Raw genomic sequence first — 56,078 nt, 5'->3', positions numbered from 1 at the left:
CACGCCGCGCACCGACATGGAGATGTGGGGCCGCGAAGAAGTCTGGTCCTATCCTGAGGGCATAGGCGACTGCGAGGACTATGCGTTGGAAAAGCGGCGTCAGCTGATGGCGCTCGGCGTGCCCGCCGGCGATCTTCTACTGACTGTCGTGCGCCAGCCGAGCGGCGCCGGCCACGCTGTGCTCACAATGCGCACCAGCCGTGGCGAGTTCGTGCTCGACAATCTCGAGCCGCGCGTGCTCGCCTGGACCGATACCGAATACACCTTCCTGAAGCGCCAGTCGGAGCGCAACTCCGGCGTCTGGGTCCAGATCAATGACGGCCGCGCCGACGCGGTCGCCAGCGTGCGCTAACCGCCAAGGTCACCGAAAAGCCCGGTCGAGTCCCCACCCTCCCCGTCCCCACGACCGGGTTTAGGAGCCGGCCCAGTCCCCGGGCCGGCTCCACCTTTTTTCTGCTCAGAGTTTCGAAAGGCCGGCCTTGAAGCGCTGGCCATTGCCGACATAGTGCTCGGCCGAAGCGCGCAACTGTCCGGCCGCGTCCGCGTCTAGCGTCCTGACCGCCTTGGCCGGTGATCCGACGATCAGCGAATTGTCCGGAAATTCCTTACCCTCGGTCACCAGCGCACCGGCGCCGACCAGGGAGTTTTTGCCAATGCGCGCGCCGTTCAGCACGATCGCGCCCATGCCCACCAGGCTGTTGTCGCCGATAGTGCAGCCATGCAGGGTGGCGCGATGGCCGATCGTGCAGCCCTCCCCGACCGTCAGCGGAAAACCCGGATCGGTGTGCATGATCGTGTGCTCCTGCACATTCGTCCCGGCGCCGATGACGATCGCTTCATTGTCGCCCCGGATCACCACCCCGAACCAGATGCTGACATCGCGGCCCAGCCGGACATTTCCGATCAAGGTCGCGTCCGGCGCAATCCAGTTGCTGCTCTCGTCCTCGAATTGCGGGGCGGTTCCGTCGATTGCGTAGAGCGGCATTGTCTCTCCCTGGCGTTGTTGTCGAATCTAGATGGAGCACCACGCCAGGCGCAAGGCGATAGGTCCGTCTTTACCCGCCGTTTACCATAAAGGCCGCATGGTTTGGGCTGCATGGAACCTGCGAAACGCACTTGATGAACCAGCCCGTAGCAGCCGATGGACCCGAGATCAGGACGGTCGATTCGTCGCTGATGTTCAAGGTGTTCTGCGCCTTTGCGCTGCTCGCTTTGCTCTCGGCCGCAATCAGCGCCGGCGGCAGATGGTTTGGCCGCTCGATCGCAATGGCTGGCCATACCGACGACAAAACGCTGCACGAGATCGTCATCGGCAATGATGTCATCGCCGTTCCGGCGAACGCCATCCGCTTCGAACGGGCGCGGCGCGACGGCATCGCCTCGCGGCTTGATCTTTATCTGCGCTGGCCCGAGATGAGCGGCTACAGCACCGCCGCGCGCGAAGACTTCAACCATGCCGGCGGATCGAGGCGCATCATCTTCCTGTCTTTCGAGGAACGCATGATGTCGCGCGACATGAGCGGCCGCTTCGCGCCCATATACAGTTCACTGATCGTGAAGCCGGGTATTCCCGGCCCGAACGGCGTGATGCTTTACGGCTTTACCGAAAAATCCGGCTATCTGAACGAAGTGCTGGCGGTCGCCGAGCGCCCGGGCGATCACCCCTTCGTGGCCCGCTGTCTCAGCGGATCGAGCGCGGAAGAATCGCTCGCGCCCTGCGAGCGCGATGTTCAGGTCGGAGAGAATCTCAGCCTGTCCTACCGCTTTCCGAAGGAACTGCTGGCCGACTGGCGGGCGCTGGACGCCGCCGTGCTGGCCGAAACATCCCGCATACTGAAAACCGCGCGCTGAGCGGCCCGGAGATCAGGCGAGATCGATGTCGAGAATCGCCATCGAGAAATTGTAGTCGCCGTCTTCCTCGTCCTTGAAGACGATGCCGAGAAACTCCTCGCCGACATAGACTTCGGCCGAGTCTTCCTTGCGCGGGCGCGCCTTCACCTGCATCTGCGGATTCTGGAATGTCCGTTTGAAGAAGGCGTCGAGTTTTCTGATTTCATCCGGCTTCAAGGCTGTTCTCCCGGTGGCGGGTGCGTTCGATTTGGAACGCGCTTCTGGCACGTCAGGGATGGCGATGTAAAGGCGAGCGCCGAACATCGCCCGCTACAGGCGTCCAACTAGCGCTGAATACCAGGGAGTCCAGCTACGGCCGCGGACGAGTCCGTCAGCCGTCAGATGTCGAAGCTGACGGTGCTGTCCGTGGGCTGCGACGGCAGGAACTGATCCATCTGACGGGAAGGCTGATCGCAGCCGCTCTCGCCGACGACACGGGCCGGCACGCCTGCAACCGTCTTGTTGTGCGGAACGGCCGCAAGCACGACCGAACCCGCCGCGATCTTGGAGCAGTGGCCGACTTCGATATTGCCGAGGATCTTGGCGCCGGCCCCGATCAGCACGCCGTAGCGGATCTTCGGATGACGGTCGCCGCCGGCCTTGCCGGTACCGCCGAGTGTGACGCCGTGCAGGATCGAGACATCGTCCTCGATCACCGCCGTTTCGCCGACCACCAGCCCTGTCGCGTGGTCGATGAACACGCCCATTCCCATCTTCGAGGCCGGGTGGATGTCGGTCTGGAACACCGAGGATGAGCGGCTTTGCAGGTAGAGTGCGAAATCCTTGCGCCCCCGGTTCCAGAGCCAATGCGCCAGGCGGTGCGTCTGGATCGCGTGGAAACCCTTGAAATGAAGCACCGGCATGAAGAACCGGTCGCAAGCGGGATCGCGATCGTAGTAGGCCTGAATATCGACGCGGACTGTGGTCGACCAGTCCGGGTTCTCACGCACCATGGTCTTGAAGGTCTGCCGGATCAGATCGGCCCCGACATCCCGGTGGTCGAGGCGCTCGGCAAGGCGATGGATCACCGCGTCTTCGAGGCTCTCCTGGTTGAGGATCGTCGAATAGAGGAACGCCGACAACAGCGGGTCGCGCGATATCGCCTCGGCGGCCTCGTCGCGAACGGAACTCCAGATCGGATCAACCGGCTTGAGGCTTGGGCGCGCTGCATTGTTGGTCGTCATCGACGGTCTCCGTTGCCGCTCGTTCACGTCAGGCGGACATATACTCCAGACCCCGGCATGATTGAACTCAATTTTCCTTAGTGCTTGTTCAAATGGTTTTGGTTCAGACGGAATCAAGCGATCGTGGAAAACGATCCCTTGATCGGCAGGCTGCCGATCCGCAGCGCCCATCAGTGGACGGCTTATCGCGTTGGCGGACGATATCGTTGATCTTATTGGTGTTTTTTGCGATAATGCACATGCGGACGCCCGTCGAGGAGTTCGACAAACGACGCCAAAGTCCTCACGGGCGTTTGAGCTACGCTCAAAGTAGCCTGAGAGGAGTATCGTCATGGCAACATTTGACAGAACAGGCTGGGGCCTGATCGAACATCGGCGCTGGGAGGACATCGTCACGATGGTCCTCGGCGCCGCGATCCTCGTATCGCCGATGTTCGGCGAGACCACCGGCAACACCACCATGGTTGCGGCTACGGCCATCGTAGGCGCCGCCATCGTGATCCTGGGCGGTCTGGAACAGATATTCCTGCGCCGATGGGAAGAATTCCTGCTGCTGCTTGGCGGCGTCTGGATGATGGCGTCGCCCTTCGTGCTGGAATATGCCGGGACATTGCGCAACTGGCACATCGCGCTCGGCGCGGCCGTGGCAGCGCTTGCGCTTCTGCAACTCTGGCAGGACCGGAACCGCGACCTCGAAGATTAGCTTGAAACCTGTGCGCCGGCGGAGCTATCCGTCGGCGCATCCATGGAGAAGAGATATCCCCTCCCTCGCTACAGCGGGTTGGCTGCGAGGAACTCCAGCACACGCTTCTTGAAAGTGCGGTCGCCGACCGACAGCATGTGGTCGCGACCCTCAATGTCGAAGCTTTGGGCGTTCGGCATCAGGCCGGCGAGTTCCGAGGCGGAGCCGCCAATGTCGTCGGTGGTTCCCACCGCGATCAGGGTCGGAACGGCGATGCGGCTGACCTCCTCTTCGGAAAGCAAGGGCCGCGACGTCGAAATGCAGGCGGCGAGCGCGCGCCGGTCGCTTTTGGTCTGATCGGCGAAGGCGCGGAAAGTCTGTCCACGCCGGTCCTCGATCTTCGACGGATCGGGCGCCAGAAGCGCGTCGGCGATCGGATCCCAATCGCCTACGCCTTCCACCATGCCTATTCCCAATCCGCCGGAGACCAGCGTCGCCACCATTGCGGGTTCGGCGAGCGCCAGGAAAGCGGCAATGCGCGCGCCCATCGAATAGCCCATCACATGGGCTCGGGAGATGCCGAGATGGTCGAGCAACGCCGCCGCGTCGCCGGCCATCTTCTGAGGCGTATAGTCGGCGGGTTCGTAGCTCTTCGACGAAGCGCCGTGGCCGCGATTGTCGAACGCAATCGCACGATACCCTGCATCGCCCAGCGTCTTCATCCAGCCCGGCGAGACCCAGTTCACCTGCGCGCTGGAGGCGAAGCCGTGGATCAGCAGAACCGGTTCGCCGCTGCCGTGCTCGGGCTGGCGATCGATGAAGGCAAGATCGAAACCGTCATGGGAGAATGACTGCATGGCACCTGCGATTCCTTTTAGAATTGAGACCATTGGTCAGTTGGCGCCGGCGGCCTGGCTGATGGCCGGATGGCGGATCAGGTCTCCATTCTCAATACCCGCCTCGGCTGCGGTTCCTGCATTGAGTTCGAGCACGAACTGGACCGGTTCGCCCGGCGCGATCGGCGCTTCGGAAAACGGCTCGCCCCTCTCGATCGCACGCACCTTGCCGTCCTGCCCGATGAAAACCAGATCGAGCGGCAGCGGCGTGTTCCTCATCCAGAAACCCACAGGCTGGCTCTCTTCGAACACGAACAGCATGCCATGGTCATTGTCCATTTCCTGCCGGAACATCAGACCGCGGGAGCGCTCGCCCGGATCGTCCGCGATCTCGATGGTGAAGGAGCGCTCGCCTTCGTCGGTCTCGGCGATCAGCGGTTCCGGATGAACCGGCAGCTCCATCGCCTGCTCCTGCGCAGCGACGGGCGTCTGCAGCGAAAAGCAAACGACAAATGCGGCGGCAAGGCCGCCCATCCATGCAGCAATGCGGGAAGGCGCCATCGAAAAAATCCTGTCAGGTCTCAATGCGAGACCGGCAAGGTCCCGATATCGGGGTGAATTTCGGCAGCCATAAGGCCTTTTTCGCCGCGCCCGAAGCGAACGAGCACGACCTGCCCCGGGCGAAGCTCCGTCAGGCCGTAGCGGCGCAGCGTCTCCATATGGACAAAGATGTCCTCAGTGCCCTCGCCGCGGGTGAGAAAGCCGAAGCCCTTGGTGCGGTTGAACCATTTGACCAGCGCCCGCTCCAGCCCGCTCTCGGCGGTCACCGCCACATGGGTGCGCTGCTCCTGCATCTCGGCGGGATGCACGGCCGTCGAACTGTCCATGGAGATGACCCGGAACGCTTGCATGCCGCGCTCGCCCTTCTTGACGAGACAGACGACGCGCGCGCCTTCGAGAGCGGTGTGGAAGCCGTCGCGCCGCAAGCAGGTCACGTGCAGGAGAACGTCGCCGGAAACGCCGTCGTCGGGCAGGATGAAGCCGTAGCCCTTGGCTACGTCAAACCACTTGATCGCCCCGGAAATCTCGACCAGACCAGCCGCGTCGCCGCCCTCGCCACGGTCCAAGGCGTCATCCGCTTCCAAGTCTCGCCCCATGAAAGAGGCCCTCTCCCCCATCCGAACGCACCCTTTCCAGAAACGCAGCCACTGATTCTGCTACCGAGAATAGCATTGCGACTTCCCAACAGCGCAAGACCTGACGTGCCTTTTTTCACCTGTTTCACCCGGAGAATGACGCTCGCCGCTCATGATCTGGTTGCAGCGGGTCATTTCCGGGTTGCCGCATCCCGCTGCGCCGCCCTATGTTCCGGCGCAAATCAGGGCAGCCGGAGCAAACACATGCGCTATCTCCACACAATGGTCCGCATCACGGATATCGACGCGTCGCTCGACTTCTATTGCAACAAGCTCGGCCTGGTCGAAGTGCGCCGCTTCGAGAACAAGGAAGGCCGTTTCACGCTGATCTTCCTGGCCGCACCCGAAGACGAGCATGCCGGCGTCACGGTAAAGGCTCCGCTGATCGAGCTGACCTACAATTGGGATCCCGAGGAGTACAAGGGCGGGCGCAATTTCGGCCACCTCGCCTACGAGGTCGACAATATCTACGAGACCTGCCAGCGCCTGATGGATATGGGCGTGACGATCAACCGTCCGCCGCGCGACGGCAACATGGCTTTCATCAAATCGCCAGATGGCATTTCGATCGAGCTCCTGCAGAAAGGGCCGGCGCTGGAAAAGGCCGAGCCATGGGCCTCGATGGGCAATACCGGTACCTGGTAGGGACGCTCGCCCCGGCTCCAGCCTGACTTGCACTCCTTCTCCGGCATGGTAACACCCTTGGCAAAGTACGTGCCGAGGGATGTTCAATGAAAGACGTATTGGTCGAACTCGAGCGTCGGCGCGAGATCGCACGGGCCGGCGGCGGCCAGGTGCGCATCGACGCCCAGCACAAACGCGGCAAGCTGACGGCCCGCGAGCGCATCGACATATTTTTGGACGAGGGCTCGTTCGAGGAGTTCGACATGTTCGTCGAACACCGCTCGACCGATTTCGGTATGGAAAAGCAGAAGATCGCCGGCGACGGCGTCGTCACCGGCTGGGGAACGGTCAACGGCCGGTCGGTCTTCCTGTTCGCCAAGGACTTCACCGTGTTCGGCGGCTCGCTCTCGGAGGCCCATGCCGAGAAGGTGATGAAGGTACAGGACATGGCGCTGCGCAATCGCGCGCCGATCATCGGCCTCTATGACGCAGGTGGCGCGCGCATCCAGGAGGGCGTCGCCGCGCTCGGCGGCTATGCCGAGATATTTCAGCGCAACGTACTGGCCTCCGGCGTCATCCCGCAGATTTCCGTAATCATGGGCCCCTGCGCCGGCGGCGACGTCTATTCGCCGGCCATGACCGACTTCATCTTCATGGTCCGCGACACCTCCTATATGTTTGTCACCGGACCCGACGTGGTGAAAACGGTGACCAACGAAACGGTGACCGCCGAGAGCCTTGGCGGCGCATCAATCCACACCACAAAATCGTCAATCGCCGACGGCGCATACGACAATGATGTCGATACGCTGCTGCAGATGCGGCGGCTTATCGACCTGCTGCCGGCCTCCAACACCGCCGAGCTTCCCGAAATCGAGTGCCACCAGTCCGTGACCGACCACGATCTGTCGCTGGACAGGCTGATCCCGGACAATGCCAACAAACCCTACGACATCAAGGAGCTGATCCTGAAGACTGCCGACGAGGGCGATTTCTTCGAGATCCAGCCGAGCTTCGCGAAGAACATCGTCACCGGCTTCGGCCGCGTCGAGGGCCGCACGGTCGGTTTCGTCGCCAACCAGCCGATGGTGCTGGCCGGCGTGCTCGACTCGGACGCCAGCCGCAAAGCGGCGCGCTTCGTGCGCTTCTGCGACTGCTTCAACATCCCGATCGTCACCTTCGTCGATGTGCCAGGTTTCCTGCCCGGCACCGCGCAGGAATATGGCGGGCTGATCAAGCACGGCGCCAAGCTGCTGTTCGCCTATGCCGAGGCAACGGTGCCGAAAATCACGGTGATCACGCGCAAGGCCTATGGCGGCGCCTATGACGTCATGGCTTCAAAGCACCTGCGCGGCGACATGAACTACGCCTGGCCGACGGCGCAGATCGCTGTGATGGGCGCCAAGGGCGCGGTCGAGATCATCTATCGCAAGGATATTTCCGATCCGGACAAGATCGCCGCCCACACCAAGGCTTATGAGGATCGCTTCCTGTCGCCCTTTGTTGCCGCCGAGCGCGGCTATGTCGATGAGGTGATCATGCCGCATTCGACCCGACGCCGAGTGGCGCGGGCGTTGCGCATGTTGCGGAACAAGGATCTCGATAATCCCTGGAAGAAGCACGACAACATTCCGCTTTGACGGCGTGTCCTCGCCACGATTCGGTGAGGCTTTACAAATTCATAGATCGTGACTGGACACGAAGCCGGAGTGGAGTCAAGCTGCAGTTTGGCGCAGGAGGGGGCCGCACCTGAACAAGGAGCCCGTCATGCAGCACCAGACTTTAAAAGACCTCAAAGCCGTCGCCCAGGTCCATCCGGACCTCGCTCGCCCCGTAATGACGCGGAGGGAGCGCCTCGAACGTTGGGCGGGACTTCTCGAAAGTAGGCCCGAGCGGCGGCTCGCAACGCTTCACGGCACGGAATACCAAGCCGGCGGGGCCCGTGCGACGATGCGCGGTTCCGGCTCGCCGTTGTCGGTGGCGTTCGATGATCCGGTCCTTCGCGCCGAAGGCCTGGAGAACGACAGCTATGGCGAAGCCAAACGGTTCTTCGAACTGTCGGATTGGCAGTTGCACGGAATCGTTTGCTATTGCCATTTCGGGGAAACTGTCACCGCGGCTACCGCCGCCCGGCACGTCCGGTCCGCTATAAATCCAAGGACCGGGATATTCGCAAGGCTGCGCGACCTGATCATCGGCTAAGCGCCGACGGGGAGTTGCCAGCATGCGGCCCGCCGCAGGGGCGGGTCGCGGATGATATTGACCGTTCGGCCATCGCCCGGACCGCTCAGGAATGGCGTATGATCTCGTTGTATTCGTCGAGATCGACGTAGAAGATTTTTGTGATCTCCGACACGAGCTGCTCTTCATCATAGCCGCGCGATTTCAGTATGTTGATCGCGGTCAGAATATCCACGCGCTCGGTCAGCCGCCGCTTGGCGCAGTCGTCAATGGCATGCAACATCGGTTTCCCCTCGCCCGAATGTCAAACTCAACGAACAAACTCGCCCACAAGATGATTGTCGTTGCTTGCGCCGGCCTTGCCATGCCGACTGAAATAACTCCGCAGAAGCTATGATGTACGCCCAGGAACCCGACTCACTCTAGGCCGAGGCAGGATAGCACGCAATACGCGCAATGTGCGCAACCGGGAGGCGATGTCTAATGCCGCCTGGCTTGGACCAGGTAGCCGTCGATAAAGGCTTCGCCCAGCCATTTGCTCGCCTCCAGCCGGTGCAATCCTTCGACCAGAATGTGGCGCTTGCCGTCGAACCGCACCTGGATCGGCGTCTTCTGGCCGTTCTCCAGAATGTCCTCGGCCAAGAGCCGCACCGTTTCCGGGTGAAGCGTCTTTCGTCGCGCCGTCGGGACGTAGATTTCGTCGATCTTGAATTTCTGGACTCTCAGCATGAACCGATCCGCTAGTGCTCCGTTGTCGTTCAAGATGGGGCCGCGGGACTTGGATGTCCATGGACGGCTGCGCTTGGCTTGCGCGAGCCCGCGATGCCGACGTCGGCTGCCAATCGCCCCAACCCTGTCAGCATCTGTCAGGAATGTTTTCCTGAACTTTGTCCACACCCTCCCTCGATGCCCGCATACTCCATCCCGGCAGCTTGCTGGTGGGGAACGGGTGTGCACGACCGGCATCCAGGGAAGTGTGGCGCCGGCGATGATCCCCGCATGGTCGTGCGGGGCGCTCCGGCCCCGGGTCGCGCTTGTGCGCCCGCGCTTTGTCCCAGATTACCGGGACAGGGCGATGGGCCGGGAGCGGCCAGGGGAGAAAACGCCGGCGGCGCATGGCAGCGCGTCAAATAACTAAAATTGATTAGGCGTCGCTGCCATGCGCCGCTTCCCACACCCCGGCTTCGAGAAGAAGCGCGGGAACGTATTCGCGCGCCCTCAAACATGGAAAGACCTCCACGTGGCCCGAAGAACAAGACCCGAGGCGGCTCGGGCAATGGTCACGTCAGCTTTCCAGCACTTCCTTCACCACCGTCGCCAATTGCTTCAGCGAGAAGGGTTTCGGCAGGAAGCCGAACTTGGCATCGGCCGGCAGGTTTTTCGCGAACGCGTCCTCCGCATAGCCGGAAACGAAGATGAATTTTATATCGGGCCTGATCTTGCGCAACTCGCCAAGCAGCGTCGGTCCGTCCATTTCCGGCATGACCACGTCCGACACGACGATGTCGACCTGTCCGCCGAGCGAATGATAGACCTCCAGGGCCTCGACGCCGGACGACGCCTCGTGGACCGTGTAGCCGCGGGAGGTAAGCGCTCGCATGCCGCCCATGCGCACCGCGTCCTCGTCCTCGACCAGCAGCACGGTGGCCGAACCCGACAGGTCGCGCGCCGCATCCGAGAGCTTGGCCGCGGCGACAGCGACTTCCGCGGCCTTCGCGTCGCCCTCGACCATGGGTTTGGCGTCGTCATCGAGAACCGGTTTGGCGCCCGGCACATGGCGCGGCAGGAAGATGCGGAACACAGAGCCCTTGCCGGGTTCCGAATCGCAGAAGATGAAGCCGCCGGTCTGCTTGATGATGCCATAGACCATCGAGAGGCCGAGGCCGGTGCCCTTGCCCACTTCCTTGGTGGTGAAGAACGGCTCGAAAATCTTCTTGAGCACGTCGGGTGCGATGCCGCTGCCGGTATCCTCGACCTCGACCAGCACGTAATCGGCCGCAGTGAGTTCGCGGTAGCCGAATTTCTGGCACTCGGCTGCGGCGACGTTCATGGTCCGCACCGTCAATTCGCCGCCGTCCGGCATGGCGTCGCGCGCATTGACCGCGAGATTGACCACGACCTGCTCGAACTGGCCGATGTCGACCTTGACCGGCCAGAGGTCGCGGCCGTGGTCGACCTTGAGCTTCACGGTGTTGCCGACCAGCCGGGCCAGAAGCATCCGGAGATCGGCGAGCACGTCGGTCAGGTTGAGGACTTCCGGCCGCAGCGTCTGCTTGCGCGAAAACGCCAGAAGCTGCCTGACCAGCGAGGCGGCGCGGTTGGCGTTCTGCTTGATGTTCATGATGTCGGGGAAGGACGGGTCCGACGGCCGGTGATTGGTCAGAAGCAGATCCGACGCCATGATGATGGCGGTGAGCACATTGTTGAAATCGTGAGCGATGCCGCCGGCGAGTTGGCCGACCGCCTGCATCTTCTGGCTCTGGGCCATCTGGCCTTCCATCGCCTTCTGCTCGGTTGTCTCGACGGCATAGACGATCGCGGCCTCCTCGGCGCCCTCGCCGCCTGTGCCGTCGGCCACCGCATTGACGTAGAAGCGGATATGGCGCTCCTCATTGTTGGGCAGCACGGTATCGATCGGCGCGATGTCGGCTTGGCGCTGCCGGGCTTTTTCAAGGGCCGCCGCGAAGGCGGCGCGGTCGCGCTCGTGGATGACCGTGTCGAGGCGCACGCGGGCGTCGACCGCATCGCGGTCGACGACGCTGGAGAACAGCGACAGGAACGGCGCATTGGTGCGCACGATCCGGCCGGACGAATCGACGCCGGCGATCGCCATCGGCGTGGAATTGAAGAAGCGCGTAAACCGGATCTCGGAAGCCCTGAGATCGGCGGAAGAATCCTCGCCCTGGGTGCGGTTGAGCACGATCGTGCGGGTCGGCCCGTTCAGTCCCTCGCGGCTCGCCGAAACGCGGTGCATGAAACGCACCGGCAGAACTTCGCCGGTGGCGGTCGCAAGGTCGAGATCGATGACGGCGTTGCGGGTCGTACCGGGATCGGCCTTGACCGAGCGGATGAGCGCCATGCCGTCGCCGGCGACGATTTCGTGCAGGGTGGTGGCGCCCGGCGTGAAGCTGGCGAGATCGATGCCCAGCCACTCCGCCAGCGTGGCGTTGATATAGGTGACGCGGCCGTCCTGATCGGCGGAGAAGAAGCCGGCAGGCGCATGGTCGAGATGGTCGATCGCCTGCTGCAGGTCGAGGAAGAACCGCTCCTGCTCGGCGCGCTCCTTCGAAATATCGGCGAGTTGCCAGGCAAACAGCGGCAGGCGCTGGCCAGGAACCTTGAAGGTCCGCGCACGCGCCCTGTACCAGCGCGCGCCGGGCTCCGAACCCGGCCTGATGGCCTGGGGGAGACGGAACTCACCATCGCCGGCCTGGCCGTCGCGCAGGCCGGACGCCAGGCGGTAGATCGTCGGCGAAGCTTCCTGGACGTCCGAAAGCAGGCTCTCCACCGTCTTCAGATCGGCCGCGGCGGTGGCCCCAGTCATATCGGCATAGGCGCGGTTGGCGTAGATGACCCTGCCCTTGGTGTCCGTGACCAGCAGGCCTTGCGACATCGAATCGACGAAGGCCTTGGACAGCTCGTCCGTGGTAGAGCGCGGCGCGATCTGGATGAAGCCGATCGCGGTGGCGAAGAGATAGCCGACGCCGATCATCGCGAGCACGCCGAGCATGCCGAGCAGGAACGGATCGCCGAGGCTCTCGCGGAAAAGGCCGAAAACGATCGCCGCGCCCGTCAGGACGACGATGAAGACGATGAGCCGCGTTATCGCGCCGGGGCGCGTGTTCTGATCGACGATAGGCACCGGATAAAAATCGCCGCGTGTTTCCTTGGCCATAGGCCCCCTGCCTGTTTCCCCGGTACTGCAGCATCGCGTGCATTAATTGGACGCGCAAAGGACGCTGCAAATTTTGCTCTGCTACGCTGCGCAACGCGCAGACCGCTTGAATCACATTCTCCCCGACGCGCATAGCTCTAGCCTGAAAATGGGCCGGGAAAAACCGGCCTTGCCGGGCCTTGAGCGAGATAGCGTATTTCAGCGCGTCACGAACCGTGAAACGAACCTTGCAGATGGCGGCTGCAACGGTCTAGTGTCGCCCTGGGGCGGCAAGAACGATACGGGGAAAAAGATGCAGGACTGGTTGGATGGACTGGCGGGTCCCGGATATACCCAGGCGATCGTTTGGACGTTCGCCGCGCTCCTCCTCCTGCTCATCGTGCTGATCATCATCAAGATGGTCCGCAGCCTCACCTTCGGCACATTTGTCGCCGGCGGCCGCAACCGCAAGACCCGTCTTGCGGTGATGGATGCAACGGCAGTGGACAGTCACAGGCGGCTGGTGCTGGTGCGCCGCGACGACATGGAGCATCTGCTTCTGATCGGCGGCCCGACCGACGTCGTGGTGGAGCGCGACATCAGGCTTACCCAGCAGCGCCGCCCTGCCCTGACCGGCGACAGCAGCCGGGATGCGGTCGCGCAGCCGCAGCAATTGCCGAGGCCGCGCCTTGTCGAGCAGCCGCCCGCCCGGCCTGCAACCCCACCGCCGCCCCGCACACCGGAACGGCCCGCAACACAGCCGATCGGCCGCAGCATAAGCGAGCCGGCGGCGACGCCGCAGCCCGTGTCGAAACCGGAGCCGCCGAGAATGCCGGCGGCGGCAACCGTTGCGCCCTTGCCGCAGGAGCATCGCTATACGCCGGCGCCGCGACCGCAGCAGCCATCATCCTTCAAGCCCGTGAGGCAGCAGGAGGATCTGGACGATGCACTTCTAAAGGAACTCGAAGTCTCGCTCGACGAAAAGCCGGCCACGAATTCCGCGAGGCCGCCCGTCCCATCGCTGGACGACGAGATGACCAAGCTCCTTGGCGAGCTTTCGAGCCACAAGAGGTAGCGAATAGCGAATAAAAAATGGCCGGAGAACCGGCCATTGCAAGCGAATTTCCCTATTCGCTACTCACTATTCGCTATTTGCTTGTTCAGTCGTCGCGATAGACTTTTTCGCGCCGCTCGTGGCGCTCCTGAGCCTCGATGGAGAGCGTGGCGATCGGACGGGCATCCAGCCGCTTGAGCGCGATCGGCTCGCCGGTTTCCTCGCAAAAGCCGTAGGTTCCCTCATCGATCCGCTGCAGCGCCGAATCGATCTTGGCGATCAGCTTGCGCTGGCGGTCGCGGGCGCGGAGCTCGATGGCGCGGTCTGTCTCGGACGAGGCGCGGTCGGCGAGGTCCGGGTGATTGGCGTTTTCCTGCTGCAGGATTTCCAGCGTTTCGCGCGCTTCGCGCAAAATATCGTTCTTCCAGGTGACGAGCTTGGCGCGAAAATAGGATTTCTGCCGCTCGTTCATGAACGGCTCGTCTTCCGAGGGAACGTAATCGGCATCAGCGAGAGCGTTCATTCGACTCATCCCAGTACCCCTTTTTTCGGGGCCTATATATTCGCCGGCCCGAAGTCGCACAAGGTCATTCGTAAAGAAGGTCACGCAATTGTTAGTGGCACTTAAAGTCCGGCTTCGCGCGCTTCCATGCCGCGGCCGGCTTGGCCTTTCGGCGTGTTGCGCGAAAGGGCAGGCGCCGCTAAACCGGCATGGCATTCGCCGATCGGCCGCCGGTCGCGGCAAAAACGGGGGTCGTTTTGGCCAGCAGGCTTTTTCTCCTGAGACATGCCAAGGCCGGCTGGGCCGCGCCCGGAATGCGCGATTTCGACCGGCCGCTCGACGCATCGGGCCTTGCCGACTCGGAGGCCATTGGCGTCGCCATGCGCGCCTGCGGCTACGTTCCCGACCTTACCCTGTGCTCCAACGCCAGGCGCGCCCGAGAGACGCTGGAGGGAATAGCCGGCAACACCGACACCGGCCGCGTCCTCTTCTCGGACGCGCTCTATTCGGAGGACGCCGCCGGCTATCTGTCGATCATCCGGGCCAACGGCGCGGCGGGTTCGCTGCTGATCATCGGGCATAATCCGATGATGGAGGATCTGGCTATGGCCGTCTCCGGCAGCGGCGACGACAATGCGCGCGCGACGCTGAATTCCGGCTTTCCGACCTCGGGCCTGGCGGTCATCCGCTTCGAGGGCAACCTCACAGACGCAGCGCCCGGCCGCGGCTATCTGGAAAATTTCCTGACGCCCGCCGACCTTTGACACCTCCGGTGCGCCATTTCAAAAGCCAGCCCCGTGGCCTATATGGCGGGGATCGGCAGTCCGGGGAATTCGCTTGGCGTCTCTGACCAGTTTCACCGACGAGGCGCGGATTGCGCTCGACACGCTCTCGGGGCGGGCAAGCGGGCTTTTCGCGCCATCGCTCCGGGTCGGGGTGACGGGGCTTTCCCGCGCCGGCAAGACGGTGTTCATCTCGGCCTTCGTCCACAATCTTGTCCATGGCGGCCGGTTGCCGCTGTTCGAGGTCCAGAAATCCGGCCGCATCGCCCGGGCCTTCCTGGAAGAGCAGCCTGACGACGCCGTGCCGCGCTTCCAGTACGAGGATCACATCGACGCGCTGGTGAAGGCGCGGGTCTGGCCGGAATCGACGCGCGCCATCTCCGAATTGCGGCTGACGATCGAATACGAATCGGCGTCCGGCTGGGGCCGGATGTTTTCGCGCGGCCGGCTGTCGGTCGACATCGTCGATTATCCCGGCGAGTGGCTGCTCGACCTGCCGCTGCTGGGAAAGAGCTATGCCGAGTTTTCCCGCGAGGCGTTCGAACTGACGGAACTGCCGGTGCGGGCCGAGCTTTCCGAGGCCTGGCGCAGACTGTCCGCGACTGTGGATCCCGGGGCGGACGCCGACGAGATGGTCGCGCGGAACTTGGCCGAAGCCTTTGCCGCCTATCTCAAGGCCTGCAAGCTCGACGAGCGGGCGCTGTCGACCCTGCCGCCCGGGCGTTTTTTGATGCCGGGCGATCTCGACGGCTCGCCGGCGCTGACCTTCGCGCCCCTGCCCGGCCTCGGCGACAAGCGCGCCCGAGGCGGTTCGCTGCACGCGATGATGGAGCGCCGCTACGAGGCCTACAAGACGCATGTGGTCAAGCCGTTCTTTCGCGAGCACATTGCGCGGCTCGACCGGCAGATCGTGCTGATCGACGCCATGCAGGCTCTGAACGCCGGACCTGGCGCGATGGCCGATCTGGAACGTGCGCTGACGGAGATCCTCGCCTGCTTCCGGCCTGGACGCGGCAGCTTGCTGACCGACTGGTTCTCGCGGCGCATCGACCGCATCCTGGTGGCGGCGACCAAGGCCGATCACCTGCACCACGAGAGCCACGACCGGCTGCAGGCCATCGTCCGGCGGATCGCGGACCGGGCGGTGAAGCGCGCCAATTTCTCGGGCGCGACGGTCGATGTGCTGGCCATGGCGGCCATCCGCGCCACCCGAGAGGGCAGCGTCAAGCAGGGTCGCGAGACGCTGCCGGTCATCATCGGTACCCCGCTCAAGGGCGAACGGATCGGCGGCGAGATTTTCGACGGCGAAACCGAAACCGCGATATTTCCCGGCGACTTGCCGGCGAAAGTTGACACGGCTTTTGAGCAAAGCGAGGGCAAAGCGCAGGACGAGGCGCTGCGCATCGTCCGCTTTCGTCCGCCAAAACTCGAAAAGACGGCCGAGGGCGTGACCCTGTCGCTGCCGCATATAAGGCTGGACCGCGCGCTGCAGTTCCTGATTGGAGATCATCTGGCATGACGCCGCCCCGCAAACCGGCTGCGTTCCGCATCGAGCCGGAGCCCGCCCAAAGAGACGAACGGCCGGTCGCCGACGCACCGCGCAAGCCGCGCGCGATCAGGCCGGACGCGGCTATCGTCACGCCGGCCGAGATCGACGTCTTTGCCGAGCCGGATATCGCCGAAAGCGTGCCGCCCCCCGCCTCCCCGCCGAAGCGGCGTTCGCGATTGGCTGCTATCTTCCTGGGGGCCTTCGGCATTCTGGTCTCGCTCGCCATCGGCCTGTGGACGGATCAGTTGATCCGCGAGCTTTTCCAGCGCGCCGAATGGCTGGGCTGGCTGGCGGCCGGCACGGCGGTGATCGCGGCAGTCGCGCTGGTGATCATCCTCATTCGCGAGATGCTGGCCCTGTCGCGCCTCGCGTCGGTGGAGAAGCTGCGCGCTCGGGCGTTGGATGCGGTTGTGCGGGACGATGCCAAGGCTGCCCGCGCTGTGGTCGACGATTTGTCTGCGCTGGTCGCCGCCAAGCCGGATACAGCGGCCGGCCGCAGAGCGCTTGCCGAGTTGCGCAACGAAATCATCGACGGCGCGAATCTCGTGCGCCTGGCAGAGACCGAGATACTGGCACCGCTCGACGCCCGGGCGAAGATCATGGTCCTCGACGCGGCCAAGCGCGTCTCGCTGGTCACCGCGGTTAGTCCGCGCGCGCTGGTCGACATCGCTTATGTCGTGTTCGAATCGGGCCGGCTGATACGCCGGCTGTCCGAGCTTTACGGCGGAAGGCCGGGAACGCTCGGCTTCTTCCGGCTGGCGCGCAGCGTGCTGGCGCATCTCGCGGTCACAGGAGCGATCGCGGCCGGTGACGATTTCGTTCACCAGATCGTCGGCCAGGGGCTGGCCGCCCGCTTGTCGGCAAAGCTCGGCGAAGGTGTCGTCAACGGCATGATGACGGCGCGCATCGGCATCGCCGCCATGGAGGCCGCCAGGCCCCTGCCCTTCACTGCCGTGAAGCGGCCCGGCATCAGCGACTTCCTCACGGCATTGACCTCTTTCGCGTCTAAAAAGCAGGCAGGCGCTCCGCCACCGGAGAGCTGACGCAATGGAGAAATGCCGGGGCGGAAATCAAGCCAGGTGACGAAGCATTAACCAATCTTGTTCATGGTTGGGCTACCGATTTTTCAGTTCCTGTAGCAGGGTGTCCCTCGATGAAACGCGTAATCCTGTCCGCCATCCTGCCCGTTCTTGCCGCCTCCGTGGCGACAGCAGGCTTCGTCGCTTCCGCCCAAGCCGCTGAGCGCGACCGCAAATTCTTTCAGAGCGTCGAAGGCGACTGGAGCGGACCTGGCGAAATCGTCGCCGGCAAATACAAGGGCACCAAATTCAACTGCACCTTCAACGGCTCCACGCCCGCCAAGAAGCTCGGCATGACGCTCGATGGCTCGTGCAGGGTCGGCGTCTTCACCCAGAAGATGTCCGCCACCGTCGAGCATAAGGGCGCGAAGGGCTACAAGGGCACATTCATGGACGGCGCCGCGGGCAAGGGCCTCGACATCGTTTCAGGCAATGTCGTCGACGGCGGCAAGGTCGTGCTCGCGATCAACCGCAATCAGCTAAAGGGCGTGATGCAGGCCCGCGTCGCCGACAAGAACACCATGAACGTCACCGTTTCGGTTCGCGTCGAAAAGGAACTGGTGCCGGTGATCGGCATGAGCCTGAAGCGCGTCGACGCGACCGCGGTGGGCTCCATCACCGCCGAATAGGCTGGCCTCAAGGCTGGCGGCGGCAATTGCGGGAACCTGCCGACGGTCGCAAAAACGCATTTAACACTGTTCCGTCCGACGCCGAATCCATATCCTGTCGAAGACATTCGCGTTCGCCTGCGTTAAGGGCGGACGGAACCAGGCATTCGATAGGGAAACAGGCATGGCGACAGAAGCGGCAGGCAGCGATCTCGTCCACGTCGTGGCACTGCTTGCGGCGGGCGTCGTCGCAGTCCCGATCTTCAAGCGTCTTGGACTGGGGTCGATCCTCGGCTATCTGGCGGCGGGGCTGGTCATCGGGCCGTTCGGGCTCGGCCTGTTCTCCGATCCCGAAGCGATTTTGCACGTCGCGGAACTCGGCGTGGTGATGTTCCTGTTCATCATCGGCCTTGAAATGGAGCCTTCGCGGCTTTGGGGCATGCGCCGCGAGATTTTCGGGCTCGGCATGCTCCAGGTCGGCGTTTGCGCGCTGCTGCTGACATGCATCGGGCTGGCCACCGGCTTTCCCGTCGCCGTTTCCTTCGTCGCGGCCGCGGGCTTCGTGCTGACATCGACAGCGATCGTCATGCAGTTGCTGGAGGAGCGGGGCGATATGGCCTCGCCCAAAGGCCAGCGCATGATCTCGATCCTGCTGCTCGAGGATCTCGCCATCGTTCCGCTGCTGGCGCTGGTGGCATTCCTGGCGCCCGGCGGGGCCGATATGAGCTGGGCAGAGCGCCTGATCGACGTCGGCATCGGGCTGGCCTCGATCGCCGGGCTGGTGCTGGCGGGGCGCTACCTCCTCAATCCACTGTTTCGCATACTGGCCGAATCGCGCGCCCGCGAGGTCATGACCGCCGCCGCCCTGCTCGTCGTGCTCGGTTCGGCGCTGGCCATGGAGCTCGGCGGCCTGTCGATGGCGATGGGCGCCTTCCTGGCTGGCGTGCTGCTTTCCGAATCGACTTTCCGCCATCAGCTCGAGGCTGATATCGAGCCGTTTCGCGGCGTCCTGCTCGGACTGTTCTTTCTTGCGGTCGGCATGTCGCTCGATTTGACTGTGGTGTGGGCGAACTGGATGACGGTCGCGGCCTATGTCGTGGCCTACATGGTCGTGAAGGGGCTCGGCATTTATCTCGTCGCGCGGTTCCTGAAATCAGGCCATCGCGAAGCGCTGGAACGCGCGGTGGTGATGGCGCAGGGCGGCGAATTCGCTTTCGTGCTCTACTCGTCGGCTCTGGCGGTCGGCATTATCGACGGCCAAGCCAATGCCATGCTGACCGCAATCATCATCATTTCGATGGTGCTGACGCCGCTGGCCATCGTGGTGCTGCGCCGGATCACTCCGGCGGACGAGCAGACGCTGGAAGGCGTCGACGTGGCCGATGGATTGACGGGGAGCGTTCTGGTCATCGGGTTCGGCCGGTTTGGTCAGATCGCCAGTCAGCCGCTGCTTTTGCGCGGCATCGACGTATCGATCATCGACAATGACGTGGAGATGATCCATGCCGCCGCCGATTTCGGCTTCAAGGTCTATTATGGCGATGGCACCAGACTCGACATCCTGCGCGCGGCCGGCGCCGGCAAGGCGCGTGCGGTTCTGATCTGCGTCGACAAGGCCGAAGTCTCGGTCAGGATCGCCGAGCAGATGAAGGCGGAGTTTCCGCTGGTTCCGGTGCTGGCGCGCGCCTATGACCGCGGCAATGCAATGGCGCTGATCCGCGCCGGCGTCGACTACCAGATGCGCGAGACCTTCGAATCGGCGCTCTTGTTCGGTGAAAGCACGCTACGGCACCTCGGCGCGGAGGAGGAAGAAGCGGCCGAGGTGATAGCGGATGTGCGCCGCCGCGACGCCGAGCGACTGGAGTTGCAGATTGCCGGCGGCATCAAAGCCGGCCGCGGCCTGATGAAAGGCAACATGCCGGTGCCGACACCACTGACCCAGCCGAAGCGGCCGGGCCAGGCGCTCAACGAAGAGGCCGCGATCGTGCTTGGCAAACCGGCGACGGCGAAATGAGGTGGACCCATGAAGGACAGTGAAGCCGGCCCGGCCGAGATCGTAGCATTCTGGCGTGAAGCGGGTCCCGACCGCTGGTTCTTCAAGGACGAGTCGTTCGACGCGGAGTTTCGCGGCCGCTTCCTGGACCGGCATATGGCCGCAGCGCGCCGCCAGTGCGACCACTGGGCCGACAATGCCGAAGGTGCGCTTGCGCTGATGATCCTGCTCGACCAATTGCCGCGCAACTGTTTCCGCGGCACCGGGCACATGTACGCCACCGACCCGCTGGCCCGGCATTTTGCGAGGAAGGCCATCGACGCCGGGTTCGACATGGAATTCGATGAGGAGATGCGGGTCTTCTTTTATCTGCCGTTCGAACACTCGGAGCACATGGAAGACCAGGAATTCTCAGTCGAGATAACCAGGGCGCGCGCAGAGAAATACCTGGAATATGCACTCGATCACCACGCCATCATCGAGCGTTTCGGACGGTTTCCGCATCGCAACCCGATGCTTGGACGGCAAACCACGCCCGAGGAGCAGGCATTTCTCGATAGCGGCGGGTTTGCCGGTTAGCTCTTCCACCAATCGCCGCCGGAAGGCAGCTTTTCGATGCCGGCGCGATCGATATTGCCGAGATGCTCGGTGAGGCTGACGCCGCCGACCGTGTAATCGGGGGCGATCTCGGCCAGAGGCACGAGCACGAAGGCGCGTTCGAGCATCCGCGGATGGGGTATGTCGAGCCCGGCTTCATTGATGCGCCGGTCGCCGAAAACCAGAATGTCGATATCGACAAGCCGCGGCCCCCAGCGCTCCTGGCGCACACGTTTCAACTTGCGCTCGGCCTCCAGGCAAAGGTCGAGAAGCTCGCGCGGCGCGAGGCCCGTTTCGATCTCGGCGGCGGCGTTGAGGAAATCGGGCTGGTCGGTCTTACCCCAGGGCGGCGTGCGGTAGAGCGACGACACGGCAATGATTTCGGTCAGTGGGTCGGCGTCGAGGATCCGCAGCGCCGCGCCCATGGACTGGGCCGGGTCGCCGAGGTTTCCGCCCAGGCTGAGATAGACGCGCTCTCTATTGTGGCCGGACAAATCGTCACCTCGATATAATGCACCGCAACGGCCGGCGGCCAATCGCGGGCCGTCGATTTTCCGTTGCGCAGAGCACGCCCGTAAAGCAAGGTGTGGCGTGAGGCAACATGAACAAGAAAACGCTTCTCATCCTGTCGCTCCTTCTTTGCGCAATACCCCCGGCGCAAAGCGCCAGCCTGTCCAAGAGCTACAGCTATTTCTCTATCGGCGGCAGCACGCTGGACGAGATAGAATCGCAATTGTCGAAGCGCGGCCCGCAGCTGAAGAACTCCCTTAAACGCCATCCGGGCGCTACCCGGATGGAGTTCACGACGCGCCTCGGCTATGCCGAAGGCAAGAACGGCTCCTGCGAGATCAGGCAGGCGAATGTGTCGGTCAAGGCCAGGGTGATCCTGCCCAGATGGCGGCGCAGCAAGAAGGCAGAGCAGGATGTGCGGCTGATCTGGGACACGCTTTCGTCGGACATCAAGCGCCACGAGGAGAGCCATGTCATCATCGCCAAGAACCATGCCCGCGAGATGGAAGAGGCGCTGAAAGGCCTTTACAGACAGAAGAACTGCCAGATCCTGGCGGCAAAAGCCAAGGCGATAACGACCAAATTGCTCGATAAGCACGACAGGGCGCAGGTCGAGTTCGACCGCATCGAAGGCATGAACTTCGAGAGCCGCATCCTCAGGCTGCTGAAGTACCGCCTCGAACGGATCGGGGACGGCCGCCTGCCGGGCTAACCCCTTCAGCGAGCCCTATTCACGCAACGCCGAGCTTCTTCTGCAGGCTGGTCGACGAGGTCGTGTACTGGAAGACGATGCGCTCGCCGGGGCTGACGATGCGCTTGGCGGCCTGGGCCATCAGCGCCGCCTCGTGGAAGCCGGACAGGATGAGCTTCAGCTTGCCGGGATACCAATTGATGTCGCCGATGGCGAAGATGCCCGGCACCGAGGTCTCGAATTTCTCGGTATCGACGGGGATCAGGTTCTCGTGGAGATTGAGGCCCCAGTCGGCGATCGGGCCGAGCTTCATGGTCAGGCCGAAGAACGGCAGCATGCGCGTGCAGGCGACCTCCACGTCGCCGTCCGGCCCCTTGACGGTTGCCGAGGTGAGCTGGCCACCCGAGCCGGCCAGGCCAGTGACCTGGCCGACCTGAAACTCGAGCTCTCTCATCTCTTGCAAGGCGTACATCTTGTTGACGCTGTCGGGCGCGGCGCGGAATTCCGGCCGGCGGTGAACCAGCGTCACGCTCTTTGCCACCGGCTGCAGGTTGAGCGTCCAGTCGAGCGCGGAGTCGCCGCCGCCGACGATGACGAGGTCGTGGCCTCGAAATTCCTCCATGCGCCGTACTGAATAAAAGACGCTCGTGCCCTCAAAAGCCTCGATGCCCGGAATGGGCGGGCGCTTGGGCTGGAAGGAACCGCCGCCGGCGGCGATCACCACGACCTTGGCCTCAATCACCTCATTCTCGTCGGTAGTGGCGCGAAAGCCGCCGTCCTCCAGCTTCTCCAGGCTGGAGACCATGCGATTGAAGCTGAAGGTCGGCTTGAAGGGCGCGATCTGCTCCATCAGCCGGTCGACGAGGCCCTGCGCCGTGACCGAGGGCAAAGCCGGAATGTCGTAGATCGGCTTTTCGGGATAGAGCTCGGCGCACTGCCCGCCGGGACGGTCGAGTATGTCGACCAGATGGCATTTCATGTCGAACAGGCCGAGCTCGAACACGGCAAACAGACCGACCGGCCCTGCCCCGATGATCAGCACGTCGGTCTGGGTCGTGGTGGTCATGCGCCTGCCCCTTGATAAAAGCGATGTCTATCCGCCGGCCGCCTAGCCTTGCCGCTCCGGAACGCGAACCACAAGCCCGTCCAGCTCGTCACGCACCTTGATCTGGCAGGAAAGCCGCGAATTGGGCTGAACCTCGTAGGCGAAATCGAGCATGTCTTCTTCCATGGCTTCCGGTTCGCCGACCACTCCGGTCCATTCCTCGTCGACATAGACGTGGCATGTCGCGCAGGCGCAGGCGCCGCCGCATTCGGCCTCGATGCCGGGAACCGCGTTGCGGATCGCGTTTTCCATGACGGTGGAGCCGTTTTCGGCATCGACATCGAAACGGGTGCCGTCAAAGGCGACGAAGGAAAGCTTGGTCATCACAAATCCTGGGAGGTATCATCAGCCGAGATAATCACTCCGCCGGCCAAGTCAACTGCGGCGCAAACGCGCCACGCCGTGGTGCAACCCTTATCAAGCCGTGGGCAATGTGGCCTCAGCGGCCGATGGCGGCGATGAAATCGCGCATTTCGTCGATCAGGCCGGCCAGGCGTTTGAGCACCTGCCGGTCATCGGGGCTGCGTTCGATCTCGACGGCGCAATCGGCGATGGCGAACGCGCCGATCCCGCGCGCCGAGCCGATAAGGCCATGGGCGAGACGAAGCCGCTCGATAGTGCTGGCGGCAACGATCTGGTCGCGGACCAGTGTCGCCTGCTGGACGAAAAGAGCGAGGACCTCCTGCTCCAGCGCCCGGTCTCCCATTGTCTGGCGCGCAAGATGAACCAGATCGACCGGGCGCGAGCGCGCCTGGCCGCAGCTTTCGCCGCCGGGCATCGAAAACGCCATGGCGGCGGCATCGGGCAGTGCCATTTCAGGATTCCTGAAATTCATGTTCGCGTCGGATCTGACCGCAGCCTATTCCGATCATTGTGGATAACGCGTTAATGTGTGGAGCTCGCAATTCCGCCGCAAAGCCGCCGGAATCGTGGCTTCGTTAACCCTATGTTTAAACTTTTACGCATCGGGGCCGATTCAAGCTTCCTTTACCGGACTGTGCCAGTACGATACGGAACGTCCATAATAGGCCTCGCTTGCGAGCAAAAAGAGCCGGGAATCCGGCATTTCCGCGACATCAGTACAGGGTAATGGCGGCATGGCGAAAAAACCCACTACAACCAAGAACTTTGACAGCGACGTTGCCAGGGAACTTGAAGAGGCGCTTGATTTCGACTTGAGCGCCGGAGCGGACGATCTCGATATCGCGGCATCGATGGAGGATCTGGAAGCACAGATTTCGCAGGCAGCCGACGAGCTCGCGCGCGAAGGCCGCGCCGAAAGCAACGCCCAGGCAGCCGCCAATGACGCGGCGTCGACGTCCACCCCAGAACCGGCAAATGAGGACATCCCGCATGCAACCTGGTTTCGTCCCGCCGGCGACCAGCCGAGCCAGACGAACCGGACCGACCAGCCGAACGGTTTTGCGCCCGCCAATGACGATCGCCAGAAGGACTACCGCAGTCTTCTGCAAGGAATGAACCGCCGTTCGTCCAACGCCATCTATTGGGTGGTGGCGGTCCTGTCGCTTCTGTGGATCGCCGGCGGCGTGCTGTTTGGCCGTATGTTGACGCCGAACCTTCTGGATATCCGTTCGGTCGAGCAGCTCGTCGCGACGCCGAACGCCATCCTGCTGGCTGTCGCCACGATCGTTCCGGTCATCCTGTTCTGGGGTTTCGCGGTGATGATCCGGCGCGCCCAGGACATGCGGCTCGCCGCGCAATCCATGACCGAAGTCGCCTTCCGCCTGGCTGAGCCAGAGAACATGGCGCAAGACCGCGTCATGACGGTCGGACAGGCCGTGCGCCGCGAAGTTGCGGCGATGGGCGAAGGAATCGAGCGCACACTCGCGCGCGCCGTCGAGCTGGAAACGCTGGTCCATACCGAAGTCAACCAGATCGAACGCTCCTATACCGAGAACGAGGCCCGCATCCGCTCGCTGGTCGACGGGTTGGGCAGCGAGCGCGAAGCCGTCGTGACCCACGCGGAGCGCGTCCGCGCCTCGATCGCCGGCGCGCACGAGACGCTGAAGGATCAGCTCGGCTCGGCAAGCGATTCCATACGCGACAGCATTCTTGGCGCGTCGACGCAACTGACGATGACGATCTCCAATTCCGGCGACACGCTGATCGACCGCATCAATGAGAGCGGCATGTCGATCTTCGATTCGCTCGACAGCCGTCTGCACACGATCAGCGACCGCATTTCGACGTCGGGCGAGGCATTCGCCAGCCTGCTCGACACGCGCATCGCCAAGCTCACACAGACTTCCGACGAAGTGACGCGCTCGTTGAGCGATCTCCTGGACGAGCGCACCTCCGGAATGGTTTCGCTGCTCGGCGGCGCGGCCAAATCGCTGAACGCCGACCTTGAGGCCAGCCTCCAAGGCATCGAACGCACACTTGCCGAACGAGGCCAGGGACTGATCAGCGAATTCAACACCCGGGCCGAAGCGCTCGATCTCGGCACGCAGAAGCTCAACGCGGCGCTCGAGGCCCGCGCCCGCCAGATAAACGACACACTGGTCGAGCGGGCCCGCGACATCGCCACCACCTTCAGCGACGGCAAGCAGAACCTGTCCGACCTGATCGAACAGGGCCGCGAGCGGATCGGCGCCGAGATGGCCGAGATCGTCACTTCGACCTCCTCCATGCTCGAAGCGCGCGCGGGCGATTTCGCCGGGCGGCTGGAACAGGCGGGCAATGTGGTGTCTCGCGCGTTCGACGCCGATATCGAGCGGCTGGGCGAAGCCCGCGCCGGCATCGAACAGGCCGTCGAAGAGAATTCGCGCCGACTTGCCGAGAGTCGCGACCGCATGGCGGAAGCGATCCATGCCGATCTGGCGAAATTCGTCGAAAGCCGCGCGGATATTGATCAGGCTGTGGGCGCGCAGGTGCACAAGCTGGCCGAAGGCCGCGAGATGATCTCGCGTGCTCTGGAAGAGGATCTGCGCAAGATCAACGAACAGCGCGCCACGATAGACGCCGAACTCGGAAGCCAACTGGAGAGGCTTGCGGAAGGCCGCAACAGCCTCGCTCGCGCGCTCACGGAAGATTCGCAGAAACTGGCGCAAACCCGCGCCGGCATTGACGAAATGGTCACCAGCCATATCGGCAAGCTGGTCGAAGGCCGCAGCATCCTGTCGCGCGCCCTGGAATCCGATCTCAGCAAACTGCAGGAAAGCCGCTCGGGCATCGACGGCTTGGTCGCCGGCCAGGTCGAAAAGCTGGCCGAAGGCCGCGATATCCTGCGCCGCGCGCTCGAAGCCGATCTCAACAGGCTTTCGGAAGTCCGGTCCAACATCGACGGTCTCGTCGCCAACCAGGTCGAACGGATCGCCGAAGGCAGACAAATCCTGTCGCAGGCGCTCGAAGACGACATCGCAAGGGTCGAGGGCATGGTCGCCGGCCAGGTCGAGAAGATCACGGAAGGCCGCAACCTGCTGTCGCAAGCACTGGAAGCAGACTTGCAGAAAGTCGCCGAGACCCGCGCGGGCATCGACGAGATCGTCGCCGGCCACATCGGCAAGCTGGCCGAGGGGCGCAACATCCTTTCGCAGGCGCTGGAAGCCGACCTCGCCAGCATCGACGGCCTGGTCAAGGCGCAGATGGAGAAGATCGCGCAGGATCGCGGTGTGCTGTCGCAGGCGCTCGAAGACGATTTCGCCAGCATCGACGGACTTGTCGCCGGCCAGGCGGAAAAGCTCGCGCAGGGCCGCGAAACGCTCAAGCGGGCGCTGGAGGAGGATCTCTCCAGCGTCGACGAATTGCTGGCCGGCCATGCCCAAAGGTTCGTCGAAGGCCGCGAGATGCTTTCGCGCCGCCTGCAGGACGATCTGAACAAACTGGCCGAAAGCCGCGCCGGCATAGACGGGCTCGTCGCCGGACAGGTGGAGAAGCTCGCCGAGGGCCGCGACATCCTGCGGCGCGCGCTCGAAGCCGATCTGAACAAGCTGGCCGAAAGCCGCGCCGGCATCGATGGACTGGTCGCCGGACAGGTGGAGAAGCTCGCCGAAGGCCGCAACATCCTGTCGCGGGCGCTCGAAGCCGACCTGCAGAAGGTTGCCCAGAGCCGCGCCGGCATCGACGAGGTCGTGGCGGCGCATGTCGGCAAGCTCGCCGAAGGCCGCGACGCCCTTGCGCGTGCGCTTGAGGAGGATATTGAAAAGCTCGCTTCCGCACGGCGCGAGATCGATCAGGCCATTTCGGGCCACATCGACACCATAGCCGGCAAGAGCAACGTCTTCTCCGACGCGCTCGCAGCCGATATCGAGAAGATCGAGGAAGCGTTCCAGCGCCAGACCGGCATCATCGAGGAACGTACCGGAACGATGGAGCGAGCGCTTTCGAACGGCGTCGACAATGTGCGCCTGGTTCTGGAGAAAAGCGCAGTCGTCGTTGCCGGCGCACTGCGGGAAAAGGTTCTCGAAGTCACGGCGGCGCTGCACGAAGAGGCCGGCAAGGCCTTCACCGACGCAGACCGGCAGATCGCCGAACGCGCCGAGCAGACTTCCGCGGCACTTCTGGCCCGCGCCAACGACATCAGCAAGGTGTTCGAAGAAGCCGACCAGCGCCTCGCCGCTCGCACCGGCGAGACGGCCGAGAGCCTATCCGCCCGCGCCGACGACATCGCCCGAACGTTCGAACAGGCCGATCAGCGGCTGGTCGCACGCGCGGTGGAAACGGCCTCCACGCTTGCCGCCCGCGCCGGAGACATTCTGCGCAACTTCGACGACGCAGACCAGCGGCTCGGGGCGCGCATCGGCGAATCCGCCGAAGCGCTCGCCGCACGTGCAGCCGAACTCGGAGATATATTCGAGGCGGTCGACGAGAAACTTGCCGCCCGGATCGCCGAAGGGGCCGAGGCGCTCGGTTCCCGCGCGGCTGAACTCGGGGGTGTGTTCGATCAAGCCGACCAGAAGCTCGCCGCGCGTATCTCCGAAGGCTCCGAAGCCATCGGGTCGCGTGCGATCGAGATCGTCCGCACATTCGAGGATGCCGACCAGCGCCTTATCGCCCGTGTCGGAGAAACCGCCGACACGCTTGCCGGCAGGGCGATCGAGATCGGCCGCGTCTTCACCGACGCCGACCAGCAGCTTGCCGCCCGGATCAGCGAGAGCTCGACGACGATCGGCCAGCATGCCGCCGGCATCGCCGACGCGTTCGCCAACACCGAACAGCGCGTCATTGCACGTGCGCTGCAGACCTCGAAGGAGTTGGACGCACGCGCCAAGGCCATCGAAGAAGCACTCGCCGGCGCCGACGAGAAGCTGGCGCAGGGCGCGGAGGCGGCCGCAGCACGCGTCGGCCAGCATGTGGCGGATGCCGAGATCAGGCTTTCCTCCAGCGCCGAAGCGGCTGCCGCAAAGGTCGGCACGCATATCGCCGATGTCGAAAACCGCCTCGCCTACAGCGCCGAGGCCATGGGCCAGAAGCTCAGCGAGCAGATCAACCAGGCGGAGACGCAGCTTGTGTCGCGCGCCAATGTGATCGCCGAGACGTTCACCGCCGTAGGCCAGCATATCGGCCAGAGCACGAACGACGCGGCACGCACCATCGGCGCCAACACACGCGAACTGAACTCGATGCTGGCGGAACGGTCAGCCGAGATCACCCGCATTCTCGACGAAGCCGGCCGGCCGCTCGCCGACCGCCTGGCCGAAGGCGGCAGCGAGCTGCAGAAGAGCCTCGAGCAGGTGACGGAACAGGCCGCCGAACGCCTGCGCGCGTCGAACGCGTCTCTGGTCGATGCGCTCGCCAACCGCACGGCAGAGACCCTATCGGCGGTCGAGGGCGCACGCTCGACGCTCGCCGACGGCGTAAACAGCCTGATCGGAAAGCTCACCGATTCGAGCGCACAGCTCGGGGCGCTGATCGACGCGGCAGCAGGCAATCTGGCGGCCGTCGACGAACGCCTGACCGGCAGCACGCAGAGCTTCGCCGCGACCACCGAAAAGGCTGCGATGACCTTTGCAAGTTCCGCAAGGCTCGTCGATTCCAACACGTCGCGCCTGACCGAGCTGTCTTCCAACACGCTGAAGGAAGTTGCTTCGATCGCCACCAAGTTCGACGAGCACAGCCGCCTTCTGGCCGGCGCGTCGGAGCTGTTGAGCTCGGCTCAGAGCAACCTGGAGCATACGCTGGAGAGACAGTCCTCGCTCGAGGATCTGGCCGTCGGACTGGTCAAGAAGTCGGAAGACCTGGAGCGTATCATGCAGTCCTTCGAGGATCTGGTCGGCAAGGCGCTGGAAAAGGCCGAGGACCGCACCCTCGCCTCGACCGACAAGATCCGCTCCGCCATCTCCGAGGTGGTGGAATCGGCGACCAAGCGTTTCGCCGAGGCGACCGAGGACATGCGGCGCACCGCCGGCTCGATCCGGCAGGATCTGGAGTCTACCCGCGCAGAGCTGAAGCGCGGAGTGCTCGACATGCCCGAGGAAGCCAAGCAATCGACGACGGCTATCCGCCGCGCCGTGACGGAGCAGATCAACGCGCTCAAGGAACTGTCGGATATCGTTGCGAAATCCGGCCGCACGGTCGACGTTTCAGAACCCCGCCAGGCGCAGCGTCCCGTTCCGCAGACGCCCGCGCCGCGTGCCCCTGAACCGCCGCGCCGCGCCGCTCCGGCACAGGCGCCGGAGCGCCCGGCGGACGCGCAGAGGCCGCGCGAAAACGGCCGTGCGACGCAGCCCGGCGGCTGGGTGCGCGACCTGCTTAGCGGAGCTTCGCGTGAGGACGCCGCGCAGACAGCCGTGGTAGAGACTGCCCCGCGCGGCGCCACCAATCCGCGCTCGCCCGCTCATGTCGTGGAATCGCTGAACTCGCTGTCGGTCGACATTGCGCGTGCGATCGACCACGAGGCGTCGATCGAGCTGTGGGATCGCTACAGGCGCGGCGAACGCGATGTGTTCACGCGCCGGCTCTACACGCTGAAAGGCCAGCAGACGTTTGACGAGATCCGCCGCAAGTACCAGACGGAAGGCGAATTCCGCGCGGCGGTCGACCGCTATTGCGACGATTTCGAGAAGCTTCTGAAAGACGTCTCGCGCAACGACCGCGACAACGTCATCGCGCAAACCTACCTCACCTCGGATACGGGCAAGGTCTACACCATGCTTGCGCATGCAGGCGGCAGGTTGAGGTAGCGGCTTGCATAAGCCGAAACGAAAAGGGCGGGAAATTCCCGCCCTTTTTGTTTGGATACCACCACCCGGTCAGATTTGCGAGTCCGTCCATTCCAGGATTTCAGCCGCCACCGAGCCGAAGGCCTGGTCAAGCGCGGCAACGTAGGCCTCGTTACCGTTGGCCGGAAGCGGAGCGCTGGCCTCGAAATTGCGGGAGGCGCGAACCGTGCCGTTGCGGTCGTTCAGCAATTTCACGAAGATCTCGACATTGGCGCGGCCACCGCCGTCTACGCGCACCTCGAAGGCGCGGATCTCGGCGATAATCTGATAGTCGATCGCCAGCCCCTCGCCCGGCTTGCCGACACCGCCAAAGCCGCCCGAGCGCTGGAACGTCTCGGCGAGCCGCGCCTGCACGATGCGCGGCAATCGGTCGGCCCATTGCGCGCCCCTGAGGAACTGGATGCTAGCGGGAGACGGCTTGATGACGATGTTCTGGCCGTCAAGCGCTTTCAGCGCAGAGGGTTCGGCCACGAGAATCTGGATGCGGCTGCGCCTGGACTTGGACTGCAGTTGCGGCGCCGACAGTTCGAACGTGTCGAGGGGCGCCGGCGCGCCCCCCGGCAAGAGCGCGCAGCCCGACAGCAGGAAAGCCGCCGCCGCCCCGGCAATGAACTGATTTGACCTCACCCTCTACCCGTCCCACCGTTTAACTATCCCCGAAAAGTCTGCAACTTTTCGGGGCCAAGCTTAAATCTGTCGCAACCCCCGGATAACCGATTCTTTCTTGCTGCGCGCCGTCTGCGAAGTCAACGCCGCGCCCTTCCGTCATACTGGCGGACAGTCCCCTCGCCGCCGGTGATGATACGCTGCGGATTGCGTTCGAGATCGGTGATCGCCTGCTCGATCCTGGTGATCGAACGGCGGCCGTCCTGCACCAGCGCCTCGACTTCGCGCAGACCCTGGCCGGAGAAACGTGCAAGCCCGTCGGTGATCGTGCCCAGCCTGGAATTCAGCGTTTCGGCGACCTGGCGGAACGCCTTCAGCGTCTCGCTCGCATCGACCATCAGCCCCTCTGCCTCACCCGAGCCGAGGAGTTTGTCGACCTTCACCAGAATGCCGTCCACACGCACCGAAGCATCGTTCAGACGGCCGGTCAGTTGCCTGGCGTCGCTGATCATCCGGTCGATGTCGTCGGCCCGTCTGCCGAATTTGTCGGTGACTTTGGCGACGTCGGCGGCGGCAGTCCGGGCGTCGCGGCTCGCGATATCGATGTTGGACAGAGAGGTGCGGACCTTTGCCGGATCGACCGCTTCGAGAATGCCGTCGGCCTTGGCCAATGCCTCGCTGCCTCTCTCGGCAAATTGATCGATCGTGCCGACCGCCTTGTCCACTCGCTTCACAACCGCGTCGAACTGCGTGCTGGTTTCGCTCAGATTCTTGGTGAAGGTGTCGACATTGGCGACGATCTGGGTGACTTTTTCCCGGTCCACGGAATTCAGGAGATCCTCGGCGGCCTGCAGCGTGCCGTCGAGTTTGCCGGAAACGCCTGCCAACTCCTCGGAAAGCTTGGAGACGCTTTCCAGGAATTTGTCGACGCCGTCGGCATTGCGCGCCAGTGCGTCCGAGAATGTGCGGGTGTTCTCGACAGTCTTCGTCAATGGACCGCGCACGTCGCGGGTAAAGCCCTCGAGTTCGGAGAGCACTGTGTCGGCGCGCTTGAAAATGTCCTGGGCGGTTTGAAGCAAGTTCGTGACGGCCGATGGATCGGCAGTGATCTCCGCCACAGTGCCGGCTGCCTCCGCCTCGTCGAGCAGGTTCGGCTCCTGCAGGTCGGCGCCCCTCATCTCGATATTGGCCTGGCCGGTGAGGCCGGCGATGCCGATAACGGCCTGGGTCGATCTTGTGATCGGCGTCAACCGGTCGACCTCGGTATCAGCAATGGCGACGCTGGGATTGAGCACGTCGATATAGACCCGCCGCACGTCACCGACCCTGACGCCGTTGAACAGCACTGCGCTGCCGCTGCCCAGTCCGGACGCGGAGCCCGGAATGCGCACACGCAGTTCGACCGTTTCGCCACGGTCGCCGATCGCTGCGGTCCAATAGACGAAGGCGAACGCCGCGACGATGGCCGCGAGCGTGAAAATTCCGACAATGACGTAATTTGCTTTGGTTTCCATCGGCCGTTCTGATTTCTATTCCCTGGCGGCAAGATCGAGTTGCCGCGCCCGCTTGCCGCGAAAGTAGGATTTCACCCACGGTTCCTCGCTTGCCAGCATATCTTCAATGGTCCCCTGGACCAGCACCTTCTTTTTGCCGAGAACCGCAACCCGGTCGCACACCGAGAACAGGCTGTCGAGATCGTGGGTGACCATGTAGACGGTCAGCCCCATCGTGTCGCGCAGCTTTGCGACCAGTTCGTCGAACTCGGCGGCGCCGATCGGATCGAGGCCGGAGGTCGGTTCGTCGAGGAAAACGATGTCGGGATCAAGCGCCAGCGCCCGCGCCAGCGCGGCGCGCTTGATCATGCCGCCCGAAAGCTCCGACGGGAATTTCATGGCGGCATCGCGCGGCAGGCCGACAAGTTCGATCTTCAGGAGAGCCAGTTCATCCATCAGCTTCTTGGGCAGGTCGAGATATTCCCGCATCGGAACCTGCACGTTCTCCTGCACGGTCAGCGCTGAAAACAGCGCGCCATGCTGGAACAGGACTCCGAGGCGCATGTCGAGCCTCATGCGTTCGGCTTCGCTCGCCTTGTCCACGTCGACGCCAAACAGATGGATCGTGCCAGAGCGCTTTTTGGTGAGGCCGAGAATGGCACGCAGCAGCACCGACTTGCCCGAACCCGAGGCACCGACAAACCCAAGTATTTCGCCGCGCCTGATGTCGAGCGAGAGTTTGTCGAGGACGATTTTGTCGTCGAATCCCACGGTGATGTCGCGCACCGAGAGCACGATGTCGCCATCGCCTTCGGTGCGGGCGTTCGGTTCGGCGGCAAGTTCGGCATGGTCGCTCATGGCCACCCTAAAAATCGATCGCAGCGAAGAATATTGCGAACATGCCGTCCAGAATGACGACGACGAAGATCGACTTGACCACCGAAGCGGTGACGTGGCGGCCGAGCGACTCGGCGCTGCCGCCGACCTGCAGGCCCTCGACGGCAGCCAGAACGCCAATGACCATCGCCATGAACGGCGCCTTTATCAATCCGACAGCGATGGTGCTGACGTCGATGGCGCTGCGCAGGCGGTCGATGAAGGCGGCCGGCGCAATGTCGGAATAGAACCAGGAAACCACGATAGCGCCGCCCAGCGCCGCGAAATTGGCTGCGACCGTAAGGCACGGCAACGCTATGACCAGAGCGACAAGCCGCGGAAACACCAGAACGCCGACCGGATTGAGCCCGATGACCGTCAGCGCATCGACTTCCTCGCGCATCTTCATCGAGCCGATCTCGGCTGTGATGGCGCTGCCGGAGCGGCCAGCGATCATAATCGCGGTCATCAGCACGCCGAGTTCGCGCAGCACCAGGATACCGACCAGATCGACGACGAAGATGTCCGCGCCGAAATAGCGCAATTGCAGTGCGCCCTGCTGCGCGACGATCGCGCCGACAATGGCCGACATCAGCACCACAACCGGAATGGCCCCGACGCCCATCCGGTCGATCTGGTTGAAGATGGCGGCGGGATTGACGCTGTGCCCGCGCCCGAGCTTCATCTGCCCGCCGCGAATGGTGGCGCCGAGAATGCCCATCGAAGCCAGAAAATCGTCGCGGCCGGCATAGACGGCGCGGCCGAGCAGTTCCAGCAGGCGAATGACGATGTTCGGCAGCCTGGGCGGCGTTACATCCTGCTCCCTGTGCGAAGCGTCGCTCACCGCCTCGAGCAGCACCGAGGCGACCTCACTCTGGCCGCGAACGCTGGCCTCGACGCCATTCTGGGCGAGTGAGGTCATCAGCCGATCGATCAGCCACGCGCCCGCGGTATCCAGCTTCTCGACCTTCGACAGGTCGAGAACCATGGCGCGGCCTCGCGTTTTCCGTTCGATCTTGCGCATTTCCGCGTCGACGAGGGCCACTGTGCGGGTCGTCCATGCGCCAGACAGCTCACAATGGAGCACGCCGTCTTGCTCCGTCTCCGCGATGCGGGGACGGGAATTATCGGCTTGGGCGCCGCTTGATTCCTTGGTGGCGTTGATCAACATGCGCCCCTGTATTAGCCCTACGAGCGGGTTCTGTCATTTAGGGTCAAACACTTAGCCCCTGATCCGGAGCAGAAATATATGAAACGTGACCTTTTCGTCGAATCCGAACAGTTTCCGATCGCCGGCACGTTTACCATTTCGCGCGGCTCGAAGACCAAGGCCGAAGTGATCTGCTGCACGATCAGCGAGGACGGCTTTTCGGGCCGCGGCGAATGCGTGCCCTACCGGCGCTATGGCGAGACCATGGAGAGCGTGATCGTGGCTATCGAGGGCGTCCGCGGAAAGATTGCCAGCGGCATGGATCGCGGCGGATTGCTCCGGGCGATGCCGGCTGGTGCCGCCCGCAACGCACTCGATTGCGCGTTGTGGGATCTCGAAGCGAAGATGTCGGGCAAGCCTGTGCATGCTCAAATCTCGGCCATCGCGCCACGCCCGGTCGAGACGGCGTTCACACTGTCGCTCGGCACGCCGGAGGCCATGGCGACGCAGGCTGCGGCCAATGCGGCGCGGCCGCTGCTCAAGGTGAAGATCGGCGGCGAGAACGACATAGAGCGCATCCGCGCGGTGGTGACCGCCGCTCCCCACAGCAAGATCATTCTCGACGCCAATGAAGGCTGGACCGACGACAATATCGAGGCGAACCTTGCCGCCGCCGCCGAGTTGGGCATAGCGCTGATCGAGCAGCCGCTGCCCGCCGGACGAGATGAGATCCTGCGCCGCAGCAAGCATGCGGTGCCGATCTGCGCCGACGAGAGCGTCCACGAGGCCGCCGATCTCGAAAAGCTGACAGACTTCTACGACGCGGTGAACATCAAGCTCGACAAGGCGGGCGGCCTGACCGCAGCCATGCTGCTGCGCGACCGCGCCCGCGAACTCGGCCTGTCCATCATGGTCGGCTGCATGGTCGGCACGTCGCTGGCGATGGCGCCGGCCGTGCTCCTGGCGCAGGACGCCGATTTCGTCGATCTCGACGGGCCGCTGCTTCTCGCACGCGACCGCTCGCCGGGACTGGTCTATGAGGGGTCGATCGTTTCACCGCCCGAGCAGGCGCTCTGGGGCTGAGCGGGCCGCCAGCATGATCAGTCCGGTTCCCGCGAGCGCGAAGACGGCCATCGGGAAGAAGCCGCCGACACCGAAGGCGGCGTAGAGCGGGCCGGATAGCAGAGTGGCCGCGGCCATGGAAAAGCCATTGGCGAAGAAGGCGATGCCCTGCGCAGCGCCCGTGCGTTCCTCCGCCACCGTTTCGGCGATCAGCTTCTGAACGCCTATCAGGATGAGGCCGGTTGAAACCGCATGCAGCGTCTGGACCACGAAAAAGCCGGCGACGCCGAAGCCGAGCGGCCAGATCAGCGGGTAGGCAATCCAGCGAACGACCGCGGCAAGGCCCGCCGCGACGAGCAGCACCGGAGCGGAAACCTTGCCGAAAACGCGGGTGAAGACCAGGAACATGCAGACCTCGGCGACCACCGCCCAGGCCCACAGCAGCCCGATGAGGGTGTCCCCGAGGCCGATCGACTTCCAGTAGATCGACACGAAGGTGAAGAGAAAGCCATGGCTGGCATTGATGACGCCGGCTCCGGCCACGAACAGCAGGAAATAGCGGTTAAGCAGCTTGGGCGCCGAATCCTGCAGATCGGCCGCCGACAATGGCGAGGCGCGGCGCGGCCGGCCCAGCCGGGGCGCAAAGAGCGCCGCCAGCAGCGTTCCACAAAGGCCGATCGAGATCATCGCCGGGACCGCGTCGGCGCTGGTTATGGCGAGGACAAAACCGCCGCCGAGATTGGCGCAGAGAAAGGCAACTGATCCCCAGATGCGCATATTGGCATAGTTGGACCGGAAGCGACGGACCCCGGAAAGCGCCAGTGAATCGGCAAGCGGCGAATGCGGCGTCCACACCACCGCGAGCGCCAGCGACACGCCAAGCACGACGACATAGGTTGGCTCGAGGAAATAGCCGGCCGAAAGCACAAGTGCGGCCGCAACCAGCGCGATCAGCACATTGGCGCGATCCTTGGCCTCGTCCGCCAATGCCGTGATGAAGGGCGTGGTGACGACGCGCAAAAACATCGGCGCGGACAAAATGATGGCGATCTGTGCGGCGTCGAACCCTTTTGCCTCGAGCCAGAGCGGGAAATACGGCAGATGAACGCCGAGCGGAATGAACAGGGCTGCGAAGATCAGGCTGATGCGCAGTTCGAAGCGGCGCGGCTTGATCTGTTGCTCTGGGGAAAGCGGCGGAAGAGACATAAGCGGGAAAGTCCGGCGGGCGCGACTCAGACGAAGGAGCCCCCGCCGCATCATGCGCGCCTTAGCATGGCCGTCCATGCCAGAGAACCGCCTGGACCAATCGATTGAACCCGCCGATGGTGGATCAGGCTGCCTTGACGGTCTCGCTGTCGATAACGACCGGCACGAAACCGGCATCGCCGGCGCGGACTGCGGCGCGCGTCTGCGGCCAGTGCAGGATTTCCATGCTTCCGTCGAAATGCTCGACCACCGCCGTGCAGCTTTCCACCCAGTCGCCGGTGTTGATATATCGGATGTCGTCGAACTGTTCGATGACCGCGTGGTGTATGTGGCCGCAGATGACGCCATCGACCTCCGAGCGGCGCGCCTCCTCCGTCAGCACCTCCTGGAACGCGCCGATGAAATTGACCGCCTTCTTGACCTTGACCTTGGCCCAGGACGAAAACGACCAGTAAGGCATGCCGAACAGCCGCCTGAAGCGGGCGACGACCCGGTTGACCATGATCGCGGCGTCGTAAGCCTTGTCGCCGAGATAAGCGAGCCAGCGCACGTTGTGCACCACGGTATCGAACTGGTCGCCATGGATGACGAGGTATTTCTTGCCGTCGGCGCTTTCATGGATAGCCCGATCCGCCACCACGATGCCGCCGAAATGCACGCCCTGGAACATGCGCAGGAATTCGTCGTGATTTCCGGCGATGTAGGTGATCTGCACGCCCTTGCGGGCCTGGCGCAGCAGCTTCTGGACGACATCATTGTGGAGTTGCGGCCAGTGCCATGAGCGGCGGAGCCGCCAGCCGTCGACGATATCGCCGACCAGATAGATGGTCTCGGCTTCATGCCAGCGGAGAAAGTCTATTAGGAATTCGGCCTTGGCCGCTTTCGAACCGAGATGGATGTCGGAAATGAAAAGCGTGCGGAAGCTGCGGGGGTTTTCGCCGGACATCGGATTTCTAACCGTTTATCTCGGCCCGCCTATGCCGCGATTCATGCAACAGGCGTATGACGGTTGCGATCGGCCCGGCCCTCACGATAGGTTGGCCGCCAGTTGGGAAATCAAGGAATCGTCTCATGGATCTCGGCATTCGAGGAAAAAAGGCCATCGTCTGCGCATCGAGCCGCGGCCTCGGCAAGGGTTGCGCCATGGCGCTGGCCGAAGCGGGCTGCGAACTCGTCGTCAACGGTCGCGATGCCGAGACTTTGGCAAAAACGGCCGCGGAGATTCGCGAGCGTTTCGGCGTGCAAGTTACTGAAATCGTTGGGGATATTGCCGATCCGGCCGTCCAGCAGGCGCTACTCGCCGCCTGCCCGGAGCCGGACATTTTGGTCAACAACAATGGCGGCCCGCCCTTCCGCGACTTTCGCGAACTCGACCGCGAGGCGATCGTCAGGGGCGTGACCAACAACATGATCGCGCCGATAGAACTGATCCAGGCGGTGCTCGACGGCATGGCGGCGCGCGGTTTCGGCCGCATCGTCAACATCACATCGCTTTCTGTCTATGTGCCGATCGCCGGCCTTGATCTTTCATCGGGCGCACGGGCTGGCCTGACCTCGTTCCTGGCCGGCGTCGCGCGTACGGTGGCAGACAAAAACGTCACGATAAACAACATGTTGCCGGGAAAACTTGACACCGACAGATTGCGTCCTGCGCACGAAATCGGCACACCGGAGGAGCCGGCGGCGGCCGCCGCCCGCAAGGCTAAAGCCTCGGCCGGCATTCCGGCCAAGCGCTTGGGAACGCAGGAGGAATTCGGCCAGATCTGCGCGTTTTTGTGCTCCGTCCATGCCGGCTACCTGACCGGACAGAACATTCCGGTCGACGGCGGGCTTTATGTCAGCGCATTCTGATTTCATTGCATTTTTCCGCCTCGGCGGGGATAAAACCGGCCTGGGCGAGAATGGCGGCACGAAAAATGAACAGCGATAACAACGATCTGGCCCGTTCGGACCTGGAAGACGCCGCACTTTTTTTTCACAAACACCCGACTCCTGGCAAATTGGAGATCCAGGCGACCAAACCGCTGGGAAACCAGCGCGACCTGGCGCTGGCCTATTCGCCGGGCGTCGCCGCCCCCTGCCTTGCGATCAGGGACGATCCGGCGACAGCCGCCGACTACACGGCGCGCGCCAATCTGGTGGCGGTGATCTCCAACGGCTCGGCTGTGCTCGGCCTCGGCAATATCGGCCCGCTCGCCTCCAAGCCGGTGATGGAGGGCAAGGCGGTCCTGTTCAAGAAGTTCGCCGGCATCGACGTCTTCGACATCGAGATCGACGCGCCGGAGATCGAGCGCATGGTCGAGACGGTGGCCGCGCTGGAGCCGACCTTCGGCGGCATCAATCTGGAGGACATCAAGGCGCCGGAATGCTTCGAGGTGGAGGAGCAGCTCAAGGCGCGGATGAAGATCCCGGTCTTCCATGACGACCAGCACGGCACGGCGATCATCGTGGCGGCCGCGGTGCTCAACGGGCTGGAATTCGCCGGCAAGAAAATCGAGGACATCAAGATCGTCACCTCGGGCGCGGGCGCGGCGGCGCTCGCCTGCCTCAACTTGCTGGTCTCGATGGGCGCGAAGGTCGAAAACATCTGGATCACGGACCGTTTCGGCGTCGCCTACAAGGGCCGGCTGGACGAGATGGACCGCTGGAAAGACCCTTATGTGAAGGACACCGAGGCGCGCACGCTGGCCGACGTGATTACCGGGGCCGACGTGTTCCTCGGCCTGTCGGCTGCCGGCGTGCTGAAGCCCGAACTGCTGAAGCACATGGCGGAAAAGCCGCTGATCCTGGCGCTCGCCAATCCGAACCCCGAGATCATGCCGGAGGAGGCTCGCGCGGCGCGGCCGGACGCGATGATCTGCACCGGGCGTTCTGATTTTCCCAACCAGGTCAACAACGTACTCTGCTTTCCCTACATCTTCCGTGGAGCGCTGGATTGCGGCGCGAGCGCCATAAACGAGCCTATGAAGATGGCGGCGGTGCGGGCCATCGCATCGTTGGCGCGCGAAGAACCGTCCGATGTCGCCGCCCGCGCCTATTCGGGCGAGACGCCGACCTTCGGCCCGGATTTCCTGATCCCCTCGCCTTTCGACCCCCGGCTGATCCTCAGGATTGCGCCGGCGGTTGCCAAGGCGGCGTGCGAGACCGGCGTCGCCACGCGGCCGATCACCGATTTCCCTGCCTATATCGACCGGCTCAACCGCTTCGTCTTCCGCTCCGGCCTGGTGATGAAGCCGGTGTTCTCGACGGCCAAGACCGCGGCGTCGAAGCGGGTCATCTATGCCGACGGCGAGGACGAGCGGGTCCTTCGCGCCGCCCAGGTGGTGATCGAGGAAGGCATCGCCGAGCCTATCCTGATCGGGCGGCCGCACGTCGTCGACGTGCGGCTGAAGCGCTACGGACTGCGCATCAGGTCGGGAACGGATTTCGAACTGGTCAACCCCGAGGACGACCCGCGCTACCGCCATTATGTCGACCTCCTGATCGAATTGGGCGGCCGCCGCGGGGTGACGCAGGAAGCCGCACGCACCCTGGTGCGCACGAACACCACCGTGATAGCAGCGCTGGCGCTGAAGCGGGGCGACGCGCATGCGATGATCTGCGGGCTCGAAGGCCGGTTTGAGCGCCATCTGCGTTATGTCTCGCTGATCATCGGACCTCGCGAAGGCGTCCGCGATCGCGATCTCTCAGCGCTTTCGATGCTTATCTCGACGCGCGGCGCCACCTTCTTCACCGATACCTATGTGAGCGTGGATCCGACGGCGGGGGAGATCGCCGAAATGACGGTGCTGGCGGCCGAGGAAATCAGCCGCTTCGGCATCGAGCCGAAGGCGGCGCTGCTGTCGCATTCGAATTTCGGCTCGCGCGATTCGCCGAGCGCGCTGAAGATGCGGGAGGCGGCGGAGATCCTGAAGAGGATCGCCCCCGACCTGCAGAGCGATGGCGAAATGCATGCCGATTCGGCGCTGTCGGAGATATTGCGGCAGCGGGTCTTCCCGCATTCGGCCCTTAAAGGCGAGGCCAATCTGCTGGTGTTCCCGAACCTCGATTCGGCCAATATTGCGCTCACCACGGTCAAGCAGATGATGGACGCGCTGCATGTCGGGCCGATTCTGCTCGGCACGGACAAGCCGGCGCACATCCTGACGCCGTCGGTGACCTCGCGCGGCGTCGTCAACATGACGGCGCTGGCCGTGGTGGAGGCCTCGCAGAAGGCCGTCGCGACGCTAAGGACGGCTTGAGCACCAGACCCCAAATGGCCAGACGCCGAAGAAACAGCTAAACCTTCCGCATAGGGATTCGCGTGATGGCGAACCGGCAATGTGGGGGGTCGGCACGGATGGCGGCGGGCAGGCGAACGCTGAGACGAGCCTTTGCGCTGGGAGCTGTCGTGCTCACCGTTGCGACCGCCGCGCCGGCTTTCGCCGACAGCCGGCTCTGCCGACAGCTCGAAGCCGAGCTTGCCGCGGCGGCAAATCCAGGCGGGTCGGCCGCGCTCCAAAAATATGACGACGCCATCGCCCGGCAGCGCGACGAACTGATCAAGGCGCGGCGCCAGGCGCGCGGCCAAAGATGCGGTTTTTCGCTGCTCGGCAACGGGGTCAAGCAATGCGCTGCGCTGAATGCGACGATCGAGAAGATGGCGATCAACCTCGAGGCGCTGCAGCGCAAGCGCAGCCAATTGGCCGGTATCGGCAGCGCCAAATCGCGGACGCGCCTGCTTGCATCGCTGGACGCCAATGGCTGCCGCGGCGATGCGGTTGCAGAGCGGCGCCTGCCGCCGCCAATCGACGACGGGGAGGACACACCAGACCGGGTGACCGGTTTTGAGCCCATGCAGCCTCTCGACGAGGATCTCGAAGGGCGCATCCGCCGGGTGATCGATGGCGACGGGCAGGATCTGCAGGAACTGGGTAGAAGCTACCGGACAACTTGCGTGCGCACCTGCGACGGTTATTTCTTCCCGATGTCCTATGCGGCCTCGCTCGCCGATTTTGAGCGCGACCAGAAGAGCTGCGATGCGCGCTGCCCGGGAACCGAGATGCAAGTCTTCTTCCATGAAGCCGAACCGAAGCGGGTTCTTGCGCCCGGAGCCGAGGATTCCGCAGCGATGATATCGACCGTGACGGGAACCCGCTATTCGGAGCTGCCGTCGGCCTACCTCTACAAGAGCGTTGATGCTCCGCGCCCGAAAGGCTGCGGCTGCAATCCCGCAAGGGATTTCGAGGTGCTAGCCGGCAAACCGCCTGCGGGCGACGAAGCTCCGGCCGAAAGCGGATCGTTCGTCACGCCGTTCGAACCGAAGCCGGAGGCTCCTGCCCCGAAGACTGCGGACGTCGAAACCAAGCCGGAAGCTGTCGCGGTCGAACCCGATGCAGACCGCAAGGTCAGGGTTGTCGGGCCAAGGTTCCTTCCCGACCCAGAAGCGGCAATAGATCTGCGAGCTCCGGACCGGCCGCAAGCCCGGTGAGCGCAAGACGCAACGGCATGAACAGCGCCTTGCCCTTGCGTCCCGTTTCCTTCCTCACCGCATCGGTCCATGCCTTCCAGGTCGATGCGTCCCATGGCTCTTCCGGCAGGATATCGAATGCCGCGCGGACATAGTCCTTATCCTCGTCGGAAAGCTCGGCGGGCTCCTGCGGGCCAGATTTGAGGACCTTCCACCAAGCCACGGAATCCGAGAGCTTTTCCACATTGCCGCGCACGGCGAGCCAGAACGGTTCGGCCTTTTCACCGGAAATGCCGAGCGCGGAAAGCCGGTCCTGCACCTCCGAAAACGGCGTTTCATGGAGCAGCGCGCGATTGAGCACGATCAGTTCGTCCGGATCGAACTTGGACGCCGATTTCGAGGTTGCCGCCGGATCGAAGCGCTCGGCGAGTTCCGCCATGCTGGCGACGGCCGAGACATTCTCCGACGTGCCGATCAGCACGGCGAGCGAGACCACCGCCATCGGCTCCAGCCCGGATTCGCGCAAGCCGGCGATAGACAGCGCACCGCTGCGCTTCGACAGGCCCTCGCCCGAACTGGTGGTCAACAGGTTATGGTGGCCGAAAGCCGGCGGCTCGGCGCCCAGCGCCTTAAACAGCGCGATCTGCACGCCGGTGTTGGTGACATGATCGTCGCCGCGGATGACATGGGTGACTTCCATGTCGATGTCGTCGACGACCGAAGGCAGCGTGTAGAGATAGGTGCCGTCCTCCCGGACCAGGACAGGGTCGGACAGCGAAGCGAGATCGACGGTTTCTTCGCCGCGCACCACGTCTGTCCAGACGATATCGGTGCGCTGCGGCTCGAACGGGTCGGTATCGAAGTTGGGCAACAGGAAACGCCAGTGCGGCCGGCGGCCATCCGCCTCGAAAGCCGCCTTCTCGTCGGCGGTGAGTTTCAGCGCTTCGCGGCCGTAGACCGGCGGCAGGCCGCGCGTGCGCCGTACCTTACGGCGCAGGTCGAGTTCTTCCGGCGTCTCGTAGCAGGCATAGAGCACACCCGCTTCCTTCAGCCTCTCGACCGCGGCGTCATAGTTTTCGATGCGCCGCGACTGGTAGCGGATGGCGTCGGGAAAGATGCCCAGCCAGTGCAGGTCGTAGAGGATCGCGTCGGCATATTCCTGCCGGGAGCGCGCAAAATCGGTGTCGTCGAAGCGCTGGATGAAGCGCCCGCCATGCTTCATGGCGAAGAGCCAGTTGAACAGCGCGGTGCGGGCGTTGCCGATATGGATGTGGCCCGTCGGCGACGGGGCGAAACGAACTGTGACAGTCATGGTTTGCGGGGTTAGCCGAAGGATATGGCCTTGGCAAGACTAGGGGATGCCAGGCGAGCGCGCGGTGTCGTGCTACATTGATCTATACAATCGGCGACTCCGGCGCGGAGCGGTAGTGAGCGCCCCCACCTGCGGAAGACGAAGGTTTCATCATGCGGACGCGCTGCATCAAGATAAAACTCAAGGACGGAACTCGCGAGCAGGTGGATGATTGGGCCGCCGAGATAAACAAGCGCGCCAACGAAGCCCGCGAAACGATGAAACGGGAGGGTGTCTCCTTGGAGGCAGCTTTCCTGGACTACCAGGCAGACGGGGTCTATTTGGTTTCGGTCATGCGGGCCGATGATTTTGAAAAGGCCAAAGCTATGGCTCGATCGTCCACCGCGGATATCGATGCCTATCATCGTCGCTTCAAGGAGGCGTGCTGGGAAGAGCGCACGGAGCTGTCGCCGCTTATCGACCTCTCCACCGAAGACCAGTGAAAATGGCGGTTCTTAGCCCCATGGAGCATAAAGATAGCCAAGCGGATCAAGGATCGAGTCGTTTCTGTGGCCTCCGCGCCAGACAATGAAATCACTCCCCAAAGCGCCTCGCAGGGACGCCAAGGTATGGTCGAGAAATGGCTGTCGGGAGAGGTCGCTCCGGCCTATGACAGGTACAAGGCAAATCCGGGGGAGACAAAGCCGCTTGCGGAAGCTGCGAGCCGCGTTCAGCAGCATATGGATTCCGCTGCCAAGAAAGTCCGCTAGCGGGCTGACGGGCGAGACAGCTATCGCCGCCCCGCCCTCTTCTCAAATCATGCCCTTGGTCAATTCCAGCGCCTGGCGCTCGAACAGCCGGCGGTAGATGCCGCCGGAGAGCCGGATCAGTTGGTCGTGATCGCCCTCCTCGGCGATGCGGCCCCGATCGAAGACCAGCAGCCGGTCGAGCGCGCGCACGGTGGACAGCCGGTGTGCGATGACCAGCGTCGTGCGTCCGACCATCAGCCGCTCCATCGCCTGCTGGATCAGCACCTCCGATTCCGAATCGAGGCTGGACGTGGCCTCGTCCAGGATCAGGATCGGCGCATCCGCCAGAAACGCCCGTGCGATGGCGACGCGCTGGCGCTCGCCGCCTGACAGCTTCACCCCGCGCTCGCCGACAAGCGTGCCGTAGCCCTTCGGCAGGCTCACGATGAAATCGTGGGCGCTGGCGAGCCTCGCCGCTTCCTCGATCTCGACCTGCGAGGCGCCGGGCCGCGCATAGGCGATGTTCTCGGCCAGTGACCGGTGGAACAGCACCGGCTCCTGCTGCACGATGGCGATCTGCTGGCGCAGCGACGCCTGGGTGACTTGGGCGATATCCTGGCCGTCGATCAGGATGCGGCCCGAGCTCAGGTCGTAGAGCCGCTGTATGAGCTTGACGAATGTCGTCTTGCCCGAGCCCGAATGGCCGACCAGCCCGACCCGCTCGCCGGCCTCTATCGTGACCGAGAAATCATTGTAGAGCGGCAGGGGATGGCTGCCATAGTGGAACGTCACCCGGTCGAACTCGATTCGCCCATTGGTGATCTGGATGGGCTTGGCGCCCGGCCGATCGTCGATGCCGAGCGGCTGGCGCTGGATATCGACCAGCTCCTCCATGTCGTTGACCGAGCGCTGCACGTTGCGCACATGCATGCCGACATCGCGCAGATAGCCCTGCAGCACGAAGAACGAGGTGAGCACGAAGGTAATGTCGCCGGCGCTCGCCTCGCCGCGCGACCACAGGACCAGCGCGAAGCCGATCACCGCCACCCGCAGGACAAGCAGCGTCGAGCCCTGCGTCGTGCCGTTGATGGTTCCGCGCACCCAGGTGCGTCGCGTGCGGTCGCGCCACTTGCCGGTGATGGAGGCGAGCCGGCGGTCTTCGCGGTGCTCCGCACCGAACGCCTTGACCACCGCGTTGCAGCTCACCGCGTCGGCCAGCGCGCCGCCGAGTTTCGTATCCCAGCGGTTGGCGAGGCTCGCCGCTGGTGCGACAAAGCCGAGCGACAGCGCGATGGTCAGCGCCACATTGACGATCGAGCCGACCGCTATGATGACGCCCATCATCGGCCAGTACCAGCCGAGCAGCAGCGTCGAGCCGACGAGCATGACGAGTGAGGGGAACAGCGCCACCAGGATCGTGTCGTTCAGGAGGTCGAGCGCCCACATGCCGCGCGTCACTTTGCGCACGGTCGAGCCGGCGAAGCTGTTGGCGTGCCAGTCTGTGGAAAAGCGCTGGACGCGGTGGAATGCGTCGGCGGCGATATCCGACATCATGATCAGCGTCAGGTCGATGATGCCCATGAAGGCGATGTGGCGCATGACGATGGCGCCGAGCGCGAGCGCGATCAGCATGAAGAAGGCCGCGGTCGCGGCGTTCCAGGCGACGATGTCGGCCGCCGCGCCGCTGGCGACGGCGTCGACCAGCCGGCCCGAATAGAGCGGCGTGAGCACATCGGCCAAGGTGGAGACCACCCCCGCCGCCATGATCATGGTCAGGCGGATCGGCTGGCGTCGCCAATGGCCGGCGGTGAAACCCAGAACGCTGCGGAACGCGCCGCCGCGCAGATCGATACGAAGACGAGTCATGGTCTTTTCGGGCGAAAAACTGCCCGATCCCGGAAAAACGTGGAAATGAAACACCGCGGGAGCGCGAAATCGTTGCTCTGTGCGGGGTCGAACCGATTTGGCAGCCGGGCTCAGGATGAGGCGGCGACCGGGGCAGGCGAAATCGGGTTCGTGATGCCCGAAAGGTTTGAACCTTCGGGGCGGCTTCTGGAACCTAGGCTTCGCGGCCCGGCATCAAAGTGTCAAATCCTGCCATTCGTACCCTCCCAAACGGGATCAGCGGGAGAGATGCTTATAATGAAGGCCGGCCGCTTCGCCAAGCCGCCGCGTCGCGAAAAGCGGAGGTGGCGCAATCAGCGAGGTATTCCTGCAACAGTGGGTTGCGCCGTCAGGCCGCGAGGGGTTGCGTTGCGCGCGCCCTGACCCGGCGCGAGACCTGCAACATCACCAGCGAAATGGCGAAGCAGTAGACGCCCATGGCGATGATCTGGCCGGGATAGCTGACGCCAAGGTCGATCAGGAGCCCGGTGAGGCCCGGTCCCATGGCGCTGGCGAAGACCATTATCGCCACGGCCAGAGCGCGGATCGAGCCCAGATGCCTGGTGCCGTAGATTTCCGGCCACAGCGCCCCGAACAGGGTCGACGAGAAGCCCCAAGACACACCGAGCAGCGCCATGAAGGCGAATGCGCTCCACTGCCCCTCGAAGAGACCGAGGATCAGGCAGGCGAGCCCAAGCGGAATGAGAAACGATGGCAGCAGGGCCACCGCCGAAAAGCGGTCGATGAGCTGGCCCGAGATCAGCGCGAAGGTGGCGGTCATGACAGCCATCAGGGTGAAAGTGCCGGCGAAGAGTTCGAGCGACCAGCCGCGCAGTTCGACCAGATAGACCTGATGGAAGAAGATGACCGTTCCGATGAATGACGGCGCCATCACGCCTAGGAACAGCAGATAAAACACCGGATCGCGCAACGCCTCGGCCCGGGTCCAGTCGCGGGCGTCGGAAACACGCGCGACGGGGTCCGAGGCGCGGGGCGCGCGCTCGACCGCTATCAGCGAGACGATGACCGGCAGCGCCACGAAAACCAGGGCCGCGGCCGCCATCAGCCAGGTGTTGCGCCAGCCGACGGCAACGGCGACCGCCACGAAGATCAGCGGGAAAATCGCCTCGCCGGTATTGTGGCCGAGCGTTACGACAGAAACCGCGCGGCCGCGCTGCGCGGAAAACCAGCGGCCCATCGCGGTGAAGGAGGTGTGGGTCAGCATGCCCTGCCCGAATAGACGCAGGAGATAGATGGTGAAGGCGAGCAGGAGGACGTTGGTGGAGAACGCCATCGACACCGCGGCCAGGGCCAGCATCGGGATGATGAACAGCGCGACATGCTTGACGCTATAGCGGTCGACGATCTGGCCGAGGTGCGGCAGGGTGAGCGCGCTGCCCAGCGTTGCGACCATGTAGAGCGTGCCGAAGCCGCCATGCGATAAGCCGTATTCCTCGCGGATGTTGCCTGCCGAAAGCGAGATGAAGAAGGTCTGTCCGAATGACGAGAACAGGGTCAGCAGGAAGCCGCCGGCGAGCCAGCGCGCATTTTCGCGGAGAAAGGCGAGGAAGCTCATGGCAGCCTTTCGCTGAGGGTTCGGTCGTGGCCGTCCAACATTTTGCGGCGGCGGTGCGCTCTACCCGCGGTCCCGGAACCGGTTGGTGATGGGATAGCGGCGGTCGCGGCCGAAATTTTTCTTCGTGATCTTCACGCCGGGGGCAGCCTGCCTGCGCTTGTATTCGGCGACATAGAGCAGGTGTTCGATGCGGTGCACGGTTTTGCGGGAGTGGCCGCGCGCCACGATCGCGTCGACGCTCATCTCGCCTTCGACAAGGCATTCGAGGATATCGTCGAGCACGGGATAGGGCGGCAGCGAATCCTGGTCGGTCTGGTTCTCGCGCAGTTCCGCCGACGGGGCTTTGTCGATGATGTTCTTCGGAATGACCTCGCCGGACGGCCCGAGCGCGCCGGGCGGCACATGGCCGTTGCGCCAGCGCGACAGGGCGTAGACCTGCATCTTGTAGAGATCCTTGATGGGATTAAAGCCGCCGTTCATGTCGCCGTAGAGAGTGGCGTAGCCAACCGACATTTCCGATTTGTTGCCGGTCGTCACTACCATCGAGCCGAACTTGTTGGAGATCGCCATCAGTATGGTGCCGCGCGCGCGGCTCTGCAGGTTCTCCTCGGTGATGCCCTCCCCGGTGCCTTCGAAAAGCTGGGCGAGAGCATGGGAGAAGCCGTCGACGGGCTCGAAGATCGGCACGATATCGTAGTGGCAGCCGAGCGCGCGGGCGCAGTCTTCAGCGTCCTTGAGCGAATCCTTCGAAGTATAGCGATAGGGCATCATCACCGCCCTCACGCGCTCCTCCCCCAGGGCGTCGACCGCAAGTGCCGCGCAGATCGCCGAGTCGATGCCGCCGGACAGGCCGAGCACGACATTCTTGAAGCCGTTCTTGTTGACGTAGTCGCGCAGGCCGAGCATGCAGGCGCGATAATCCGCCTCTTCCTTTTCCGGGATTTTCGACATCGGGCCATCGGCGCAGACCCAGTCCGTTTCGCTGCGGCGCCATTTGGTGACAACGACCGTCTCCTCGAACTGGCTCATCTGGAAGGCCAGCGTCCTGTCGGCGTTGATGGCGAAGCTCGCCCCGTCGAAAACCAGCTCGTCCTGGCCGCCGAGCTGGTTGGCGTAGATAATCGGCAAGCCGCATTCGATGACCTGCCGGATCACGACCTGGTGGCGGACATCGACCTTGTCCCGGTAATAGGGCGAGCCGTTCGGCACAAGGAGGATTTCCGCTCCGCTTTCGGAGAGCGTCTCGCAGATTGCAATATCGCCGCCCCAGATATCCTCGCAGATCGGAATCCCCAGACGCACGCCGCGGAAATTGACCGGCCCCTGAATTTCCGGGCCGGCCTGGAAGACGCGTTTTTCGTCGAATTCGCCGTAGTTCGGCAGGTCGAGCTTATGGCGTTCGGCGAGAATCTTGCCGCCATCGGCGAAAATGATCGAATTATGCGTGCCGCTCTTGCGCTTCAGCGGCGTGCCGATGATGACGCCAGGCCCGCCATCGGCGGTGTCGGCCGCGAAATCCTTCACCGCGCGCTCGCAGGCGGAAAGAAACGCCGGCCGGAGGACCAGGTCTTCCGGCGGATAGCCGGCGATGAAGAGTTCCGTATAAAGCACCAGATCAGCGCCGTGGCGGGCGGCATCGGCCCTCGCCTCACGCGCCTTGGCGAGATTGCCGGCGACATCACCGACAATCGGATTGAGCTGGGCTACCGCGATGCGGAGGACGTCTGGCGCTGGCTTGGTCATGATGACGGGTTTAGCGTGGCGGCAAATCCGCGGCAATGCCGTTCGATTGAGCCACTACAGCGCCGCGCGTCTTGCGCCGCGCAAACGCTACTCGCCGGTATATTCGCGGATCGCCTCGGGCGAATGGTTTTCGCCGATCGACATTGCGAGAATCCGCGAAATATGCGCGTAGGGCAGCCCGGTCTTGCGCGCCCATGCGTTCATCTGCATCTGGATTCTGGCCAGATCACGCTTGGAAGTCGGGCTTTCGGCGATATCCAGCCCGGCATCGCGCAGGGCGGCAGCCATGTCCTGCGAAATGATAAACGTGTCCCAACCCAGCCAGCGGAGGAAATACTGGCCGGTATTGCCGCCGAGCCGGCTGCCGTGCTTGGCGAGAAACGCCATCAGGCCGATCTGGTCGTCCTTCGGCCATTGCGCGAGGAACTTGCCGAAGCTGCCATGCTCCTGCGACATGCGTTCGACGAAGGCGGCGTTATCGCGCACCGACCTGATCTTTTGGGGGTTGCGGACGATGCGCTTGTCGGACGCCAGATCGTGCCAGAAGTCGTCCGGCTGAAACAGCAGGCGCTTCGGCTCGAAGCCGAGAAACGCCTCCTCGAAACCCGGCCATTTCTGCTCGATCACCCGCCAGACGAAACCGGCGGCAAAGACGCGCTCGGCCATTGTCGACAGAACCCGATCGTCGGTGACCTTGGCCAGCGCGGCATTGTCGGGCACCGGACCGAGCAGCGACGCCAGCACCGCATCGCCGCCCTTGCGGCTGGCGGCGCGGGCGCGGATCTTCTCGAAGGACAGCATGACTCAAGATCTCCGTTCGGGCGGCGGAGCTTACGACAGCCGCAATGTCTACGCCAACCTCCCGTCCGCTCAGCCGATGCCGAGCCCGCTGTCGCCCCTGTCGAGCATCAGCGGAATGATCAGGTCTTCCTCGTCGGCCAGATGCCGGGTCAGCATGGCAACAAGCCGCGCATTCTCGTCGGCATAGGCGTCCGCGGCGAAGCGCTGCCTGTCCTCGTTTTCGGTGAGGGCGCGCAGGAAGGCGTTCGCGGCCTCGGCATTGCGCGCCAGCGCTTCGTGGATGATGTGGTGATCGGCATCGAGAATGTCGAAGCCGCGCTTCAGCCGGCTTTCGGCCCTGGCGAACACCGGAAAATAGTGCTGGTCCTCGACATTGTGATGGCCGTCGAGTTCGCCGAGGAAGAAGTTGAGGCGCGGTGCAAACTGCCGTGCAAATTCAGGCGCGGTGCGCCGGCCTTCGCGGTAGTCGCCGATGATCGTGGTCAAAAGGCCGCCAACCTCGCGGAACATGTCGTGGCGCTGCAGCCAGAACGAGGCCATGCCGGCAAGGTTGGGATGTGCCTGCCAGCCTTCGCGCGGATATTTTTCGAGAAGCCAGCGCAGTTCCTGCGGCAGGCTGGCCCGGCGCTCAAGTTCGATCGAGATGTCGGTCATGATTGCGGCGGGTTCCGATTGCACCGCGCATATAGGTAGCCCGGATCAAAGCGGAAGGCCGGTGAACCGCTCGATGATGGCGATGCCCCACACGCCGCCGGCAAGCACGATCGAGATCAGAACCGCCAGCGACCCGCAATCCTTGGCGAGCTGGATGTCGATGTTGAATTCGCGCGACACCGCATCGCACGCCGCTTCGATGCCGGTGTTGAGCACTTCGACCATGATCAGCAGCAGGACCGCGCCGACAAGCAGAGCGTAGCCGCGCCAGGACGTCGCCACGAACCAGGCGAGCGGGATGGCGAGCGCGAGCAGCAGGATTTCCTGCTGGAAGGCCGTCTCATGACGGATAAGCTGGCGAAAGGCGCGCACCGAATTGCGGAAGGCGCTGATCAGGCGTTGCATTGCGAAGGATCCCCTCTCCGATTCGCGGGAGCGGACCATTTAGCCAAGTTCAGGCGGCTGGAACAGATGGCAATCGCCTTCTGCGCTGTGCGGCGCGATGCGTTCAGTCCTGCGGCAGGCCGTCGTCGATCGAATAGTAGTCACCCTTGTCCGCCACGAATATGTGGCCCACCGCCGAAAGCCCGGTCGGTTTGTCGAACGCGCCCGCCATGATGGAGGTCTCGTCGAGACCGTTGCGCTTCCAGAACAAGGCGGAGCCGCATGACCGGCAGAATCCGCGTTTCGCCTCGGGCGATGCGGCATACCAGGTGATTTCCTCTCCGCCCTCGACGACAAGGTCGGCGTCGGCAGCCTTTGCCGCAGCGAAGAAGTGCCCGCTCTGCTTGCGGCATTGCAAGCAGTGGCAATAGAGAACGCCGCGCAACAGCCTTTTCGCCGTGAAGCGAACTGCGCCGCAAAGGCAGGAACCTTTATGAAGATCAGTCATCCGGTTTTCTCCCTAAGCTTTTATCGCCCGGCCCACTTTTCCGGACTGCCGCAAGATGGCGGCGTTCGTCCGGCCGCGATCCCACGATTGCGACATTGTCGTGCCGCGACCGCGTTGGATTGAGCGTGGCTCAGCCCGTAACGGCCTGCAAATTAAGGAAAATTTAGTTCAAATGCAGCTAAGGTGCCCCTGCGGAAACGTTCATTGGGGGCACGTTTCTCAAAATCTCTCGGATCACACTCCCCTCCGGTACCGATTGCATCGGCGCGCCTCCCGGGCGACGCCGGTTTCGTACTCTCAGCGGGGTAAGTGAAGCAATATGCAGCCTGCCATCGCCCCCATCGAAGACGCCCACAACGACATCGTTACCGGCGTCGTCACGACGATGCGGCAAATGGGCGTGGTCGGGCTGCCCCGCAATTACGAGATTTTCTACGAGGCCTTGACGGGATCGAACCACAATCTCAGCCTGGAGGTGGTCGGGCTGGGTAACCGGCCGACGCAGGACGACCTTGACCGGATCGGCCGCAAATATTTCGCCCAGAACCACGATCAGGGCATCGTCGCACAGGCGCGCGAGGTAATCGCTAGGGAACTGGAGGACATTGCCGGCATCCTGCGCAACGAGCGCAACCATATCGAAAAATATGGTCAGATTCTCGGCGAGACCTCCGACGGTTTGAGCAACCGCTCGCTGATGAGCAAGGAGCTTCTGCAGAAGATCGCCGGCGTCATGTCGGTGGCGACGAACTCGACGATCGATCACGGAAAACAGGTCGCAAGCGCCTTGCGCGACAAATCGGCCGAACTGGAAAGCGTGAAGACGAAGCTCGAGGAATATAAAAGGCTGGCCGATACTGACCCGCTGACGAATATCTGGAACCGCCGCGCCTTCGACACGCGGATCGCCAAGATCTACAACAGCAATTCGGGCATATTGTTCAACGCGCTGATCCTGGCCGACATAGATCGCTTCAAGGAAATCAACGACCGCTACGGCCATCCCGTCGGCGACAAGATCATCCAGGCCATCGCCGACATTTTCAGGACGAGCATCCGGCACGACATGTTCGTGGCACGGACCGGCGGCGAGGAATTCGCGCTGATCGTCGAGGGGGCAAGCGAACAGGCGACGTTCGAACTCGCCGAGCGCATCCGCCTGTTGATCGAGCAGACGCGATTTTCCAGCCAAGGCGTCGACTACCGGCCGATCACGATCTCGATGGGCATATGGCGTCCGAGGCGGAAAGCGCCGAGGACCTCTACGCCAAGGCCGACCGGGCGCTATACCGGTCCAAGGTCGACGGCCGCAACCGGGTGACCAAATTTGCCGCGACCCAGGATCGCCCGCTAAAGAGCTGGCTGCTCTACAGGAAGGATTGAGCGGTCAAGGGTACAAAAAGGCGCCGGCTCAAGCCAGCGCCTTGATGTGCAGGTCCCAGGCAGTTCAGCCGTTGACGACCTTCTTTTCCGACGCGCCGGAGTTCTTCTTCAAAAGCTCCGAGACCAGGAAAGCCAGTTCGATCGCCTGGTCGGCATTGAGCCGCGGGTCGCAATGGGTGTGGTAGCGGTCCTGCAGTTCCTCCGCCGTGATGGCGCGCGCGCCGCCCGTGCATTCGGTGACGTTGTTGCCGGTCATCTCGATGTGGATGCCGCCCGGATGCGTGCCTTCGGCGCGGTGCACCTCGAAGAAGCTCTGCACCTCGCGCAGGATGCGGTCGAACGGCCGCGTCTTGTATCCTGCCGCCGTGATCGTGTTGCCGTGCATGGGATCGCAAGACCAGACGACGTTGCGGCCTTCCTTCTTCACCGCGCGGATGAGTCTCGGCAGATGCTCGCCGACCTTGTCGGCGCCGAAGCGCGCGATCAGCGTCAGCCGGCCCGGCTCGTTCTCGGGATTGAGAAGGTCGATGAGCTCAAGCAAGCCGTCGGCGGTCAGCGAGGGGCCGCATTTCAGGCCGAGCGGGTTCTTGATGCCGCGGCAATACTCGATGTGGGCGTGATCCGGCTGGCGGGTGCGGTCGCCGATCCAGATCATGTGGCCCGAAGTCGCATACCAGTCGCCGCTGGTGGAATCGACGCGGGTCAGCGCCTCCTCGTAGCCGAGCAGCAGCGCTTCATGGCTGGTGTAGAAATCCGTCTCGCGCAGCGCGTAGTTAGTCTCCGACGTGATGCCGACCGCACTCATGAAATCCATGGTTTCGGTGATGCGGTTGGCCAGCGCTTCATAGCGCTCGCCCTGCGGGCTGTCGGCGACGAAGCCCAGCATCCATTGGTGCACATTTTCGAGATTGGCGTAGCCGCCCTGCGCGAAGGCGCGCAGAAGGTTCAGCGTCGCAGCCGACTGCCGGTAGGCCATTTCCTGGCGGGCCGGATCGGGCGTCCGCGAAGCCGTATCGAAAGCAGTGCCGTTGATGATGTCGCCGCGATAGGACGGCAGCGTCACCCCGTCCTTGACCTCGTTGTCGGACGAGCGCGGCTTGGCGAACTGGCCGGCGATGCGGCCGATCTTCACCACCGGTTGCGAACCGGCGAAGGTCAGCACCACCGACATCTGCAGGAACACGCGGAAGAAGTCGCGGATGTTGTCGGCGCCGTGCTCGGCGAAGCTTTCGGCGCAGTCGCCGCCCTGGAGAAGAAATGCGTCACCGGCAGCGACGGATGCAAGCTGCTTCTTCAGCTTGCGCGCCTCGCCTGCAAAAACCAGCGGCGGAAAGGTGGCGAGACGGGCCTCGGTTTCGGCAAGCGCAGCCTGGTCCGGATAGGCCGGAACCTGCTGAATCGGTTTCGCTCTCCAGGAATTCGGGGACCATTTCGTCATTGCCGTATCCAACGCTTGTTTAACCGGGGGCGGTTTCGCCCCGCAATTGCCCGCTTTTCGGGAACGCGGCTCTATACAGGAAGCCGGAAGCCTATTCTAGACCGGAGTTGGGCCGAATCGAAGCGGCATTTGCGCCCGTCGCCAGGCCTACCCCACCCGCTCGCCGTTCTTCACGAGATAGGACGGTTTGTACATCGTCACAAACTCCTCGGCCGCCGTCGGGTGCACCGCCATGGTGCGGTCGAAATCGTCCTTGGTGAGGCCGGCCTTGAGCGAGATGCCGAGAAGCTGCGCCATTTCGCCGGCGTCCGGGCCGAGGATGTGGGCGCCCAGCACCAGCCGTGTCTGGGCGTCGACGATCAGCTTCATCAGCATCTTCTCGTCGCGGCCGGACAGCGTGTGCCGCATCGGCCGGAAAGTCGCGCGATAGACTTCGATATCATGAAAGCGACGCGCCGCCTCGTCTTCGGAGAGACCGACGGTGCCGATCTCGGGCTGCGAGAACACCGCGGTGGCGACGCAGTCGTGGTCGGGCGCGACCGGATTGTTCTTGAAGGCGGTCTCGACGAAGCACATCGCCTCATGGATGGCCACCGGGGTAAGCTGGACTCGGTTGGTCACATCGCCGATCGCCCAGATGTTCTCGACATTGCTGCGCGAATAGTCGTCGACCAGGATCTCGCCGATCTTGCCCCTCTCGACGCCGGCGGCTTCGAGGCCGAGATCCTCCGTGTTCGGGATGCGGCCGAGCGCCAGCATCACCTGGTCGGCGACCAGCACTTCGCCGCCCTGCAGATAGGCATCGAGCCGCCCGTCGCCGCGCCTCTCGATCGCGCTGAATATTTCATGGCAGATGATGCGGATACCTTTCTTCTCCATGGTCTCGTGCAGCATGCGCCGCAAATCCATGTCGAAACGGCTGAGTATCTCCTTGCCGCGGTAGATCAGCGTGGTGTGGACGCCGAGGCCGTGGAAGATGTTGGCGAACTCGACCGCGATATAGCCGCCGCCGGCGATCACGATCGCCTTGGGCAGTTCGGGCAGGTCGAAAGCCTCGTTGGAGAAGATGCAATGCTCGTGGCCGGGAAGCGCAAGATGCGGGTTCGGCCTGCCGCCGGTGGCGATCATGATCTGGTCGGCGGTAACCGTCCGGTTCTCGCTTTCGAGCAGGATCGTGTGCCTGTCGACCAGCACCGCGCGGGTCTGGAACGCGTCTCCGCCGGCGTTTTCGACGCCTTGCCGATAGAGCCCCTCAAGGCGCGCGATTTCGCGGTCCTTGTTGGCGACGAGCGTGCGCCAATCAAACCGCGGCGGCTCGACGGTCCAGCCATAGCCGGCGGAATCCTCGAAATGCTCGGGAAATTGCGAGGCGTAGACGAACAGCTTTTTCGGTACGCAGCCGCGAATGACGCAGGTTCCGCCGAAGCGATACTCCTCGGCTATGCCGACGCGCTTGCCGAGAGCCGCCGAAACCCGCGCGGCGCGAACGCCGCCGGAGCCGCCGCCGATGACGAAAAGGTCGTAGTCGTATCGAGCCATCTGGTCGCCCCCTTCGCCCCACTGTTACGGGGCAGCCCGGCAAAAGAAAAGCCCGGCGGTCGGGCCGGGCTTTCAATAAACATTGTTCGGTGGGAATGCGCTCAGTTCGCCGCGGCGGGCGCTTCGCCTTCGGGCGCGGGAGCCGGAGCAGCGCCTTCGGTAGCGGCA

51 protein-coding genes (1 of these 51 running past the window's edge) are annotated in these 56,078 nt (G+C 63.6%); 21 read left to right on the top strand and 30 right to left on the bottom strand.

Annotated elements, in window-relative coordinates; genetic code table 11:
- Positions 1 to 352, top strand: the 3' portion of a protein-coding gene (locus tag MAXJ12_RS21170; protein ID WP_040587197.1) for a transglutaminase-like cysteine peptidase. 254 nt of this gene lie to the left of the window's left edge; only the last 352 of its 606 coding nucleotides appear in the window; the start codon falls outside the window, past its left edge; its stop codon occupies positions 350 to 352.
- Positions 353 to 457: 105 nt separating this feature from the next.
- On the opposite strand, the gene MAXJ12_RS21165 is transcribed toward MAXJ12_RS21170, so the two are convergent.
- Positions 458 to 985, bottom strand: coding sequence for a gamma carbonic anhydrase family protein (locus MAXJ12_RS21165; protein ID WP_008838025.1), 528 nt, complete (start codon positions 983 to 985; stop codon positions 458 to 460).
- Between the two features lie 134 nt (positions 986 to 1,119).
- On the opposite strand from MAXJ12_RS21165, the gene MAXJ12_RS21160 reads away from it, so the two are divergent.
- Positions 1,120 to 1,851 (top strand): hypothetical protein, encoded by a 732-nt coding sequence (locus tag MAXJ12_RS21160; protein WP_008838024.1) that lies wholly within the window; start codon positions 1,120 to 1,122, stop codon positions 1,849 to 1,851.
- 12 nt (positions 1,852 to 1,863) lie between these two features.
- Here MAXJ12_RS21160 and MAXJ12_RS21155 read toward each other — a convergent pair whose 3' ends face one another.
- Complete coding sequence (locus MAXJ12_RS21155; RefSeq protein ID WP_008838023.1) at positions 1,864 to 2,067, bottom strand: DUF3126 family protein; 204 nt, start codon at positions 2,065 to 2,067, stop codon at positions 1,864 to 1,866.
- A 161-nt stretch (positions 2,068 to 2,228) separates the two neighbouring features.
- The gene (gene cysE / locus MAXJ12_RS21150) at positions 2,229 to 3,074 is read right to left on the bottom strand and encodes a serine O-acetyltransferase (RefSeq protein ID WP_008838022.1); all 846 of its coding nucleotides are present in this window, start codon (positions 3,072 to 3,074) and stop codon (positions 2,229 to 2,231) included.
- A 331-nt stretch (positions 3,075 to 3,405) separates the two neighbouring features.
- Between cysE and MAXJ12_RS21145 the strand changes: the two genes are divergently transcribed.
- Entirely contained in the window at positions 3,406 to 3,777 is a 372-nt protein-coding gene (locus MAXJ12_RS21145) for an SPW repeat domain-containing protein (protein ID WP_008838021.1), read from the top strand.
- A 68-nt stretch (positions 3,778 to 3,845) separates the two neighbouring features.
- Here the strand turns inward: MAXJ12_RS21145 and MAXJ12_RS21140 are convergent, their stop codons facing one another.
- From MAXJ12_RS21140 to MAXJ12_RS21130, 3 genes are read right to left on the bottom strand one after another with little or no spacing between them, the layout of a single operon-like run.
- The gene (locus MAXJ12_RS21140; RefSeq protein WP_008838020.1) at positions 3,846 to 4,613 is read right to left on the bottom strand and encodes an alpha/beta fold hydrolase; all 768 of its coding nucleotides are present in this window, start codon (positions 4,611 to 4,613) and stop codon (positions 3,846 to 3,848) included.
- A gap of 36 nt (positions 4,614 to 4,649) precedes the next feature.
- Entirely contained in the window at positions 4,650 to 5,153 is a 504-nt protein-coding gene (locus MAXJ12_RS21135; protein ID WP_008838019.1) for a DUF192 domain-containing protein, read from the bottom strand.
- Positions 5,154 to 5,173: 20 nt separating this feature from the next.
- Positions 5,174 to 5,749 (bottom strand): cold-shock protein, encoded by a 576-nt coding sequence (locus MAXJ12_RS21130; protein WP_008838018.1) that lies wholly within the window; start codon positions 5,747 to 5,749, stop codon positions 5,174 to 5,176.
- Between the two features lie 243 nt (positions 5,750 to 5,992).
- Between MAXJ12_RS21130 and MAXJ12_RS21125 the strand changes: the two genes are divergently transcribed.
- The 3 genes from MAXJ12_RS21125 to MAXJ12_RS21115 all read left to right on the top strand — a co-directional run bounded on the left by MAXJ12_RS21125 (position 5,993) and on the right by MAXJ12_RS21115 (position 8,614).
- The gene (locus tag MAXJ12_RS21125) at positions 5,993 to 6,433 is read left to right on the top strand and encodes a VOC family protein (RefSeq protein WP_008838017.1); all 441 of its coding nucleotides are present in this window, start codon (positions 5,993 to 5,995) and stop codon (positions 6,431 to 6,433) included.
- Positions 6,434 to 6,519: 86 nt separating this feature from the next.
- Positions 6,520 to 8,052: an acyl-CoA carboxylase subunit beta gene (locus MAXJ12_RS21120; protein WP_008838016.1), complete on the top strand. Its 1,533-nt coding sequence runs from the start codon at positions 6,520 to 6,522 to the stop codon at positions 8,050 to 8,052.
- Between the two features lie 127 nt (positions 8,053 to 8,179).
- Entirely contained in the window at positions 8,180 to 8,614 is a 435-nt protein-coding gene (locus MAXJ12_RS21115; RefSeq protein WP_008838015.1) for a hypothetical protein, read from the top strand.
- 85 nt (positions 8,615 to 8,699) lie between these two features.
- Here the strand turns inward: MAXJ12_RS21115 and MAXJ12_RS38260 are convergent, their stop codons facing one another.
- The 3 genes from MAXJ12_RS38260 to cckA all read right to left on the bottom strand — a co-directional run bounded on the left by MAXJ12_RS38260 (position 8,700) and on the right by cckA (position 12,488).
- A complete protein-coding gene (locus tag MAXJ12_RS38260; RefSeq protein WP_008838014.1) occupies positions 8,700 to 8,876 on the bottom strand; it encodes a hypothetical protein in 177 nt (58 codons plus the stop codon).
- Positions 8,877 to 9,073: 197 nt separating this feature from the next.
- Positions 9,074 to 9,322: a ParB N-terminal domain-containing protein gene (locus MAXJ12_RS21110; protein ID WP_008838013.1), complete on the bottom strand. Its 249-nt coding sequence runs from the start codon at positions 9,320 to 9,322 to the stop codon at positions 9,074 to 9,076.
- A gap of 556 nt (positions 9,323 to 9,878) precedes the next feature.
- Positions 9,879 to 12,488, bottom strand: coding sequence for a cell cycle histidine kinase CckA (cckA, locus tag MAXJ12_RS21105; RefSeq protein ID WP_008838012.1), 2,610 nt, complete (start codon positions 12,486 to 12,488; stop codon positions 9,879 to 9,881).
- A gap of 292 nt (positions 12,489 to 12,780) precedes the next feature.
- Here cckA and MAXJ12_RS21100 point away from each other — a divergent pair, with 292 nt between their 5' ends.
- Positions 12,781 to 13,542, top strand: a complete 762-nt coding sequence (locus MAXJ12_RS21100) for a flagellar biosynthetic protein FliO (protein ID WP_008838011.1) — start codon at positions 12,781 to 12,783, stop codon at positions 13,540 to 13,542.
- Positions 13,543 to 13,627: 85 nt separating this feature from the next.
- Here the strand turns inward: MAXJ12_RS21100 and dksA are convergent, their stop codons facing one another.
- Positions 13,628 to 14,044 (bottom strand): RNA polymerase-binding protein DksA, encoded by a 417-nt coding sequence (dksA, locus tag MAXJ12_RS21095; protein WP_008838010.1) that lies wholly within the window; start codon positions 14,042 to 14,044, stop codon positions 13,628 to 13,630.
- Between the two features lie 188 nt (positions 14,045 to 14,232).
- Between dksA and MAXJ12_RS21090 the strand changes: the two genes are divergently transcribed.
- From MAXJ12_RS21090 to MAXJ12_RS21065, 6 genes are all read left to right on the top strand, one after another.
- On the top strand, positions 14,233 to 14,787 hold the full coding sequence (locus tag MAXJ12_RS21090; RefSeq protein WP_008838009.1) for a SixA phosphatase family protein: 555 nt from the start codon (positions 14,233 to 14,235) through the stop codon (positions 14,785 to 14,787).
- A 73-nt stretch (positions 14,788 to 14,860) separates the two neighbouring features.
- Complete coding sequence (locus tag MAXJ12_RS21085) at positions 14,861 to 16,324, top strand: YcjX family GTP-binding protein (RefSeq protein ID WP_008838008.1); 1,464 nt, start codon at positions 14,861 to 14,863, stop codon at positions 16,322 to 16,324.
- A complete protein-coding gene (locus MAXJ12_RS21080; RefSeq protein WP_008838007.1) occupies positions 16,321 to 17,397 on the top strand; it encodes a YcjF family protein in 1,077 nt (358 codons plus the stop codon). The genes MAXJ12_RS21085 and MAXJ12_RS21080 overlap by 4 nt, the downstream gene beginning before the upstream one ends.
- Before the next feature lie 110 nt (positions 17,398 to 17,507).
- Positions 17,508 to 18,062: a hypothetical protein gene (locus tag MAXJ12_RS21075; RefSeq protein ID WP_008838006.1), complete on the top strand. Its 555-nt coding sequence runs from the start codon at positions 17,508 to 17,510 to the stop codon at positions 18,060 to 18,062.
- A gap of 163 nt (positions 18,063 to 18,225) precedes the next feature.
- Complete coding sequence (locus MAXJ12_RS21070; RefSeq protein WP_008838005.1) at positions 18,226 to 20,055, top strand: monovalent cation:proton antiporter-2 (CPA2) family protein; 1,830 nt, start codon at positions 18,226 to 18,228, stop codon at positions 20,053 to 20,055.
- Between the two features lie 9 nt (positions 20,056 to 20,064).
- Positions 20,065 to 20,613 (top strand): DUF924 family protein, encoded by a 549-nt coding sequence (locus MAXJ12_RS21065; protein WP_008838004.1) that lies wholly within the window; start codon positions 20,065 to 20,067, stop codon positions 20,611 to 20,613.
- Here MAXJ12_RS21065 and folK read toward each other — a convergent pair.
- A complete protein-coding gene (gene folK / locus MAXJ12_RS21060; RefSeq protein ID WP_008838003.1) occupies positions 20,610 to 21,125 on the bottom strand; it encodes a 2-amino-4-hydroxy-6-hydroxymethyldihydropteridine diphosphokinase in 516 nt (171 codons plus the stop codon). The two genes, MAXJ12_RS21065 and folK, sit on opposite strands and share 4 nt — an antisense overlap.
- A 107-nt stretch (positions 21,126 to 21,232) precedes the next feature.
- On the opposite strand from folK, the gene MAXJ12_RS21055 reads away from it, so the two are divergent.
- A complete protein-coding gene (locus tag MAXJ12_RS21055) occupies positions 21,233 to 21,853 on the top strand; it encodes a DUF922 domain-containing Zn-dependent protease (RefSeq protein WP_008838002.1) in 621 nt (206 codons plus the stop codon).
- A gap of 19 nt (positions 21,854 to 21,872) precedes the next feature.
- Here MAXJ12_RS21055 and MAXJ12_RS21050 read toward each other — a convergent pair whose 3' ends face one another.
- From MAXJ12_RS21050 to MAXJ12_RS21040, 3 genes are all read right to left on the bottom strand, one after another.
- Positions 21,873 to 22,898 carry an NAD(P)/FAD-dependent oxidoreductase gene (locus tag MAXJ12_RS21050; protein WP_008838001.1) on the bottom strand — a complete coding sequence of 342 codons (1,026 nt, stop codon included), beginning with the start codon at positions 22,896 to 22,898 and terminating at the stop codon, positions 21,873 to 21,875.
- 42 nt (positions 22,899 to 22,940) lie between these two features.
- Positions 22,941 to 23,261, bottom strand: coding sequence for a 2Fe-2S iron-sulfur cluster-binding protein (locus tag MAXJ12_RS21045; protein WP_008838000.1), 321 nt, complete (start codon positions 23,259 to 23,261; stop codon positions 22,941 to 22,943).
- A 115-nt stretch (positions 23,262 to 23,376) separates the two neighbouring features.
- Complete coding sequence (locus MAXJ12_RS21040) at positions 23,377 to 23,751, bottom strand: Hpt domain-containing protein (RefSeq protein ID WP_040587203.1); 375 nt, start codon at positions 23,749 to 23,751, stop codon at positions 23,377 to 23,379.
- A gap of 283 nt (positions 23,752 to 24,034) precedes the next feature.
- Between MAXJ12_RS21040 and MAXJ12_RS21035 the strand changes: the two genes are divergently transcribed.
- A complete protein-coding gene (locus MAXJ12_RS21035) occupies positions 24,035 to 30,079 on the top strand; it encodes an apolipoprotein A-IV repeat region-like domain-containing protein (RefSeq protein WP_008837998.1) in 6,045 nt (2,014 codons plus the stop codon).
- A gap of 69 nt (positions 30,080 to 30,148) precedes the next feature.
- Here MAXJ12_RS21035 and MAXJ12_RS21030 read toward each other — a convergent pair whose 3' ends face one another.
- The 4 genes from MAXJ12_RS21030 to MAXJ12_RS21015 form a co-directional block, all read right to left on the bottom strand.
- On the bottom strand, positions 30,149 to 30,745 hold the full coding sequence (locus tag MAXJ12_RS21030; protein ID WP_008837997.1) for an ABC-type transport auxiliary lipoprotein family protein: 597 nt from the start codon (positions 30,743 to 30,745) through the stop codon (positions 30,149 to 30,151).
- Between the two features lie 119 nt (positions 30,746 to 30,864).
- Positions 30,865 to 32,238, bottom strand: a complete 1,374-nt coding sequence (locus MAXJ12_RS21025; protein WP_008837996.1) for an MlaD family protein — start codon at positions 32,236 to 32,238, stop codon at positions 30,865 to 30,867.
- A 15-nt stretch (positions 32,239 to 32,253) separates the two neighbouring features.
- Positions 32,254 to 33,075 carry an ABC transporter ATP-binding protein gene (locus MAXJ12_RS21020; protein WP_008837995.1) on the bottom strand — a complete coding sequence of 274 codons (822 nt, stop codon included), beginning with the start codon at positions 33,073 to 33,075 and terminating at the stop codon, positions 32,254 to 32,256.
- 7 nt (positions 33,076 to 33,082) lie between these two features.
- A complete protein-coding gene (locus MAXJ12_RS21015; RefSeq protein WP_008837994.1) occupies positions 33,083 to 34,264 on the bottom strand; it encodes an ABC transporter permease in 1,182 nt (393 codons plus the stop codon).
- Positions 34,265 to 34,342: 78 nt separating this feature from the next.
- On the opposite strand from MAXJ12_RS21015, the gene dgcA reads away from it, so the two are divergent.
- Positions 34,343 to 35,326, top strand: a complete 984-nt coding sequence (dgcA, locus tag MAXJ12_RS21010; protein ID WP_008837993.1) for an N-acetyl-D-Glu racemase DgcA — start codon at positions 34,343 to 34,345, stop codon at positions 35,324 to 35,326.
- Here dgcA and MAXJ12_RS21005 read toward each other — a convergent pair.
- Together MAXJ12_RS21005 and MAXJ12_RS21000 are read right to left on the bottom strand one after the other, a co-directional pair.
- The gene (locus tag MAXJ12_RS21005) at positions 35,297 to 36,511 is read right to left on the bottom strand and encodes an MFS transporter (RefSeq protein ID WP_008837992.1); all 1,215 of its coding nucleotides are present in this window, start codon (positions 36,509 to 36,511) and stop codon (positions 35,297 to 35,299) included. The two genes, dgcA and MAXJ12_RS21005, sit on opposite strands and share 30 nt — an antisense overlap.
- Before the next feature lie 124 nt (positions 36,512 to 36,635).
- Positions 36,636 to 37,457: a UDP-2,3-diacylglucosamine diphosphatase gene (locus MAXJ12_RS21000; protein ID WP_008837991.1), complete on the bottom strand. Its 822-nt coding sequence runs from the start codon at positions 37,455 to 37,457 to the stop codon at positions 36,636 to 36,638.
- 125 nt (positions 37,458 to 37,582) lie between these two features.
- Here MAXJ12_RS21000 and MAXJ12_RS20995 point away from each other — a divergent pair, with 125 nt between their 5' ends.
- The 3 genes from MAXJ12_RS20995 (at position 37,583) to MAXJ12_RS20985 (ending at position 41,981) form a co-directional block, all read left to right on the top strand.
- Positions 37,583 to 38,362, top strand: coding sequence for an SDR family oxidoreductase (locus tag MAXJ12_RS20995; RefSeq protein ID WP_008837990.1), 780 nt, complete (start codon positions 37,583 to 37,585; stop codon positions 38,360 to 38,362).
- A gap of 65 nt (positions 38,363 to 38,427) precedes the next feature.
- The gene (locus MAXJ12_RS20990; RefSeq protein ID WP_008837989.1) at positions 38,428 to 40,752 is read left to right on the top strand and encodes an NADP-dependent malic enzyme; all 2,325 of its coding nucleotides are present in this window, start codon (positions 38,428 to 38,430) and stop codon (positions 40,750 to 40,752) included.
- A 149-nt stretch (positions 40,753 to 40,901) separates the two neighbouring features.
- Entirely contained in the window at positions 40,902 to 41,981 is a 1,080-nt protein-coding gene (locus MAXJ12_RS20985; RefSeq protein ID WP_244421538.1) for a DUF2865 domain-containing protein, read from the top strand.
- Here the strand turns inward: MAXJ12_RS20985 and gltX are convergent.
- Positions 41,899 to 43,272, bottom strand: a complete 1,374-nt coding sequence (gene gltX / locus MAXJ12_RS20980; RefSeq protein ID WP_008837987.1) for a glutamate--tRNA ligase — start codon at positions 43,270 to 43,272, stop codon at positions 41,899 to 41,901. The two genes, MAXJ12_RS20985 and gltX, sit on opposite strands and share 83 nt — an antisense overlap.
- Positions 43,273 to 43,424: 152 nt before the next feature.
- On the opposite strand from gltX, the gene MAXJ12_RS20975 reads away from it, so the two are divergent.
- Positions 43,425 to 43,754 (top strand): DUF6176 family protein, encoded by a 330-nt coding sequence (locus MAXJ12_RS20975; protein WP_008837986.1) that lies wholly within the window; start codon positions 43,425 to 43,427, stop codon positions 43,752 to 43,754.
- Between the two features lie 309 nt (positions 43,755 to 44,063).
- Here the strand turns inward: MAXJ12_RS20975 and MAXJ12_RS20970 are convergent, their stop codons facing one another.
- From MAXJ12_RS20970 to MAXJ12_RS20940, 7 genes are all read right to left on the bottom strand, one after another.
- Complete coding sequence (locus tag MAXJ12_RS20970; protein WP_008837984.1) at positions 44,064 to 45,866, bottom strand: ABC transporter ATP-binding protein; 1,803 nt, start codon at positions 45,864 to 45,866, stop codon at positions 44,064 to 44,066.
- A gap of 367 nt (positions 45,867 to 46,233) precedes the next feature.
- Positions 46,234 to 47,460, bottom strand: coding sequence for an MFS transporter (locus tag MAXJ12_RS20965; RefSeq protein WP_008837983.1), 1,227 nt, complete (start codon positions 47,458 to 47,460; stop codon positions 46,234 to 46,236).
- A gap of 60 nt (positions 47,461 to 47,520) precedes the next feature.
- A complete protein-coding gene (locus MAXJ12_RS20960; RefSeq protein ID WP_008837982.1) occupies positions 47,521 to 49,203 on the bottom strand; it encodes an NAD+ synthase in 1,683 nt (560 codons plus the stop codon).
- A gap of 87 nt (positions 49,204 to 49,290) precedes the next feature.
- Positions 49,291 to 50,004 carry a DNA-3-methyladenine glycosylase I gene (locus MAXJ12_RS20955; protein WP_008837981.1) on the bottom strand — a complete coding sequence of 238 codons (714 nt, stop codon included), beginning with the start codon at positions 50,002 to 50,004 and terminating at the stop codon, positions 49,291 to 49,293.
- A gap of 69 nt (positions 50,005 to 50,073) precedes the next feature.
- The gene (locus MAXJ12_RS20950; RefSeq protein ID WP_008837980.1) at positions 50,074 to 50,658 is read right to left on the bottom strand and encodes a hemerythrin domain-containing protein; all 585 of its coding nucleotides are present in this window, start codon (positions 50,656 to 50,658) and stop codon (positions 50,074 to 50,076) included.
- A gap of 45 nt (positions 50,659 to 50,703) precedes the next feature.
- A complete protein-coding gene (locus MAXJ12_RS20945; RefSeq protein WP_008837979.1) occupies positions 50,704 to 51,063 on the bottom strand; it encodes a diacylglycerol kinase in 360 nt (119 codons plus the stop codon).
- A gap of 103 nt (positions 51,064 to 51,166) precedes the next feature.
- A complete protein-coding gene (locus MAXJ12_RS20940) occupies positions 51,167 to 51,550 on the bottom strand; it encodes a GFA family protein (protein WP_008837978.1) in 384 nt (127 codons plus the stop codon).
- 319 nt (positions 51,551 to 51,869) lie between these two features.
- Here MAXJ12_RS20940 and MAXJ12_RS20935 point away from each other — a divergent pair, with 319 nt between their 5' ends.
- Positions 51,870 to 52,871, top strand: a complete 1,002-nt coding sequence (locus MAXJ12_RS20935) for a GGDEF domain-containing protein (RefSeq protein WP_244421537.1) — start codon at positions 51,870 to 51,872, stop codon at positions 52,869 to 52,871.
- A 126-nt stretch (positions 52,872 to 52,997) separates the two neighbouring features.
- On the opposite strand, the gene MAXJ12_RS20930 is transcribed toward MAXJ12_RS20935, so the two are convergent.
- On the bottom strand, positions 52,998 to 54,371 hold the full coding sequence (locus MAXJ12_RS20930; protein ID WP_008837977.1) for a class II 3-deoxy-7-phosphoheptulonate synthase: 1,374 nt from the start codon (positions 54,369 to 54,371) through the stop codon (positions 52,998 to 53,000).
- Positions 54,372 to 54,518: 147 nt separating this feature from the next.
- The gene (gene gor / locus MAXJ12_RS20925) at positions 54,519 to 55,910 is read right to left on the bottom strand and encodes a glutathione-disulfide reductase (RefSeq protein ID WP_008837976.1); all 1,392 of its coding nucleotides are present in this window, start codon (positions 55,908 to 55,910) and stop codon (positions 54,519 to 54,521) included.
- Positions 55,911 to 56,078: the final 168 nt, after the last annotated feature.

It is taken from the genome of Mesorhizobium alhagi CCNWXJ12-2 (genome assembly GCF_000236565.1).
In the GTDB taxonomy this organism is placed as follows: Bacteria; Pseudomonadota; Alphaproteobacteria; order Rhizobiales; family Rhizobiaceae; genus Allomesorhizobium; species Allomesorhizobium alhagi.
The sequence above is the reverse complement of the archived record's forward strand: the minus strand, read 5'-3'. Positions and strand labels throughout refer to the sequence as shown.

Bases quoted from the DNA above. Each gene is read 5' to 3' on its own strand.
- MAXJ12_RS21165 (WP_008838025.1), bottom strand. From the start codon at position 985: ATGCCGCTCTACGCAATCGACGGAACCGCCCCGCAATTCGAGGACGAG.
- MAXJ12_RS21160 (WP_008838024.1), top strand. From the start codon at position 1,120: ATGAACCAGCCCGTAGCAGCCGATGGACCCGAGATCAGGACGGTCGAT.
- cysE (WP_008838022.1), bottom strand. From the start codon at position 3,074: ATGACGACCAACAATGCAGCGCGCCCAAGCCTCAAGCCGGTTGATCCG.
- MAXJ12_RS21145 (WP_008838021.1), top strand. From the start codon at position 3,406: ATGGCAACATTTGACAGAACAGGCTGGGGCCTGATCGAACATCGGCGC.
- MAXJ12_RS21140 (WP_008838020.1), bottom strand. From the start codon at position 4,613: ATGCAGTCATTCTCCCATGACGGTTTCGATCTTGCCTTCATCGATCGC.
- MAXJ12_RS21135 (WP_008838019.1), bottom strand. From the start codon at position 5,153: ATGGCGCCTTCCCGCATTGCTGCATGGATGGGCGGCCTTGCCGCCGCA.
- MAXJ12_RS21130 (WP_008838018.1), bottom strand. From the start codon at position 5,749: ATGGGGCGAGACTTGGAAGCGGATGACGCCTTGGACCGTGGCGAGGGC.
- MAXJ12_RS21125 (WP_008838017.1), top strand. From the start codon at position 5,993: ATGCGCTATCTCCACACAATGGTCCGCATCACGGATATCGACGCGTCG.
- MAXJ12_RS21120 (WP_008838016.1), top strand. From the start codon at position 6,520: ATGAAAGACGTATTGGTCGAACTCGAGCGTCGGCGCGAGATCGCACGG.
- MAXJ12_RS21115 (WP_008838015.1), top strand. From the start codon at position 8,180: ATGCAGCACCAGACTTTAAAAGACCTCAAAGCCGTCGCCCAGGTCCAT.
- MAXJ12_RS38260 (WP_008838014.1), bottom strand. From the start codon at position 8,876: ATGTTGCATGCCATTGACGACTGCGCCAAGCGGCGGCTGACCGAGCGC.
- MAXJ12_RS21110 (WP_008838013.1), bottom strand. From the start codon at position 9,322: ATGCTGAGAGTCCAGAAATTCAAGATCGACGAAATCTACGTCCCGACG.
- cckA (WP_008838012.1), bottom strand. From the start codon at position 12,488: ATGGCCAAGGAAACACGCGGCGATTTTTATCCGGTGCCTATCGTCGAT.
- MAXJ12_RS21100 (WP_008838011.1), top strand. From the start codon at position 12,781: ATGCAGGACTGGTTGGATGGACTGGCGGGTCCCGGATATACCCAGGCG.
- dksA (WP_008838010.1), bottom strand. From the start codon at position 14,044: ATGAACGCTCTCGCTGATGCCGATTACGTTCCCTCGGAAGACGAGCCG.
- MAXJ12_RS21090 (WP_008838009.1), top strand. From the start codon at position 14,233: ATGGCATTCGCCGATCGGCCGCCGGTCGCGGCAAAAACGGGGGTCGTT.
- MAXJ12_RS21080 (WP_008838007.1), top strand. From the start codon at position 16,321: ATGACGCCGCCCCGCAAACCGGCTGCGTTCCGCATCGAGCCGGAGCCC.
- MAXJ12_RS21075 (WP_008838006.1), top strand. From the start codon at position 17,508: ATGAAACGCGTAATCCTGTCCGCCATCCTGCCCGTTCTTGCCGCCTCC.
- MAXJ12_RS21070 (WP_008838005.1), top strand. From the start codon at position 18,226: ATGGCGACAGAAGCGGCAGGCAGCGATCTCGTCCACGTCGTGGCACTG.
- MAXJ12_RS21065 (WP_008838004.1), top strand. From the start codon at position 20,065: ATGAAGGACAGTGAAGCCGGCCCGGCCGAGATCGTAGCATTCTGGCGT.
- MAXJ12_RS21055 (WP_008838002.1), top strand. From the start codon at position 21,233: ATGAACAAGAAAACGCTTCTCATCCTGTCGCTCCTTCTTTGCGCAATA.
- MAXJ12_RS21050 (WP_008838001.1), bottom strand. From the start codon at position 22,898: ATGACCACCACGACCCAGACCGACGTGCTGATCATCGGGGCAGGGCCG.
- MAXJ12_RS21045 (WP_008838000.1), bottom strand. From the start codon at position 23,261: ATGACCAAGCTTTCCTTCGTCGCCTTTGACGGCACCCGTTTCGATGTC.
- MAXJ12_RS21040 (WP_040587203.1), bottom strand. From the start codon at position 23,751: ATGGCACTGCCCGATGCCGCCGCCATGGCGTTTTCGATGCCCGGCGGC.
- MAXJ12_RS21035 (WP_008837998.1), top strand. From the start codon at position 24,035: ATGGCGAAAAAACCCACTACAACCAAGAACTTTGACAGCGACGTTGCC.
- MAXJ12_RS21025 (WP_008837996.1), bottom strand. From the start codon at position 32,238: ATGGAAACCAAAGCAAATTACGTCATTGTCGGAATTTTCACGCTCGCG.
- MAXJ12_RS21020 (WP_008837995.1), bottom strand. From the start codon at position 33,075: ATGAGCGACCATGCCGAACTTGCCGCCGAACCGAACGCCCGCACCGAA.
- MAXJ12_RS21015 (WP_008837994.1), bottom strand. From the start codon at position 34,264: ATGTTGATCAACGCCACCAAGGAATCAAGCGGCGCCCAAGCCGATAAT.
- dgcA (WP_008837993.1), top strand. From the start codon at position 34,343: ATGAAACGTGACCTTTTCGTCGAATCCGAACAGTTTCCGATCGCCGGC.
- MAXJ12_RS21005 (WP_008837992.1), bottom strand. From the start codon at position 36,511: ATGTCTCTTCCGCCGCTTTCCCCAGAGCAACAGATCAAGCCGCGCCGC.
- MAXJ12_RS21000 (WP_008837991.1), bottom strand. From the start codon at position 37,457: ATGTCCGGCGAAAACCCCCGCAGCTTCCGCACGCTTTTCATTTCCGAC.
- MAXJ12_RS20995 (WP_008837990.1), top strand. From the start codon at position 37,583: ATGGATCTCGGCATTCGAGGAAAAAAGGCCATCGTCTGCGCATCGAGC.
- MAXJ12_RS20990 (WP_008837989.1), top strand. From the start codon at position 38,428: ATGAACAGCGATAACAACGATCTGGCCCGTTCGGACCTGGAAGACGCC.
- gltX (WP_008837987.1), bottom strand. From the start codon at position 43,272: ATGACTGTCACAGTTCGTTTCGCCCCGTCGCCGACGGGCCACATCCAT.
- MAXJ12_RS20975 (WP_008837986.1), top strand. From the start codon at position 43,425: ATGCGGACGCGCTGCATCAAGATAAAACTCAAGGACGGAACTCGCGAG.
- MAXJ12_RS20970 (WP_008837984.1), bottom strand. From the start codon at position 45,866: ATGACTCGTCTTCGTATCGATCTGCGCGGCGGCGCGTTCCGCAGCGTT.
- MAXJ12_RS20965 (WP_008837983.1), bottom strand. From the start codon at position 47,460: ATGAGCTTCCTCGCCTTTCTCCGCGAAAATGCGCGCTGGCTCGCCGGC.
- MAXJ12_RS20960 (WP_008837982.1), bottom strand. From the start codon at position 49,203: ATGACCAAGCCAGCGCCAGACGTCCTCCGCATCGCGGTAGCCCAGCTC.
- MAXJ12_RS20955 (WP_008837981.1), bottom strand. From the start codon at position 50,004: ATGCTGTCCTTCGAGAAGATCCGCGCCCGCGCCGCCAGCCGCAAGGGC.
- MAXJ12_RS20950 (WP_008837980.1), bottom strand. From the start codon at position 50,658: ATGACCGACATCTCGATCGAACTTGAGCGCCGGGCCAGCCTGCCGCAG.
- MAXJ12_RS20945 (WP_008837979.1), bottom strand. From the start codon at position 51,063: ATGCAACGCCTGATCAGCGCCTTCCGCAATTCGGTGCGCGCCTTTCGC.
- MAXJ12_RS20940 (WP_008837978.1), bottom strand. From the start codon at position 51,550: ATGACTGATCTTCATAAAGGTTCCTGCCTTTGCGGCGCAGTTCGCTTC.
- MAXJ12_RS20935 (WP_244421537.1), top strand. From the start codon at position 51,870: ATGCAGCCTGCCATCGCCCCCATCGAAGACGCCCACAACGACATCGTT.
- MAXJ12_RS20930 (WP_008837977.1), bottom strand. From the start codon at position 54,371: ATGACGAAATGGTCCCCGAATTCCTGGAGAGCGAAACCGATTCAGCAG.
- gor (WP_008837976.1), bottom strand. From the start codon at position 55,910: ATGGCTCGATACGACTACGACCTTTTCGTCATCGGCGGCGGCTCCGGC.